Origin of the sequence: Nocardioides sp. BE266, assembly GCF_031457855.1 — a bacterium.
In the GTDB taxonomy this organism is placed as follows: domain Bacteria; phylum Actinomycetota; class Actinomycetes; order Propionibacteriales; family Nocardioidaceae; genus Nocardioides.
Window position 1 is genome coordinate 334741 of the sequence record NZ_JAURTI010000002.1, and the last position, 57017, is coordinate 391757.

A 57017-nucleotide genomic window follows, 5' to 3' on the forward strand; every position below is an offset into this window, starting at 1 on the left:
CTGACCGGCCAGGGCCTCGTGCTCGACACCTTCCAGATCCAGGACATCACCGACGACGGCTCCTACCTCGCCGACCTCGGTCGTCCCGAGGCCGCCAAGCTCGGCCAGCTCGCGGCCATCGCCGAGGCCAACGCCCGCCAGGCCGCCGAGCAGGCGCGCATCGCCGCCGAGCAGGAGATCGCGGTCACCCAGCGCGCGCTCGCGCTGAAGAACGCCGAGATCAAGGCCGAGACCGACGCCGCCAACGCGCAGGCCGCCGCGGCCGGACCGCTGGCGCAGGCCGACCGCGACCAGGCGATCCTCACCGAGCAGGAGAAGGTCGCCGTGCGCCAGGCGGCGCTGAAGGAGCGCGAGCTCGACACCGAGGTCCGCAAGCCCGCCGACGCCGAGCGCTACCGCGTCGAGACCGAGGCCCAGGGTCGCCGCAACTCCCAGATCCTCGAGGCGGAGGCCCGCAAGGCCGCCTCGATCGCGGCCGCCGAGGCCGACGCGGAGAAGGCCCGCCTGACCGGTGAGGGTGAGAAGTCCCGCCGTTCCGCCCTCGCCGAGGCCGAGGCCATCGAGGGCGCCAAGCGCGGTGAGGCCGAGAAGGCGCGTCGTGTCGCCGAGGCCGACGCCGTACGCGCCGAGGGTGAGGCCCAGGCCTCCGCGATCCTCGCCGCCGGCCAGGCCGAGGCGGAGGCCATGGACAAGAAGGCCGAAGCCTTCGCCGGCTACAACGAGGCCGCCGTCCTCCAGATGCTCATCGAGGTCCTGCCCAAGGTCGCCGCCGAGCTCGCCCGCCCGATGGGCGGCATCGACAAGCTGACCGTCATCTCCACCGACGGTGCCGGCGAGCTGCCCAAGCAGGTCACCAACAACCTCGTCCAGACGATGGAGCTGCTGAAGTCCACCACCGGCCTCGACGTGGAGCAGCTGATCCAGAAGTACGCCGGCACCAACGGCTCCACCCCCGCCCTCCCGGAGCCCGCGGCTCCCGCTGCCTCCGGCGACGCCGACCCGGAGCCCCAGCCGACCGCCACCGCTTGAGCGGTGCGTGAGGGGGATTCCGCACGGCTGGAATCCTCCTCACGCACCGCCCCGGGCGCGCCGTCGTACGACATCCCGGTGGGCGGTGCGTGACGCGGATTCCGCGCGCCCGGAATCCTCCTCACTCACCGCCGACCGGCAGGACGTACGCCGATCCTGCCGGGCTGGGTCGCACCTGAGAGAATCGGCCGGTCATGGCGAACCTCATCAACCTCGAGCGGGTCTCGAAGTCCTACGGCGTCCGGCCGCTGCTCGACAACGTCTCCCTCGGCATCTCGGTCGGGGAGCGGGTCGGCGTCGTCGGGCGCAACGGCGACGGCAAGACCACGCTGCTCGAGGTGATGACCGGGATCGAGGAGCCCGACTCCGGTCGGGTGTCCCACACCCGCGGCGTCGAGATCGGCTACCTCCACCAGGGCGACGAGCTCGTCGACAGCCACTCGGTCCGTGAGGCGGTGCTCGGCGGCCGCCAGGACCACGAGTGGGCCGCCGACCCGACCACGCGCCAGGTCGTCGAGGAGCTGCTGGCCGGCGTCACCCTCGACCGGGCCGTCGTCGGCCTGTCCGGCGGCGAGCGCCGTCGCTGCGCGCTGGCCGCGCTGCTGCTCTCGCGCCACGACCTGATCGTGCTCGACGAGCCGACCAACCACCTCGACGTCGAGGCCGTCGCGTGGCTCGCCTCGCACCTGGTCGGCCTGCCCAGCGCACTGATCGTGGTGACCCACGACCGGTGGTTCCTCGACGCCGTCTGCCAGACGACGTGGGAGGTCCACGACGGCGCGGTCGACTCCTACGAAGGCGGCTACGCGGCCCACGTCCTGGCCAAGGCGGAGCGCCAGCGGCAAGCCGCGGCGACCGAGACCCGGCGACAGAACCTCGCCCGCAAGGAGCTCGCGTGGCTGCGGCGCGGCGCCCCGGCGCGTACGTCGAAGCCGAAGTTCCGCATCGACGCGGCCAACGCGCTGATCGACGACGTCCCCGACCCGCGCGACCGGCTCGAGCTCCAGAGGTTCGCCAGCCAGCGGCTCGGCAAGGACGTCGTCGACATCGAGGACGTCGACCTCTCGCGCGGCGAGCGCAAGCTGCTCGACCACGCGACGTGGCGGATCGGGCCGGGCGACCGGATCGGCATCGTCGGCGTCAACGGCGCGGGCAAGACCTCGCTGCTGTCGCTGATCTCCGGCGCGCTGCCGCCCGACGTGGGGCGCGTGAAGCACGGACGCACCGTCGAGATGCAGCACCTCACGCAGGCGCTCGACGAGATCGACCCCGAGGCGCGGGTGCTGCCGACCGTCGAGTCGATCCGCCGCGTGACCCGCACGCTCGACGGCCAGGAGATCTCGGCGACGTCGATGCTGGAGCGGTTCGGCTTCACCGGCGACCGGCTCACCGCACGGCTCGGCGACCTGTCGGGTGGCGAGCGGCGGCGCTTCCAGCTGCTCAAGCTGCTGCTGAGCGAGCCCAACGTGCTGCTGCTCGACGAGCCGACCAACGACCTCGACATCGACACCCTCAACGTCCTCGAGGACTTCCTCGACACCTGGCCGGGCACGCTCATCGTGGTCTCGCACGACCGCTACTTCCTCGAGCGGGTCACCGACTCGGTCTGGGCGCTCCTCGGCGACGGGCAGGTCTCCATGCTGCCCCGCGGGGTCGACGAGTACCTCGAGAGACGCTCCGACCTGCACGCCGCCGAGCAGGCCGCTGCCGCCGCTGCTGTTCCGTCATCCGCACCCGCCCCCACTGGGTCGGCTTCGTATGACGGACCGGCGACGCCGCAGACGCCCAAGGCGCGCCCCGGATCCGCCGAGGACCGCGCCGCCCGCAAGGTGCTGGCCCGGGTCGAGAAGCAGCTCGAGCGCATCGCCGTACGCGAGGCGGAGCTGCACGCCGAGATGGAGGCCAACCTCAGCGACTACGACCTGCTCGCGCGCGTCGGCGGTCAGCTCGGCGAGCTCGCGGCCGAGAAGGACGAGCTGGAGCTCGAGTGGCTCGAGGCGTCCGAAGTCGTCGAGTAACCGTCAGCTGAAGGGCGCGAGCAGCGAGCGCAGCAGGCCCGCGAGCTGGGTGCGCTGCTTGTCGGGGAGGTCGGCGAGCAGGTCGGCCTCGGCGGCGAGGAGGGCCTCGAAGGCGCCGTCGACGGCGGCCTTGCCCTCGGCGGTGAGCCGCACCAGCACCCCGCGTCGGTCGCGCGGGTCGGGCAGCCGCTCGACCAGGCCGCGGCTGGTGAGCCGGTCGACGCGGTTGGTCATGGTGCCGCTGGTCACGAGGGTCTCGCGCAGCAGGCGTCCGGGGGAGAGCTCGTACGGCGCACCCGCGCGGCGCAAGGCGGCGAGCACGTCGAACTCCCACGACTCGATGCCGTGCGCGGTGAAGGCGTCGCGGCGGGCGAGGTCGAGGTGGCGGGCCAGCCGGCTGATCCGCGAGAACACCTCGACGGGCGCGAGGTCCAGGTCGCCGCGTTCGCGGCCCCAGGCCTCGACCAGGTCGTCCACCTCGTCGCGCATGGCGACATCCTGCCAGATGACCCGATCGGTCGAGAATCTTGACATCGAGACACATCGGGGCGATGCTGCAAGTATCTCGACGTCAAGACACATGAGGGGTAGTCCAGTGAGAATTGGCGGTGATCGGGGCATTCGGACGACCGATGGCCACTGGACTACCCCACTGCCGAAGAGGAGGACGACCATGACGCACACCTGGGACCCCGACCGCTACCTGCAGTACGCCGATGAGCGGGGGCGGCCGTTCGTCGACCTCATCGGGCGGATCGACGCCGCAGCCCCCGCCACCGTGGTCGACCTGGGCTGCGGCCCCGGCAACCTGACGCGGCTGCTCAAGGAGCGGTGGCCCGACGCACGCGTCGCCGGCGTCGACAGCAGCCCGGAGATGATCGAGAAGGCGAGCGCGATCGACGGCATCGCGTGGGAGGTCGCCGACCTCCGCACCTGGGCGGCGCCCGACCCGGTCGCGCTGCGCGCGCCCATCGACGTACTGGTCTCCAACGCGACCCTCCAGTGGGTGCCCGAGCACCTCGACCTCCTGCCCGGGCTGCTCGACCGCGTCGCGCCGGGCGGCTGGTTCGCCTTCCAGGTGCCGGGCAACTTCGACGAGCCGAGCCACACGACCCGCACCGAGCTCGCCTCGCAGGAGCCCTACGCCGAGCACGTCCGCGACGCTCGCGTCCCGACCAGCCACGGCCCGGCCGACTACGCCCGCGTCCTGCTCGACCTCGGCTGCGAGGTCGACGCGTGGGAGACGACGTACCTCCACGTGCTCACCGGCGACGACCCGGTCTTCACCTGGGTCTCCGGCACGGGTGCGCGCCCGACGTTGCAGGCGCTGCCCGACGGCCTGCGGCCGCGCTTCGAGGAGGAGTTCAAGGCCCGGCTGCGCGAGGCCTACCCGGCCGACTCCGCGGGCCGAGTCATCCTGCCCTTCCGGCGGATCTTCGTCGTCGCTCGCAAGCCCGCGTGATGCGCCTCCACCACGTCCAGGTCGCCTGCCCGCCGGGAGGCGAGGACGCCGCCCGCCGCTTCTACGGCGACGGCCTCGGCATGACCGAGGTCGACAAGCCGGCCGACCTGGTGGCCCGCGGCGGCGCCTGGTTCTGCGCGTACGACGACCGCGGCGCCACGACGGCCGAGCTGCACGTCGGCGTCGAGGACCCGTTCGCACCAGCACGCAAGGCCCACCCGGCATTCGTCGTCGACGACCTCGACGAGGTCGCCGCCCGGCTGACCGACCTCGGCTTCGAGGTCGACGAGAGCCAGCGCGACTCGTTCCCCGGCCACGTCCGCCTGCACACGTACGACGGCCACGGCAACCGCGTCGAGGTGCTGGCCGACATCTGAGGACGCCATGAACGTCCGGGAGGTCCAATTCCGACCAGGACGTCCTCAGATATCGAGGTGCGGCCGGCGCGGGCCTTCGGGAAGGATCCCGGCATGCGCCTCCTGATCGTCCTCGGACCGCCCGCCGTCGGGAAGATGACCGTCGGTCGCGCGGTGGCGGAGCGGTCGTCGTACCGGCTGTTCCACAACCACCACACGATCGAGATGCTGCTCGACGTCTTCGACCACGGCACGCCGCCCTTCACCACGCTCAACAGCGAGTTCCGCCGCCGCGTGGTCGAGGAGGCGGCCGCGTCGGGCACCGACCTGCTCTTCACCTTCGTCATCGACATGGACGGAGAGTCAGAGGCGGCCTGGCTGCGCGACTTCGCGGCGCCGTACGGCGACAGGGTCGCGGTCGTCGAGCTGGTCGCCGACCTCGACACCCGCCTCGTGCGCAACCGCACCGAGCACCGGCTGGCGGAGAAGAGGTCCAAGCGCAACCTCGAGTGGTCGGACGCCAACGTGCGCGAGCTGGAGGCCGGTTACCGGATGACCTCCGAGCCCGGCCGGGACGCACCGGGTGAGCGGCTGCTCGCCCGCTGGCCGCACCTGGTGATCGACAACACCGACCTCTCGGCGGACGAGACGGCCGAGCGGATACTGGCGTGGCTGGTTACTGATCAGTAATATCGAGGCATGCCTGCCGTCCTCGACCTCTGGAAGAAGACCACCGCGCTGCCCCTGGGTGACCGGGTCTTCTCGTTCGCCTTCAGCCAGAAGGCGCCGTACTTCGCCTCCATCCGGCCGCGGTTCACCGTCATCGAGCCCAACCGGGCCGAGCTGGTGATCACCAAGCGGCGCGGGGTGCACAACCACATCAAGACGGTGCACGCGATCGCGCTGTGCAACGGCCTCGAGGCCGCCATGGGCGCGCTCGCCGAGTCGACCATCCCGCGCGACCGGCGCTGGATCCCCAAGGGCATGGAGGTCGCCTACACCGCCAAGGCCGACTCCGACATCACCTGCATCGCCGAGACCGACCCCGAGCAGTGGACCGCCGAGCTCGGTGAGGGGTACGACCTGCCGGTCCGCGTGCGCGGCGTCCGCACCGACGGCACGGTCGTCGTCGAGGGAGAGATCCGGCTCTGGATCTCCGCGAAGCGCTGATCAGGCGATCTGGCCCTGGTCGGCCTCGCCGACCATCGACACCTGCAGCATCTCCTTCTCGCCCACGAACCGCTTCTGGGCCCAGGTGGCGATCGCGGTGAGCAGGAGGTTGGTCAGCACGTAGAGCCCGGCGATCACCAGCGTCGTCGGCACGATGTTGTTGAAGCTCAACGGCAGCTGCTTGAGGATCTTCGTCAGTCCGATCGGGAACACGATCAGGATGAGGCTGGTGTCCTTCAGGGCCACCACCATCTGGCTGATGATCGCCGGGATCATGATCTTCACGGCCTGGGGGAGCAGGATCAGGTTGACCACCTGCGTCTTGCGGAGCCCGATGGCGTACGCCGCCTCGGCCTGGCCGCGGGGCAGCGCGTTGATGCCGGCCCGGAAGACCTCGGCGAGGACCGCACCGTTGTAGACGGTCAGCGACAGGACCACCGACCAGTAGGCGCCGCGCTCGATCGACATCGAGTTGAAGACGGCGTAGAAGGCGAAGGTCATCAGCATGATGACCGGCACCGCGCGGAAGAACTCCACGACGAGCCAGCTGGCCCAGCGGACCGGCTTGTGGTCGGACAGCTTGGCCACGCCGAAGACCACGCCGAACACGAGCGCGCCGAGGACTGCCAGCACGGCCATGGTGAGGGTGTCGAGCCAGGCCTCGCCGATCGCCTGCATGATGTTGGGCGTGACGAACGGCTCCCACAGGTCGTAGTCGAACTGACCTGCGTCGTTGAGCCGCTTGACTGCCCACGCCGCGAGCGCGAGGAGCACCAGGCTGGCCACGACGGTGTAGATCCGGTGCCGGGCGGCAGTCTTGGGGCCGGGGGCGTCGAACAGGACTCCGGAAGCCATCAGGCGATCCTCCATCGGCGCTCGAGGGTGCCGGCCGCGAGCGAGACGATCTCGACGAGGACGACGTAGCCGAGGGCGAAGGCGATGAAGATGCCCCAGCGCTCGTCGGCGTTGTTGTTGGTCATGATCTTCATCTGCGAGGCGGCCTCGATCACGCCGAAGACCGCGGCCACCGAGGTGTTCTTGAGCAGGGCGATGAGGGCGCTCGCGACGGGCGGGACCGCGGCGCGGAACGCCTGCGGGAGCACGACCTGGCTCATCACGCCGCCGAAGGGCAAGCCGATCGCGCGGGCGGCCTCGGCCTGGCCGAGCGGCACGGCGTTGACTCCGGAGCGGAGCGCCTCGCACACGAAGGTCGAGGTGTAGAGCGTCAGCGCCACGACCGCGGTCGAGAAGAAGGAGGTGAAGTCGAACGTGCCGATGTGGACGTCGACCCACTTGAAGTTGATGCCGATCCGGGGAGCGGCGAAGGAGAAGAAGAAGAACACCGCGAGCAGCGGGGTGTTGCGCACCAGGGTGACGTAGGTCGCGGCCGCCTTGCTGAGCACGCCGATCGGGCCTACACGCAGGGCGACGAGGACGGTGCCGCCGATGAGCGAGAACACCCCGGCCACCAGGAACAGCAGGACGGTGTAGCCGAAGGCCTTGAAGACGTCGGGCAGGCTCTCGAGGACGGCGTCCACGTCTCTCCTCTCGGTTCGGGTCGTTCGGGGGCGGTGCCCGGCCGGGCCCGCTGGAGGCGGGCCCGGCCGAGCAGCGTCGTCAGGTCAGGACTCGCAGGAGTCGAGCTCCGGGAAGTCGGGCGTCTCCACGCCCGACGCACCGAGGTTGGACTCGAACGCGTCGGCCCACGTGCCGTCCTCGTTGGCCTGCTCGAGCGTGTCGTTGATCCACTGGCACATCTCGGGGTGGTCCTTCGAGTAGCCGACGCCGATGCGCTCCTCGGAGAACGGGTCGCCGACGACCTTGAGCTGGCCCTCGTTCTGCGCGGCGTAGCCGGCGAGGATCGTGCCGTCCGTCGTCATCGCCTCGACGGTGCCGTCCAGCACCTTGTCGACGCATTGGCTGTAGGTGTCGAAGCCGACCGGCTTCATGCCCTGCGCCTTGGCGTTGTCGAGCGACGTCGAACCGGTCACGGAGCACACCTCCTTGCCCTGCAGGTCCTCCGGGCCGGCGGCGTCGGAGTCCTCGGGGACGAGGAGCTGCTGTCCGGTGATCATGTAGGGGCCGGTCTGGCCGACGACGGCACGCCGCTCGTCGGTGATGGAGTACGACGCCAGCACGATGTCGACCTTGCCCTCCTCGAGGAAGGGCTCACGGTTGTCCGAGATGGTCTCGACGTACTTCACCTTCGAGGTGTCGTCGGGGTCGATGCCCAGGCTGGCGACGAGGATCTTCGCGATGTCGACGTCGAAGCCGGTCGGCATGTCCGAGCCGGTCGCGTTGAAGCCGAGGCCCGGCTGGTCGAACTTCACGCCGACGTTGATGGTGCCCGCGTCGGCGATCTCCTTCATCCGCGTCCCGTCGTCGAAGTTCGACGCGGCGTTCTCGTCGGCCTTGACGTCGACGCTCTCCGAGTCCTCACCCGCGTTGCCGCAGGCGGCGAGTGACAGGGCCAGTCCCGCCGTGGCGATGACCGCCTTGGTCCTGATGAATCTCATCCTTGCTCTCCTTTGGTTGGCGGCCCGAGGCCGTCTGGGGTTTCTGGGGATGGAGTGGTGCTGCTCCCGAGATCGTGGGTCCTCAGTGCTTGAGGATCTTTCCGAGGAAGTCCTTGGCGCGGTCGGAGCGCGGGTGGGTGAAGAACTCCTCCGGGGAGTTCTCCTCGACGATGGCGCCGTCCGCCATGAACACGACGCGGTCGGCGGCGGTGCGGGCGAAGCCCATCTCGTGGGTGACCACGATCATCGTCATGCCCTGCTTCGCGAGGTCGACCATCACGTCGAGGACCTCCTTGATCATCTCCGGGTCGAGCGCGGAGGTGGGCTCGTCGAAGAGCATCACCTTCGGCTCCATGGCCAGGGCGCGGGCGATGGCCACGCGCTGCTGCTGGCCGCCGGAGAGCTGGGCGGGGTACTTCTCGGCCTGGTGCCCGACGCCGACCCGGTCGAGCAGCTCGCGCGCCTTCTTCTCCGCCTCGTCCTTCTTCATCCCGCGGACCTTGATCGGGCCGAGCGTGACGTTCTCCAGGATCGTCTTGTGGGCGAAGAGGTTGAAGCTCTGGAAGACCATGCCGACCTCGGCGCGGAGCGCGGCGAGCGCCTTGCCCTCCTGCGGGAGGTCCTTGCCGTCGAGGGTGATCGTGCCCTCGTCGATGGTCTCGAGCCGGTTGATCGTGCGGCACAGCGTGGACTTGCCGGAACCCGACGGCCCGATCACCACGACGACCTCGCCGCGCGCGACGGAGAGCTCGATGTCCTTGAGGGCGTGGAGCTGTCCGTAGTGCTTCTGGACGCCGTTCAACACGACGAGGGGCTTGCCCCGGCCGGCGCTGACAGGGCCCGATTCCTGCGCGGTCATAGGCGAAACCTATCTGCAGTGGTCCGTTCGGGCCATCGGGGCCGACCCGTTCGGACCATCACAAAGTGGTGACGGTTCCGGCGTCGGGGTCCCAGCGGCGCAGCGTGTCGAGCCGCAGGACGACGTCCGCGTGCCCGAGAGCCGCCAGCGCCTCGGGCACCGAGGCCCGCGGGACCCGTCGCCCCAGGGTGACGTGGGGGAGCCACCCGGGGTGCTGCGTGTCCTCCACCTCGCGGCGCAGGTCGAGCACCGCCCGCACCACCGCGTCGGGTACGTCGACGAGCCGGGCGACGGTGACCCGGGAGCCACCGAGCAGGGCGACGCCGGCGACACGCACCTCGATCGGGAGGAGCGGGCCGAGCAGGTCGACGGCCCGGGCGTCGTCGTCCGGTCCGAGCGCCGGAGCGGTGACCAGCGTCAGGTGCGGGCCGTTGGTGGTCCCGCGGTGCTCGAGCTGGGAGGGGAGCCCGGCGTCGTGCAGGGCCTGCCACTCGCGGCGTACCGCTTCCTGGCCTGCGGCGTCCGGCAGCAGCTCGAAGGCGTGCAGTCGGGGCATGCCGCGAGCCTAGGCCCGAGGAGCCGACCGGATCAGGCGGCCTTGCGGCCGCGGGTGACCCGGGCGGACTCGCGGGAGGTGGCGTCGAAGACCCGGACCCAGTCGACCTGCGCCTCGTCGCCGAGCTCATCAGCGGTGAGCTGGTTGAGCTCGTAGTCCGAGGTCAGGTTGGAGAGCACGAGGTACTGCATCGACTGCGAGACGGCCTTGGTCTCGCGGTAGTACTCGCGACCGTCGACGCGGAAGATGTACTCCGAGGGAGTCCACTCGACCGAGAACACGTGGAACTCGTCCCACCAGTTGCGGCGGCTGCTGGTCAGCGCGTTGCGGGTGGAGCGGAAGAAGTTGCCGTAGCTGACCTTCTGCCAGTTCGCCTCGTAGTAGTGGACGTGCGAGCCGATCGACTCGGTGCCGCGGCCGGTCTCGCCGAAGAACTCCATGACGTCGATCTCGGTGCCCATGGCCGGGACGCCGTCGGTGTACGTCGTGCCGCTGGGGAGCAGCCAGAAGCCGGAGTGCATGCCCTTGGCCTGCTGCGGCTTGATGCGGGCGGCGACGATGCCGTGCTGGAAGAAGCGGGTGTACTCCGTGGCGACCTGGCTGTTGAGGAGGTACGGGCTGGTGCCGGAGCTGCGGGTCGAGGTGAAGCCGCACGGCTGGCCGGCGAGGGCCGGGTCGAGGGCGACGCCGAGGTGGAGGACGCCCTCGCCGACGCGGCGGGCGGCGGGGTCGACCCGGGCGCAGGTGCGGGGGGCGTACACGCTCTCGTGCTCGCGCTTCTGGTCGTTCCAGACCGAGGTGTCGAGGGTGGTGCCGGAGAAGGTGTCCTCGAACTCGGGGGTCCACCGGGCGGTGGTGACGGAGCCGGAGGTCCAGGTGCGGCCGCCGGAGACGGAGGAGGCGCGGTAGGTGCCGGAGCCGGGCGTGAAGGCGGCGGAGCCCCAGGCGTCCTCGGTGGCGGTGGCGACGACCTTCCAGCCGCTCTTGACGCGCTTCTCGAGGGTGACCTTCTCGCCCGGGCTGGCCGGGGCGAAGGTGGCGACCAGGGTGCTGTCGTTGGACGGCGCGGCCGGCGAGGTGCCGGGCTGCACGATCGGGGGCAGCGAGGCGAGGGTGGCGGTGACCGAGGTGCCCTTGGCGCGCTTCTTGGCGTGCACCGAGCCGGCGGCGTGGGCGCCGGAGGGGAGCAGGGCGAGCAACAGCGCGGTGACAACGACCGCCAGGCTCGCCGCGCGAGCGCGTCGGACTACGTTGGATCGATCAAATGCACTCTTGGACAGCATCCGTGCTTCCCCCCACTGTGGAACGGTGACCCGGTGTTCGCCACATCCGTGTGGATTCCGTGTTACCGCTTTGTTGACCTGAGAAGGAGTTTGTGTCGAACTCGGATGGAAATGTGAGGATTCCGAGCAGTAATCCTCCAAACTGCCCACTGGTCTAGTCATTTCGGACTAGGCCGATCGGCGCCGAAGGGGTCCGAACCTCGTAGCGTGGCGCCTCGGAATCCGCGGCGCGGTGCGCGATTGCCGGGGCCTCCGGAGGCCGCCGTACCCTTGTTTCCGTCATGAGCGCACTCCCCGAAGCCCCCGCCCGCACCTACGAGGTCAAGACCCACGGGTGCCAGATGAACGTCCACGACTCCGAGCGGCTCAGCGGGCTGCTGGAGGACGCCGGCTACGTCCGCGCGGGCAGCGACGAGCAGGCCGACGTGGTCGTGTTCAACACCTGCGCGGTCCGGGAGAACGCCGACAACAAGCTCTACGGCAACCTCGGCCACCTCGCGCCGGTCAAGGCCGCGACGCCGGGCATGCAGATCGCCGTCGGCGGCTGCCTCGCGCAGAAGGACCGCGACACGATCACGAAGAAGGCGCCGTGGGTCGACGTCGTCTTCGGCACCCACAACATCGGCTCGCTGCCGGCGCTGCTCGAGCGGGCGCGCGTGCAGGAGGAGGCGCAGGTCGAGATCCTGGAGTCGCTCTCGGTCTTCCCGTCCACGCTGCCGACCAAGCGCGAGTCGGCGTACGCCGCCTGGGTGTCGATCTCGGTCGGGTGCAACAACACCTGCACGTTCTGCATCGTCCCGTCGCTGCGCGGCAAGGAGAAGGACCGCCGGCCGGGCGAGATCCTCGCCGAGATCGAGGCCCTGGTGGCCGAGGGCGTCACGGAGATCACCCTCCTCGGCCAGAACGTCAACGCGTACGGCGTCGAGTTCGGCGACCGGCAGGCGTTCTCCAAGCTGCTGCGCTCGTGCGGGTCAATCGAGGGGCTCGAGCGGGTGCGCTTCACCTCGCCGCACCCCGCCGAGTTCACCGACGACGTCATCGAGGCGATGGCCGCTACACCAAACGTCATGCCCTCGCTGCACATGCCGCTGCAGTCGGGGTCGGATGCGGTCCTCCGTGCGATGAAGCGCTCCTACCGGCAGTCGAAGTACCTCGGGATCATCGAGCGGGTGCGGGCGGCGATCCCTGACGCCGCGATCACGACCGACATCATCGTCGGCTTCCCCGGTGAGACCGAGGAGGACTTCCAGGCCACGCTCGACGTCGTACGCGCTGCGCGGTTCTCGGCGGCCTTCACCTTCCAGTACTCCAAGCGCCCCGGCACCCCCGCCGCCGTGCTCGACGACCAGATCTCGCCCGAGGTCGTGAAGGACCGCTACCAGCGGCTCGTCGCGGTCGTCGAGGAGATCTCCTGGGCCGAGAACAAGGCGCTGGTCGGGCGCACGGTCGAGCTGATGGTCGCCGAGGGCGAGGGTCGCAAGGATGCCGCGACTCACCGGCTCTCCGGCCGCGCGCCCGACAACCGGCTGGTGCACTTCTCGGCGGACTTCTCCGCGGTTCCTGACTCCAGCGTGCGCCCCGGCGACATGGTGACCGTCGAGATCACCTACGCCGCGCCCCACCACCTTGTCGCCGACGGCGCCATCCGGTCCGTACGCCGCACCCGCGCCGGCGACGCCTGGGAGCGGCGTACGTCCTCCCCGGCCGCCCCCGCCTCCGTCGGGCTCGGGATGCCGGCCGTCGGGGTCCCCGCACCCCTGCCCCCGGCTCCGGCCTGCGGCTGACCGCCTTCGTCGTTGGAATCCCCGGATATCCGGGGATTCTCCGCGGCGTGTGGTCGTGGTGACGTGACATCCACGTCACAGGCACCACGCTGAGGCTCAGACCGCCAGCGGTAGGCCCGACGGACAGTCGGGGCAGCGGGTGATCGCTCCCGTCCAGCCGCGTGCCTGGAGCAAGGCGGCGATCCTGGCTGCGGTCGCGCACGGCCTCTGGAACACCTGACCCCACCCGACCCGGACCGTGTTGAGCCGGTCGACGGCGGCGTCGAGGTCCCGATCCAGATCGGCGTCGCGGGTGGAGGCGTTGTCGTGCCAGAGACGGCCGTCGATCTCGACCAGCTGGTCGAAGTCGACGTAGGCGACGTCGCGATAGATGGGCCCGCCCGTTGCGGAGTCGCGCAGCTGACGGCGGGCGGTCGGGAGGCCGTGCGGCTGCTCGACCCTGGTGAGGTAGCCGTGCTCGAGCACCGAGCACGTGCCCAGGTGGAGGTCGGTCAGGACGCCGCGCAGGAAGTCGCGACGCGGTAGGCGAGGGCGGGCGTCGAGCCGGTCGCGGATGCGCTCGGGCGTTGTACGTCGTGCCTGGATGGCGTCCGCGAGCACCGAGATCGCCGCGAAGTCGTCGACCGCTCCCGATGCGACGTCGACCAGAGCCTCCTCGACCCGGACCCGAGGCGGACTCGTGTTCCAGCTGACCTTCGGGTGCAGGCGCGGCGTGCGGTGCAGGCGGTAGCCCGGCGGCAGCAGCACCTTGCGGTCACGGCTCACCGCTATGTGGACCAGCGCGTCGTCGCGTCCTGCCTTCCCCGGTCCGTCGGCCGCGCGCAGCGCGCTGTCCCCGGCCAAGGCAGCCGGCCAGGCGATCAGCACGCCAATCCACGCGCGCTGCAACCATGTCGGCGTACCGGTGTGGTTGATGAAGACGCCGTCGTGGACCCGCACGAGATCCCGCCGACGCAACAGGCGCTCCAGCTCGTGCGGCGGCACGCCCAGCGCGGTCAGCTGGCGCCTGGCGATCACGCCGGACTGGAGCGACAGCAGATCGTCGTACGACTTCCCGGGCATGCCGTCGATCGTGGCCTCCGCCGGTGGTCGATCACCACAGCCCAACGGGGATCTGTGGACAGAGACTGTGTGGTCGTGGTGACGTGGCCGGCACGTCGCCACGACCACACAGCTCCCAGAATCACCGGATATCCGGGGATTCCGGGCGCACGCAGGATCAGGCCGGAGGCTCGGGGGAGCCGTCCTCGGCCTGCTGGCCGGCGTCGGGACCGTCCGAGCCGTCGTCCGACGTCGCGGTGGTGGTGTCGGACTCCTCGTCCTCGGAGCCGTCGGGCTCCTGCTGCTTGTCGTCCGGCTCGGCGATCTCGTCGGGCAGTACGTCGTCCACAGCGGGGTTGTCGTCGGGGTCCAGGTCACGCCCCAGGCCACCGTCGGCAGGGTCGACGTGCAACGCGTCGGCACCTCCCGGGTTGAGCTCGGGCTCCTGCGTCGTCGGCTGCGGGATCGGGCCGAGATCTTCCTCGTTCATGGGCTACCTCCTGCCGTGATCGTGCCCAACGCCCCCATGCGTGGCTACCCCCGAGGGGAGGGCCACCCGAAGGTCAGGTAGCGCTCGCCGGAGAAGAGGTGGGCGAGCGCGTGCGCCTCGTGCGGGACCGTCGGCTCGGGCAGGTCGGTCAGCGGGAACCACCCCAGCGCCGTGGCCTTCCCGGTCTCCACGATCCGCGGCTCGCCACTCCACGACCGGGCGGTGAAGAAGAAGTCCGCGCGCTCCTCGATCGGCGGCCCGAACTGGGTGCGCTGCATCGTGAACGCGAACTCCAGCGACAGGTCGGCGATCGCGAGCTCCTCCAGCGCCTCGCGGTGCGCAGCGTCGTACGCCGTCTCGCCGGGCTCGACGTGCCCGGCGGCCGCGGCGGCCCAGAAGCCGGCCATGTAGGGGACGGCGCCCCGTTGCTGCAGCAGCACCTCGGTCCCCGTCCCGCCCTCCCGCAACAGGTAGACGTAGGAGGCCGGGACGAGGGCGAAGGCAGCGGCCGTCACGCCTGAGTGGCCGGCGGGATGTCGTCGTCCTTGCCGTCGAGCGAGTCGAGGGCGTCGCGGGCCTTGCCGGTCGCCTTGTCGATCTTGTCGGCGTGCTTGCCGCCGGTCTTCTCGTTGGCGAACGCGCCGGCCTTGTCGATGCCCTCGGCGATCTTGTCGCCGTGGTCGTCGACCGCCTTGCTGAGCTTCTCCTTGGCCTTGTCCAGGAACGACATGAGCTCCTCCTCCGAGGGAATCCGGCCCACCCCGCGGGTGGGGACTCCGGCACTCGAAAGCCTAGGGCCAGACTCCCAATCCGTCGCCTGCTGCGCGGTGCCAGGCACGCACGTTGGCGGCGTTGTCCTCAGTCGCCGTGACTCCGTCACGTCTCCCTCGTCCGCCTTGCCACCGCACGCGCCTGACGCCGCTCGCGACGGCGACGCATTGCTCGGCTGGCCCGGCCAGCCATGGAGAATGGCGACATGCCCCAGCCCATCGTCGCGCTCGTCGGCGCGACCGCATCGGGCAAGACCGGGCTCAGCCTCGACCTCGCGGAGCGGCTCGGGGGAGAGGTGGTCAACACCGACGCGATGCAGGTCTACCGCGGCATGGACATCGGCACGGCCAAGCTCCCCGGGCCCGAGCGTCGCGGCATCCCGCACCACCTCCTCGACCTGCTCGACGTCACCGAGCCCGCGACGGTCGCGCTCTTCCAGGGCTGGGCGCGCGAGGCGGTCGCCGACATCCGCGGCCGCGGCGCCACGCCCGTGCTCGTCGGCGGGTCCGCGCTCTACACCCGCGCGATCGTCGACCGCTTCGAGTTCCCCGGCACCGACGACTCATTGCGCCGCGAGCTCGAGGTCGAGCTCGAGCGGGTCGGCAGCGCCGCGCTCCACGCACGCCTGGCGGGCGTCGACCCCGAGGCGGCCGCGCAGATCCTGCCCGACAACGGGCGCCGCGTCGTACGCGCGCTCGAGGTCATCGCGCTCACCGGCCGGCCGTTCAGCGCCAGCCTCCCCCGCCTGGAGTACGACGACCCGCTGACGGTCCAGATCGGCGTCGACATCGACCGGCCGACGCTCGACGAGCGGATCGCCCGGCGGGTGGACGAGATGTTCGAGGCGGGGTTCGTCGACGAGGTCGAGGCCCTGCTCGGGCACGGGCTCGCTGAGGGCCGCACCGCCAACCGGGCCATCGGCTACCGCGAGGTGATGGGCTTCCTCGCCGGCGACCGCTCGCTCGAGGAGGCCGTCGAGCAGACCAAGGTCGCGACCCGTCGCTTCGCGCGCCGGCAGGACTCGTGGTTCCGCAAGGACCCGCGGATCGTGTGGGTCGCCCACGACGACCCCGACCGCGTCGAGAAGGCCGTCGCGGCAGTGGGAGGGATCGATCAAGCGGACTGTCGGTGAACGGTGCGATGGTGGCTCGATGGCGACGATCTACTACACCGGCTGCTCGCTCGATGGCTTCATCGCGACGCCCGAGCACTCCCTCGACTGGCTGACCTCGCGCGACATCGACAACGACGGGCCGATGGCCTACCCCGCCTTCCGCGAGCGCCTCGGCGCGTGCGTCATGGGCGCCACCACGTGGCAGTGGATCCTCGACCACGACGACGACCCGTGGGGGCCGCTGCCGACGTGGGTGCTCACCCACCGCACCTTCCCCGATGCGCCCGACTCGGTCCGCTTCGACCGCGACGACATCCCGCGCATCCACGCCGAGATGACCGAGGCGGCTGACGGCAAGGACCTCTGGGTCGTCGGCGGCGGCGAGCTGGTCGGGCAGTTCCACGACGCCGGGCTGCTCGACGAGGTGTGGATCCAGTACGCGCCCTGCACGCTCGGCGGCGGCGCCCCCGTCCTGCCGCGACAGGTGGAGCTGCGGCTGGAGGAGGTGGCGCGCAACCGCGACTTCGCGTGCCTGCGCCACAGCGTCGTACGCAGCTGAGGGCGACACGCCCCCACCTGCGGGCGTGGACAGCGCCGGGCGAGGACGGCAGGGTGGAGGGACGTCTCTCGGGAGGTAACCCCCATGCACCTGCTCGCCCGCCCCGCCCTCGCCACCCTCGCCACGGCCAGCCTCGTGGCCGCGCCTCTGGTCGCAGGAGCCGCCCAGGCCCGCCCCGGCACCGCCGACAAGCCGTCGGCCAGCGCGCCCGACCTCAGGCCCACCGCCAAGGACCCCACCGCGATCGGCAAGGGCGGTGCCATCACCACCGTCGACCCGGAGGCGAGCGCCGCCGGCCTCAAGGTCCTCAAGGCGGGCGGCAACGCCGTCGACGCCGCCGTGGCGGCCGCCGCGACCCTCGGCGTGACCGAGCCCTACAGCGCGGGCATCGGCGGCGGTGGCTACTTCGTCTACTACGACGCCAAGTCCGGCAAGGTCCGCACGCTCGACGGCCGCGAGACCGCGCCGCGCAAGATGCCGCAGGACGCCTTCATCGACCCGGCCACCGGCAAGGCGTACAACTTCACCCCCGAGCTCGTCACCAGCGGCGTCAGCGTCGGCACGCCCGGCACCCTCGCCACCTGGGACAAGGCGCTCGCCAACTGGGGCACGTTGTCGCTCGCCGACGCGCTGGCCCCGGCGACCAAGGTGGCGACCCGCGGCTTCAAGGTCGACGAGACCTTCCGCCAGCAGACCCTCGACAACGAGGAGCGCTTCCGGGCCTTCAAGGACACCAAGAAGCTGTTCCTGCCCAAGGGCGACGCCCCCAAGGTCGGCTCGATCTTCCGCAACCCCGAGCTCGCCGCGACCTATGACCTGATCGCGGCCAGGGGCACGTCCGCGTTCTACCGCGGCCCGCTCGCGCGCCTGATGTCCGACGCGGTGCGCAAGCCGCGCACGACCAAGAACACCAAGCTCCCGACGCCCAAGGGCTACCTCACGCCGCGCGACCTGCGCGACTACAAGGTCCGCTCGCAGCGCGCCACCCGCACGACCTACCGCGGCCACGACGTCTACGGCATGGCGCCGTCGTCGTCCGGCGGCACCACGGTCGGCGAGGCGCTCAACATCCTCGAGCGCTACGACCTCTCGGCGATGACGACCGAGCAGGCGCTCCACCACTACCTCGAGGCCAGCGCGCTCGCCTTCGCCGACCGCGGCAAGTACGTCGGCGACCCGGCCTACGTCGACGTCCCGGTCAAGCGGCTCCTCGACGACACGTACGCCGCCGAGCGCGCCTGCTCGCTCAACCCCGCCAAGGCCGCCACCAAGCCCGTCGCCGCCGGCACCCCGACGTCGTACGACGGCGTGTGCTCGCCGACGACCGCCAAGGGCCAGACCGACACCGACACCGAGAACATCTCCACCACCAACCTCACCGTCGCCGACAAGTGGGGCAACGTCGTGGAGTACACCCTCACCATCGAGCAGACCGGCGGCTCCGGCATCACCGTGCCCGGCCACGGCTTCCTGCTCAACAACGAGCTGACCGACTTCTCGACCGTGTACGACGCCGCCGACCCGAACCGGATCCAGCCGGGCAAGCGGCCGCGGAGCTCCATGTCGCCGACGATCGTGCTCAAGGACGGCAAGCCGTTCCTGGCGCTGGGCTCGCCCGGTGGCTCGACGATCATCACCACGGTCCTCCAGATGCTGGTCAACCGGATCGACCTCGGCATGACGATCGAGGAGGCGATCGCGGCACCGCGCGCCAGCCAGCGCAACACCGCGAGCGTGACCGCCGAGCCGGCGTTCATCGCCGCCTACGGTCCGGCGCTGACCGCCCTCGGCCACACCCTCGCGCCCGCGGGCGACGCCTTCACCAGCGCCTCCGAGATCGGGGCCGCCACGGCGATCGAGTTCGGGGCCAAGTCCCGCCTGACCGCGGTCGCCGAGCCGAGCCGCCGCGGCAAGGGCTCGGCCCGCGTGGTGGATCCGCGCTGACCAACCTCGCTGGTTGAGGTGCGAGGGCGCCTCGCTGCGCTCGCACCTCAACCAGCAATGGGTTGCTGTCACACTGGAGGGGTGAGCTACCCCTTCCTCAAGGGCCACGGCACCGAGAACGACTTCGTGGTCCTGCCCGACCGCGACGGGTCGGTCCACGGTGACCTGAGCCCGGAGCGGGTGCGCGCGCTGTGCGACCGCCGCGCGGGCATCGGCGGGGACGGCGTGCTGCGCGCAGTCCGGCGCGAGGACGGCTGGTTCATGGACTACCGCAACGCCGACGGCTCGGTGAGCGAGATGTGCGGCAACGGGGTCCGGGTCTTCGCCCGCTACCTCCACGAGCGCGAGGGCGAGCCCTTCCCGATGGACATCGCCACCCGCGCCGGGGTCAAGCGCCTCGAGCGGACGGGCGACGAGTACACCGCCGACATGGGAGCCCCCGAGGTCCTCGGCGAGACCAAGGTCGCCGTCGGCGACCGCACCTGGGCGGCCGTCCACGTCTCGATGGGCAATCCGCACGCGGTCGCGTTCGTCGACGACCTCGCCGACGCGGGCCACCTCTACGACCCGCCCGAGCACGACCCGGCGGTCTACCCCGACGGCGTCAACGTGGAGTTCGTCGTCCGCCGCGGCGAGCACCACGTCGCGATGCGCGTCCACGAGCGCGGCTCGGGGGAGACCCGCTCGTGCGGCACCGGCGCCTGCGCCGTCGCAGTGGCGGCCACCCTCGCCGACGACGCACCCCGCGGTACGACGTACCGCGTCGACGTCCCCGGCGGCACCCTCCACGTGGTGTGGACCCCCGACGACCGGGTGCTGATGACCGGCCCCGCCGTGCTCGTCGCCGAGGGCGAGACCGACCTCTGAGACGGGCAGCCACGACCTCGTTCCTCGGTCGTCGCTGCCCGTCTCATACCATCCGGCCATGGACATCTCTGGTTCGTCTGCCATCGTCACCGGCGGCGCGAGCGGCATCGGTGCCGCCGTCGCCCGAGCCCTCGCCGCGAAGGGCGCCGTGGTCGTCGTCGCCGACCTGAACGCCGAGAAGGGTGAGGCGCTGGCCGCGGAGATCGGCGGCGTCTTCGCCTCCGTCGACGTCACGAAGACCGACCAGGTCGCCGCCGCGGTCGAGCACGCCGCCGAGATCGCGCCGCTGCGCGCCTGCGTGAACTCCGCCGGCATCGGCTGGGCGCAGCGCACCATCGGCCGCGACGGGCTGCTCGAGCAGGCCCACGACCTCGACGCGTTCCGCAAGGTCGTCGAGATCAACCTCATCGGCACCTTCGACATGACCCGCCAGGCCGCCACGGTGATGAGCCGCAACGAGCCCGACGCCGACGGCCAGCGCGGCGCGATCGTCAACCTCGCCTCGGTCGCGGCCTTCGACGGCCAGATCGGCCAGGCGTCGTACTCCGCATCGAAGGGCGGCGTCGTGGGCATGACCCTCCCGGTCGCGCGCGACCTGTCGGCGGCCGGCATCCGGCTCAACACCGTCGCGCCCGGCCTGATCGACACCCCGATCTACGACGCGTTCCCCAACCCCGACGAGTTCAAGGCCAACCTCGGCCAGAACGTGCTCTTCCCCAAGCGCCTCGGCCACGCCGAGGAGCTGGCCAGCATGGTCGTCGAGTGCCTCACGAACTCCTACATGAACGGGGAGACGATCCGCGTCGACGGCGGAATCCGCATGCCACCCAAGTGAGGAACCACTGATTCCACTGGTCTAGTTGTCCAGACCGAACGTCCTCATTTCGTACAAAAGGCGGACGGGGCGCGAGGCGCGGGGCGAAGGTCGAAGCCTTGGGGTACCGATCACTTCATCGCAGTCCGTGGGGGGCACGAGATGACCAACCTGGTGGAGCCGCGACGCGCGGCAGACGTGGAGAACGACGCTGACATCGGCTCGTTCGGCGACGGCGAGCTGGCCACGCTCGTCCGGCGCTGGATGGCCGCCGGCACGAAGGTGCAGGAGCGCGTACGCCGTGAGAGCGTGCTGCGCGGCGCACCCGACGACGACGCCGTGGGCCCGGTCGACGAGGCGGCCGACGAGCCGGCCGAGGAGGCCGCCGTCGAGGTGGAGGCGTCCGACGCAGACGTGGACGTGGCGACCGACGAGGACGTGGTCCTCGCAGACGCTGAGCAGGTCGACGAGGTTGTCGAGTCCGACGAGCTCGAGGCCGAGGTCGAGGTCGACGCCGAGGTCGCCGAGGTCGAGGCCGTCGAGCCCGAGGCCGCCGACCTGGTGAGCGCGGAGCCCGAGCTGCACGCCGTACCGCGGCTGCCGCACCGGCCGACGGCGACCGAGGTGGAACAGGCCACGCGGGTGGCGGTGCTGATCGACGCCCGCCGGGTGCCGGAGGACGTGGCGACCGCGCTGCTGGCCAAGCTGCACGAGCGTGGCGCCGTGAACGTGTGCCGGGCCTACGCCGACTGGAGCCGAGCCGACCTCGGCGACTGGGTGGCCCGCCTGCGGCTCCAGGGCCTGCACTCCTTCCACCAGTTCTCCGACGACGACGACGACCAGGCCCTCGTGGCGCTGGCCATCGACGCGGTCGACATCGCGCGCGACGCGGCGGTCGACGAGGTCGTGATCGCCGGCGACATGACCTCCCTGCTGCCGCTGGTCCACCGGCTGCACGCCGCCGGGGTGCGGGTGGTCGTCGTGGGTCCCGCGCACACGCCCCACGACGTACGGGCTGCGTGTGACGAGTTCATCGACGCCGGCACGATCGAGGCCGACGACGTCGCGCCCGCCGGGCGGCACCGCGCCTGAGCTTTACCGAGCGCCAGGTTTGGGCGCGCGGAGCGGGGGAACAGCCTCGCCATGGGCGAGCGTTTCGGGAGCCGGATCTTCGTAGGTGTGGTGCTGGTCGTGGTGGCCGCGCTGGGCATGACCCAGCCGGGCGCCTCGGCCGAGACGGACGCCGGCGCGTCCCCACAGATGCTGCCGACTGCGTGTCCCGCGCCGCAGGTCGGTGCCGGTGTGGACTGCGAGCCGCCCGACCCGTGCGACCGCGACACCGACAACGACGGTGTCCCGAACTGCGTCGACAACTGTCGTACGACGGCGAACCCGGGGCAGGAGGACTCGGACGGTGACGGCGAGGGCGACGTCTGCGACCCGACGCCGTACCCGACCCAGCCGCCCACGACCACGCCTCCGACCACGCCTCCGACCACGCCGCCGACGACTCCTCCGACCACGGCACCCAGCCCGACGCCGACCGCGACCGCGACGCCCACCAGCGCCCCGTCGCCGACGCCGACCTCGCTGCCCGGCTGCCAGACCGGCTGCGCCTACCCGCGTGAGATCGCCCTCCGGGTCGCCGGCGCCAAGCTGCGGGGCACCGTCACCTCGATCGCGGTGGGCTGCCAGGCCCGGGCCACGCCACCTTGTGGCGCAAGGCCAAGGGTGCCGACCGGCGGCTCGTCGTGCTCTCGAGCCGCTCCTCGGGCAAGTTCAAGACCAGCCGCCCGACCCGGCCGGGCCGCTACTACGTCACCGTGGCGTCCCCGGAGCAGCCGCTCTGCGGGTCGGCGACCTCGCCGACCGTGAAGGTGACCCGGTCCTGAGCGGGCGACCGCTCCCCAAAGTCGTTCGCGCAGGTCAGGCAGGTCGACCTACCCTTGTCGGCATATGACGAACGCACCTGACCTGCCCCAGCACGACTTCACGCTCCGCGACGCGCTCGACGCGACCCGCGGATGGGACGACGAGACGATCCAGCTCGACGACGAGCTGCTCGAGGACGACCGCTTCGATGAGTTCGGCGAGGCCGACGACTTCGAGAGCGGCTACGACGACGCCGACCCCGAGGAGCTCACGGTCGGCGCGCAGGAGCTCGCCGAGCGCCACGCCCTGCGCCGCGTCGCTGCCCTGCGCACCGAGCTCGAGGACATCACCGAGGTCGAGTACCGCCAGCTCCGCCTGGAGAAGGTCGTGCTCGTCGGCGTGTGGACCGGCGGCACCGTCACCGACGCCGAGAACTCGATGGCCGAGCTCGCCGCGCTCGCCGAGACCGCCGGCTCCGAGGTGCTCGAGGCCGTCTTCCAGCGCCGCCAGTCGCCCGACCCGGCGACCTTCATCGGTCGCGGCAAGGTCGAGGCGATCCGCGAGATCGTGCAGGCCACCGGGGCCGACACCGTCATCTGCGACGGCGAGCTCGCGCCGAGCCAGCTGCGCAACCTCGAGGACAAGATCAAGGTCAAGGTCGTCGACCGCACCGCGCTGATCCTCGACATCTTCGCCCAGCACGCGAAGAGCAAGGAGGGCCAGGCGCAGGTCGAGCTCGCGCAGCTGCAGTACATGAAGCAGCGCCTCCGCGGCTGGGGTGGCAACCTCTCCCGCCAGGCCGGTGGCCGCGCCGCCGGCGGTGACGGCATCGGTGGCCGTGGCCCCGGTGAGACCAAGATCGAGACCGACCGCCGCCGGATCAACACCAAGATCGCCAAGCTCCGTCGCGAGCTCAAGGAGATGCGCGGCACCCGCGACGTCAAGCGCCAGTCGCGCCGCCGCAACCACATCCCCAGCGTCGCGATCGCGGGCTACACCAACGCCGGCAAGTCCTCGCTGCTCAACCGGCTGACCGACGCCGGCGTGCTGGTGGAGGACGCGCTGTTCGCGACCCTCGACCCCACCACACGTCGTACGACCACCGCCGACGGCCGCGTCTACACCATGTCCGACACGGTCGGCTTCGTCCGCCACCTGCCGCACGACCTCGTCGAGGCGTTCCGCTCGACGCTGGAGGAGGTCGCCGACTCCGACCTGCTGCTCCACGTCGTCGACGGCTCGCACCCCGACCCCGAGGGGCAGATCGCCGCGGTGCGCCAGGTGCTCGCGGAGATCGAGGCGACCAAGGTCCCCGAGATCATCGTGATCAACAAGGCCGACGCCGCCGACCCGCTGGTGATCAGCCGGCTGCTCGCCCGCGAGCCGCACAGCGTGGTGGTCAGCGCGAAGACCGGCGAGGGCATCGACGACGCGCTGCGGATGATCGAGTCCGAGCTGCCGCGGCCGCAGGTCGAGTTCGACGTGCTGCTGCCCTACGAGCGCGGTGACCTGGTCAACCGGATCCACCAGGAGGCCGAGATCGGCTCGCTCGAGCACACCGGCGACGGCACGCTCGTCGTCGGCCGCGCCAACGCCGACCTCGCCGGCGAGCTGGCGGCGTACGCCCGCTGAGCCCGCCGTTCAGCGATCCCCGGCTGACCGGGGATCGCTGAAGTTGCGGCAACCGGGTCAGCGCTTGAGGGCGCCCCGCCGGCAGACGTCACCGACGCCGGCGACCTGGCCACGGTCCACGACCACCTCACGGGTGCCGAGGACGTTGCCGCGACGGTCGGTGCAGGAGACGAGCCACGACTCCTTGATGCCGGTGTCGATCGGCGGGTCGGGGCTCTCGAACGTCACGGAACCCGACCAGTCGTGCGCCGAGTCGCCGCCGGCGTAGTTGTCGGCGACGATCGTGTACGTCCCCGGCTGCGGGTCGGGGATCCGGATCACCTCCGGGTTGGCGAGCGTCGCGCCCGACCCGACCGGGGTGCCGTCCGGCCCGAGGACCGTGAAGTCCCAGTCGTAGGCCTGCGGGTTGTCCGAGGGCCAGCCGATGGAGACGACGGCGTAGCCGTTGTCGGCCTCCGGCAGTCCTTGCACCTCGAACGTCGTCGACTCGTTGCTGCCGACCGCGGGCACACCGGGCGGGTTGACCAGCGTGATCGTGTCCTGCGGGGGCGCCTCCGGGTAGCGGCCGTAGCGGCCCGCCACGAGCGGACGGGTGGACGGGTTCACGTCGATCGTGAAGCGCCCGCCGCGGTCGGTGGCGTACGTGGTGACGAGCGTGTCCTCGTAGAGGATCGGGTCACCGGTGCTGCCGTCCGGCTGGATCACCGGTGAGGTCGGCGACACCGTGTGCTTGGAGACGGTGATCGTCCGGCCGGCCGGGGCCGTGCCGCGGATGCGGGAGTGCTGCGAGTCGTCGGCAGCCGCCTCGGCCGCGAGCCAGTAGGCCTCCTGGTTGCCGCCGAGCCCGGCGCTGTTGGCCGGCGCCTCGCCGAGGTACTCCCCGACGACGGCCTCCTCGTAGGCCGGGTGGAAGCCCTCGTCGCCGATCTCGATCGTGTAGCCGTAGCCGCCGGTGATCCAGTAGCTCCAGTCCTCGGTCGAGCCCGAGGTGTCGTAGAGCTGGTACGACGCCTGGCTGGTGTACGCGTTCTGCGCCGCCATCGCGTCACCGAGCGACTTCAGCGCCGGCTCGTCGGGCGCCTTGCCCGTGGCCGCGATGGCCGGCGGTCGCAGCACGAGGTTGCTGTAGGTGTGGTTGGAGATCATCACCGTGACCGCGCGCTCCGAGATGAGCTGGCGGACGGCGTCGGACTCGGGCTCGCTGCCCGGGCCGTCGCCGCGGTAGGTGTCGCTGGACCACGTCGGGCTGGCGCCGCCGCCACCCCAGAAGCCGGGGTAGTTGCGGTTGAGGTCGGTGCCGCGCAGGCGGCCGGCCGGGTTGTCGGCGCAGGTGCCGCCGAGGTACTGCGCGGGCGTGTTCGCCGAGATCGAGCAGTTCTTGCGCTTCATCTCGTAGTCGAAGGTGCTGAAGTCGCCGATTGGTGCGGCGCTGCGCGAGATCTTGAAGCCGTCGACGTTGACCACCGGGATCACGATGACGCGGGAGTCCTGCAGCACCCGGCGAGCACGGTTGCGGACGTCCTTGTCGCGGTCGTAGTAGGACTGCAGCAGGTCGAAGGCGAACTCCATCGTGTGCTCGGCGCTCGGCCACTCGCGGGCGTGGTGGGCGCCCATCAGCAGGAAGACCGGCTTGCCGTCGCGCACGTCGGGGGCGTCGACGCTGATCTCGAGGCCGCGGATCCGCTCGCCGAGGACGGTCGGGTTCGCCAGCGTGAGCGGCTTGGTGAGCGTGGGGTAGAGCCGCGCGAGCCGGTTCATGTCGCGGAGGTAGTCGTCATACGTCCGGTACGACGTCCGCCCGCTGGGCAGCGCGGACTCCTCCACGCGGGCGGCGTACGCCTCGTCGGCCTTGCGGTTCTTCGCGGCCAGCGCCTCGAGGTCGTCGACGGTGACCCGCCAGGTGAAGCCGGCGTCCTTCAGCGTCTGGGCGTCCTGGGCGTCGTGGATCACCACCTCGATGCCGCGGCTGGTGGCGTGCTCGGTGACGTCGAGCCCGAGCGCGATGACCTCGTTGCGGTCGGCGACCTCCGGCGCGCGGACCATGACCACCTGGGTCGTGTCGTCGGACGCCGCGCGGGCGATCTCACGCCGCCCGTCGTCCGGTCCGGTGCTGCCGGCTGCCACTCCGGCGCCGGCGGCCAGGGCGGCGGCCACCAGGCCGCCCACCGCCACCAGCCTCGTACTGTGGAACTGTCTCGTGCGTGTCGACATGAGCCCTCCCGAGAGCGCGACCGCGGATCGGCCGCAGTCCGTCCACACAACACCCGTCTCCGACGGCTGTCGAGGGGACCGGAACCTTCGGTGGGGGTCGCGCGTTGACGAACCCGGGCCCGGATTCGGGCGAAATAAGTCTCGTAGTAGAGGATGTCGCGCATGTCACGTGGTGTCTGGATCCGCTTCATCCTCGTGCTCGGCCTGCTGGCCGGGTGCGCGGCGCTCGCCGTCAACGTCAAGCCGAACCTCGGCCTCGACCTCAAGGGTGGCGCGCAGTTCGTCTTCCAGGCGGAGGGCACCGAGGAGACCCCGGCGACCGCGGAGAACGTCGACAAGACGCTCAGCGTGCTCAACCAGCGCGTCAACGCGCTCGGTGTCGCGGAGTCCAACGTGATCCGCCAGGGCGAGGACCGCATCCTCGTCGAGCTGCCCGGCGTGACCTCCGACGAGGAGGCGCAGAACGCCGAGGAGCAGATCGGCCAGACCGCGAAGCTGACCATCCACGAGGTGCTCGCGACGGCACAGCCGGACGCCAAGCCCAGCAAGAAGGGCAACGAGGTGCTGCCGTCCGACCAGGGCGACACGCTCGAGGTCGGCCCGACGGTCATCCAGGGCGACGAGATCACCGGCGCGAGCTCGGTCCAGCGCCAGAACAGCGTCGACTGGGTCGTCGCCATCGACTTCAACGGCAAGGGTGGCGACACCTGGGCCGACATCACCGGCAAGGCCGCCTGCAACCCCTCCGGCGACCCCAAGCGTCGCATCGCGATCGTGCTCGACGGCGAGGTCATCTCCTCGCCCGAGGTCAACACCGGTGTCGGCTGCGACGTCGGCATCCGCGGCGGCTCGACCGACATCACCGGCAGCTTCACCGCGACGGAGTCCAAGGACCTCGCCGCGCTGATCGAGGGCGGCTCGCTGCCGCTCGAGCTGAAGGCGATCTCCGACCGCCTCGTCGGCCCCTCGCTGGGTGCCGCGGCGATCGACGCCTCGATCGAGGCCGGCATCATCGGCATCATCCTGACCGGCCTGTTCATCATCCTCGTCTACCGCCTGGTGGGCTTCGCCGCGACGATCGCGCTGTCGTCGTACGCCCTGCTGGCCTACGCCATGCTCGTCGGGCTCGGCTCGACGCTGACCCTGCCCGGCCTCGCCGGATTCGTGCTCGCGATCGGCATGGCGATCGACGCCAACGTCCTCGTCTTCGAGAGAGCGAGGGAGGAGTACGTCGCCTACCCCTCCGCGGGGCTCAGGCGGGCGCTCGCGGTCGGCTTCAACAAGGCGTGGAGCGCGATCATCGACTCCAACGTCACCACGCTGCTCGCGGCCGGCCTGCTGTTCTTCCTCGGCTCCGGCCCGATCAAGGGCTTCGGTGTCACCCTGACCATCGGTGTCGTGGCCTCGATGATCTCCGCGCTGATCATCGCCCGCGTGCTGTGCGACCTGGCGGTCGCCAACAAGCCGGTGGCCGAGCACCCCGCGATCAGCGGCCTGAGCCACCTCGGCAAGGTCCGCACCTGGCTCGACCGCAAGAACCCGCAGATCGTCCAGAAGCGCAACGTCTGGCTCAGCATCTCGGCGGCCGCTCTCGTGCTCGCCGTCACCGGCATCGTGACCCAGGGTCTCCAGCTCGGCGTCGAGTTCACCGGTGGTCGCCAGCTCGACTACTCGGTGAGCAAGGACATCTCCGTCGACCAGGCGCGAGAGGCCGTCGCGGCCGCGGGCTTCCCCGAGGCCGTCGTGCAGACCGCCGACACCGGCGACACCGCGTTCACCGTCCGGGTCCCGACGATCTCCAACGACGAGGAGCAGAAGATCGAGGACGAGCTCGGCAAGATCGGTGGCACCGTCGACAAGGTCGACGACCAGACCATCGGCGCCTCGCTCGGCAAGGAGCTGCGCAACAACGCGCTCATCGCCTTCGGCGTGGCCTTCCTGGCCCAGCTGCTCTACCTCGCCGTCCGGTTCAAGTGGACCTTCGGCGTCTCGGCCGTCATCGCGATGGCCCACGACGTGATCCTGGTGACCGGTCTCTTCGCGTGGCTCCAGAAGCCGATCGACGGCATCTTCCTGGCCGCGGCGATGACCATCGTCGGTCTGTCGGTCAACGACACCGTCGTCGTCTTCGACCGCATCCGTGAGCGCTGGTGGGCCTCCAAGCCCGACGAGGACTTCATGGACGTCGCCAACAAGGCCAACGTCGAGACCATCCCCCGCACGGTCAACACCGGTCTCGGTGCGATGTTCATCCTGGCCGCGCTCGCCATCCTCGGCGGCGACTCGCTCCAGGACTTCGCCATCGCGCTGCTCGTCGGCCTGGTCGTCGGAACCTTCTCGTCGGTCTTCGTCGCCACCCCGCTGCTGACCTACATGCAGCCGCGGTTCCCGATGAGCCGGGTCAAGAGGGAGAAGGTCGTCCGCGCGCCCGAGGACTCCGGCGCGGTCGTCTGACCTCTGGACTCTCTTTTGCGGGAGATTCCCCGGATATCCGGGGAACCTCCCGCTCTGCACCCGGAGCAACGGCTACAAAGCGGGAGACTCGGGTACGAACCCCGCGCCGGAGGACCTCCGCGAGACGCTCAGCCTTGGCGCCGCGGCGTAGGCTCAGCCCATGTTGTGGTTCCTGCTCATCGTCGTCCTGGGCGTCGTGGCCTACCGCTACCGGGTGAAGCTCCTGGCTCGGATCCTCGGCCAGCCCGAGCGCCGCATCGAGCGCCAGATCGGCCGCAAGAAGAACTACTGAGTCCTGTTGTGGATGGCGTACGACGAGGTGTCGGCGCCGACCCGTAGGGTTCTCTGGTGCCCGAGACCACCGCCACCACCACGCCTGTCGCGCAGGTGCTGGCCCAGGCGGTCTCCGGCCTCGGCGGGCAGCAGCGCGACGGCCAGGTCCAGATGGCCACCGAGGTCGCCGAGGCCATGGAGGAGGGCCGCCACCTCCTCGTCCAGGCCGGCACCGGCACCGGCAAGTCGCTGGGCTACCTCGTGCCTGCGATGCTCCACGACAAGCGCGTCGTGGTCGCCACCGCGACCCTCGCCCTCCAGCACCAGCTCGTCGAGCGCGACCTGCCGCGGCTGGTCGAGGCGGTCAAGGACGTCCCCGGCATCGACACGTCCTACGCCGTGCTCAAGGGCCGCTCCAACTACGCCTGCCTGCACCGCATCCGGGCCGGCGTGCCCGACGACCAGGGCATGCTCGTCGACGTCCCGATGGGCTCGATGGCCGAGAAGGTCCTCGAGCTGCGGGCATGGGCCGAGGAGGAGACCGAGCAGGGCGGCAGCGGCGAGCGCGACAACGCCCCGCGCCACACCGACCGCGAGTGGCGCCAGGTCTCGGTCAACCACCGCGAGTGCCTCGGCGGCACCAAGTGCCCCTTCGGCGCCGAGTGCTTCGCCGAGCTGGCGCGCGAGAAGGCCCACCGCAGCCACCTGATCGTCACCAACCACTCCCTCCTCGCGATCGACGCGATCGAGGACGTGCCGATGATCCCTGACTACGACACGGTCGTGATCGACGAGGCCCACGAGCTCACCGCCCGGGTCACCCAGGCGGCCACCGACGAGCTCGGCGCCAACGACGTCGAGCGGGCCGCGCGGCGCTCGATGCGCTGGACCGCCGACGCCGAGAGCGACCCCGCGGGCGACCTCGAGGACGCCGCCGGCCAGCTGGCCGAGGCCTTCGAGGCGACCGGCCCCGGCCGGATCGACCAGGTCTCCCAGCAGCTCTCCGACGCGCTCGTCGTCGTACGCGACTCGGCGCGCGCGGTGCTCTCGGCCTATCCCCGGGAGTCGCCCGGCGAGGGCGAGGCCGACGCCGGCCGCACCCAGGCCAAGGGCATGGTCCAGGAGGTCTTCGTCAACGCCGAGCGGATGGCGGCCGACTCGGACCGCGACGTGCTGTGGCTGGGCGAGGCGCGCGACCGGTTCCCGGCCCGCCTCCACGTGGCGCCGCTCCAGGTCTGGGGCCCGATGCGCGACAAGCTGCTCACCGACAAGACGGTGATCTTCACCAGCGCCACCCTCATGCTCGGCGGCGACTTCGGCACGGTGGCGACCACGCTCGGCCTCAAGCCCACCGAGCGGATCGGCCACGAGATCGCCACCACCGACGCCGAGGACGCGCTGCCCTGGAAGGGCATCGACGTCGGGTCGCCCTTCGACTACGGCCAGCAGTCGATCCTCTACGTCGCCCGCCACCTCCCGCAGCCCGGCCGCGACGGGCTCGGCCAGGCGCAGCTCGACGAGATCTGCGACCTCGTCGACTCGCTCGACGGCCGCACCCTCGGCCTGTTCTCGAGCCGCCGCGCGGCCGAGACCGCCGCCGAGGCCGTGCGCGCGAAGCTGCCCCACCTGACCACGCTCGCGCAGGGCGACGCCCAGCTGCCCGAGCTGGCCAAGCAGTTCGTCGAGGACCCCCACACCTGCCTGTTCGGCACGCTCTCGCTGTGGCAGGGCCTCGACGTCCCGGGCGACACCTGCCAGCTGGTGATCATCGACCGGATCCCGTTCCCGCGGCCCGACGACCCGCTCATGTCCGCGCGCGCCAAGGCCGCCGACGCTGAGGGCCGCAACGGCTTCATGGAGGTCTCCGCGACCCACGCCGCGTTGCTGCTCGCACAGGGGGCCGGACGCCTGATCCGCACCACCACCGACCGCGGCATCGTCGCGGTGCTCGACCCGCGCCTGGAGACCGCTCGCTACGGCCGCTTCCTCAAGGCGTCGCTGCCGCCGATGTGGTCCACGACCGACCCGGCGCTGGTGCGCCAGGCGTTGGCGAGGCTCGGTCAGGCGAGGAGCACGTAGGCCAGGACGCCGATCACGGCCACGATCGCCAGCACGAGCACGTAGAGCCCGGCACCACCGGACTTCACCTCGGTGATCGCCGTCGAGCTCGTGGGTGCGTACGACGTCGGGGCGGGCGCGGGTGCCTCCGCCTGTGTGGGCACGGGCGCCGGCTCGGGCTCGGGCTGGACCTCGCCCGAGGTGCGGCGCCCGGTCTCCTCGGCGGCCTCGTCGAGCCAGCTGTCGACCTCGCGGATGTCGTACCCCTGGCGCACCCGCACCGGCGTGAAGCGCAGGCTCGTGATCTGCTCGACGCCGAAGCGTAGCTCGGGGAGTGCGAGGTTGCGCAGGATCAGGTCGACGGCCTCGTCGACCTCGGCCATGTCGTAGCCCTCGCGGAGCGAGGTGGTGCTGAAGCTGGGGCGCTCGAGCGTCATCAGATGGGCTCCTGGTAGCCGAAGACCTGGTAGTCGCGGCGGTACATCTGCGCGACGAGGCTGCGCAGCTCGTCGGAGACCTGCCGGTCGCGACCACCGGGCGCGGTCTGGTTCTTCGGGGCGGTCGGGACGGCGGGTGCGCCGATCCGTTGGCAGACCTCGGCGAAGTCCGCATCGAAGTGCTCCAGGCGGCCGACGAAGTCGACGCGGTTGAGGTCGATCATCCGGCTCTGGAGGGTCAGGTGCTGGTCGGTGCCGGGCACCGCCGACAGGTCCTGCGCCGCGGTCCAGCGCGCGAACTCCTCGACGTGCTGCATCCGCTCGTGGGTGGTCGGGTCGAAGTCGTAGTAGTTGTTGTCGACGACCTTGTCGTGCCACGCCGAGACGAAGCGGTCGAGCGGGTCGCGCACGAAGGCGAAGGTGAAGTAGTCGGCGAACGTCGCCAGCGGGTAGCGGATCCGCATCGCGTGGTCGACGTCCAGGCTCACGCCGTGGGTCTCGCAGTGATGGCGGATCGTCCGCGTCGCGACCTTGGCCACCCGGAACCACACGAAGCGGTGGCTGTGGCTGATCGAGAGGTTGTACGCCAGCGGGCTGAGCCAGCCGGCCGCCTCGCCGGCGAGCGCCAGCCGCTCGACCTCGGCCTCGGCCGCCTGGGTCAGCCGGCGCCGGTTGCCCGGACGGGTGCGGAACACCTCCGGTGGCGGGACTGCGTCGGCGTGCTCGGGCATCGTCGCGAGGCTACCGCGTGTTCAGCCGCGGGATGAGCAGGGCGCCCAGCGCCCGTGTCGAAACCCACCGCTGGTTGAGCAGGGCGCGCAGCGCCCGTGTCGAAACCCCCCGCTGGTTGAGCAGGGCGCGCAGCGCCCGTGTCGAAACCAAGGTGCTCGGGAGGGTCCCTTGGTTTCGACACGCTCGTGCCTCGCTGCTCAACCAGCGGGCGCGGGTCAGCCGAAGGGGATCCGTCCCCGCAGCGAGTCGAGGTCCTCGACCGGCTTGTCGGCGGTCTCCTTGATCAGCTCGCGGGCCTTGTCGACGCTGTCCCAGACGTTCCAGAGCAGCACGCCGCGGACCTGGCCCGCCTTGAGGTAGTAGACGACGCCGGTGCCGAGCTCGCCGTCCTTCCAGTACTCGACCATGTCGTTGCGGCTGGTCACCTCGCCGACGGCCTCGTAGCCGTAGTCGAGGATGTCGGACCAGAAGAACGGCGTGTAGTCGTAGGCCTCGTCGGCGCCGGCCATCGCCTTGCCGGCGGCCTCGCCGGACTTCTCGGCGTGGTCCACGTGCTCGACGCGGCGGCGCCCGAGGAGCGCGTCGGGGTACGACACCACGTCGCCCGCGGCGTACACATCGGTCGCGCTGGTGCGGAGGTGGTCGTCGACGACGATGCCGTGGTGGACCTCGATGCCGGCGGCCTCGGCCAGGCCGGTGCGGGGGATGACGCCGACGCCGATGACGGCCGCATCAGCGGTGATCTCAGTGCCGTCGTCGAGGATCACCTGGACGCCACTGCCGGTCTCCCCGCCGCCGGCGACGGTCCCGTGGACGACCGTGACGCCGCGGTCGGTGAAGGCCTTGGTCAGGCTGGCCGCGAGCGCGCGCGGGAACATCTGCTCCTGCACGTCCTCCAGGTCGAGCACGAGCGTGACCTGTACGTCGTTCTGCACGAGCGCGGAGGCGATCTCGGAGCCGATGTAGCCGCCGCCCACGATCACGACGTGGCTGCCGGCGTCGATGGCCGCGCGCAGCCGCTGGTAGTCGGCCGCGGTGCGGTAGTAGATGATCTTCGGGCCGGCCGGGACGTCCAGGACGCGCGGCTCGGCCCCGACGGCGAGCAGCAGCTTGCCGTAGCCGACGCTGCTACCGTCCGCGAGGCGTACGACGTGGCCGTCGGGGTCGATCTCGGTGACGGTCGTGTCGAGCACGAGGTCGACGTGGTCGTCGGACTCGAGGTCGCCGGCGAGCGAGGAGTCCTCGAGCGCCTTGTCGTCCTTGAGCCAGAGGTCCTTGGAGAGGTCGGGCCGGTAGACCGGCGGGTCGGGCTCGGAGCCCAGCACGGCGATCGTTCCGGATCCGTCGGAGGAGCGGATGCCCTTCACGGCGCTGGCCGCCGCGACACCCCCTCCGACGATGACGTAGTCGTAGGACTCGGCGACGTTGCTCATGCAGCCATCGTGTCCCTCGGTGGTGGACCTTTCAACGGCCCACCACCCCTATCGGTGGTCGGGGTGCTCAGAGACTGCGGAGCACCGCCGTCACGACGCCGAGGATCGTGGCGTTGTCGCCGGGGATCGGGTCGTAGGCCGCGTTGTGCGGCAGCAGCCAGACGTGGCCGTCCTTGCGCTGGAAGGTCTTCACGGTGGCCTCACCGTCGATCATCGCGGCAACGATCTGGCCGTTCTCGGCCGTCTGCTCCTGGCGGATCACGACGTAGTCGCCGTTGCAGATGGCCGCGTCGACCATCGAGTCACCGGAGACCTCGAGCAAGAAGAGCGTGCCGTCGCCGACGAGCTGCTTGGGCAGCGGGAAGACGTCGGTGACGTCCTGCTCGGCGAGGATGGGGCCACCGGCGGCGATGCGGCCGACGACCGGGATGTTGATCGCGGTGGGGGCGACGTCGCCGATGCCGGTCTCGTCGACGCTGGACTCCTCGCCGTGCGAGATCGAGCGGCGGGCGGCCATCACCTCGGGCAGGAACACCTCGAGGGCGCGCGGGCGGTTGGGGTCGCGCTTGAGGAAGCCCTTGCTCTCGAGCACGCGGAGCTGGTGGGCGACGCTCGAGGACGACGTCAGGCCGACGGCCTGGCCGATCTCGCGCATCGACGGCGGGTAGCCCTTGGACTCGATCGAGTCCTTGATCGTGGCGAGCACGCGCTGCTGGCGCGGGGTCAGGCCGGTCGCGTCCGGGGGGCCGTCGGGCATCTCGATGACGTTCTTGTCGTCCTGCTTGGCCATCGTGCGGACTCCTCCTGCTGCGTTGGTCCTGCGTCTGATTCTGCGTACGCGCCTGGTGAGGGCGGTGCCGCCACCGTAGACCGCACCGGGCCTCCGGATCAAACACCTGTTCGAACCCGCGTGTCGCTAGCCTCCGCTTCCATGACGACAGCCGGAGTGACCTCGTGCGTGGTGACAGGTGGGGCTCGTGGGATCGGTCGCGGCATCGCGGAGCTGATGGTCGCGCGCGGCCACCGGGTCGTGGTGAGCGACATCGACGGAGCCGCGGCGATCGAGACCGCGGACCTCATCGGCGCCGCTGCGGGGGTGCTGCACGACGTACGGGATCCCGAGGGGCACCACGCGGTCGCCGCCCTCGCAGGGGAGCACGGGGTGCTGACGGCATGGTTCAACAATGCCGGCGTCGGCGACGACGGCACCCTCGCGTCGTTGACGGACGACCAGGTACGACGCCTGGTGGAGGTCAACCTGCTCGGCACGATGTGGGGGACGCGCGCCGCCCTCGACGCCTTCGGGCCGCGCGGGGGAGACGTCGTCAACATCGCCTCGCTCGCCGGACTCGGGCCGGTGCCGGGCTACAGCGTGTACGCCGCCACCAAGGCCGGCGTCGTCTCCCTCTCGGCCTCGGTCAACGCCGAGGCGCCGCGCGGGGTGCGGGTGCACGCGCTCTGTCCCGACGGCGCCGACACCGAGATGCTGGCCGCACAGGACCCCACCGGGATCGGCTCCCAGCTGGTGTACTCCGGCGGGCCGATCCTGTCGGTCTCCGAGGTCGCCTCCGCCGCCGTGTCGTTGGTGGGTTCACGGCGCGTGGTGCGGGCCGTGCCGACCTGGCGCGGGGGAGTCGTCCGTGGCTCGGCCCTCGCGCCCGGCGTCATGCAGCACGCCGCCGGCCTCTTCGCCGCCCAGGGTCGCCGGGCGATGAAGAGGCGCTGAGCCGCGCCCGGGATCCGAGGTCAGGGCAGTCGCACCTGGCCGTGCTTCATCTTCCAGAGGAAGTACTTCTCGAAGCCGAGCTTCATCGCGTGCGCCTGCGGACCCGGGATGAGCACGCCGTGCTTGCGCGGCGGCAGCATCTTGTCGGCGAGGATGATCACGCCGTTGTTGCCCGCGTCCATCACGCACACCGCGGGGATGTCGCCGAACTCCTTGTGCTCGCCCGGCGCCTCGCCGCGGATCTGGGCGGCGATGTTGTCGGCCGCGACGTGGGCCTGCTGCTCGGTGGGGAAGCCCGTCTTGGGGATGCCGACCGGCGTCGGCGTCTGCCACGGGACCTCGACCGCGGCGGCCACCCCGACGGCGTACACGTCGTCGAACTTCTCGCTCTGGTAGGTGTCGCGCACCTTCACGAAGCCGTTCGCGTCGGCGAGCTCGGGCGTCCTCGCGATGACCTCCTGGCCGGAGAACGGCGGGATGATCATGGCGTAGCCGAAGTCGAGGGTGCGTCCGTCGGCGAGCACGAGACGGCCGTCGTCGACGTGGTCCATCGCAGTGTCGAGGACGGCGTCGATGCCCTCCTTCTTGAGGAACATCCCGAGCAACGTCTCGCCGTGGGGGAGCCCGCCGATGCCGAAGTGGCCGAGGAACGGCTCGGCGCTGACGTAGGACAGCTTCACGCGGTCCTTCAGGCCGGCCTTCTTGAGCTGGTGGCTGGTGTTGAAGAGGAACTCGTACGCCGCGCCGAAGCACCCGGCGCCCTGGGTCGCGCCGATGACGATGTCGCCGGGCTTCTCGCGGAAGCGGCGCCAGCCCTCGCCGGCGTGGATGGCGTCGTCCATCGTGGTGATGGTGAACGCGTTGCCGTCGGGGCCGAGGCCGGGGATGACGTCGAAGCGGTTGCGGTAGCCGGTGGCGATGACGAGGTAGTCGTACTCCTGCGCGCCGGCTGTGGTCTCGACGCGACGCACCACCGGGTCGATCCGGGTCGCCTCGGCGTGCACGAACTCGACGTCGTGGTGCTCGAAGGTCGGTCCGACCTTGAAGGTGATGTCCTCGCGCACCCGTTTGCCGAAGGGCACCCAGATGAGCGACGGGGTGAAGAGGAACTCGTCGGAGGACGACACGACGGTGACGTCGACGTCGCCGTGCAGTGCGTGCTTGACCGAGATGGCGGCGGTGAGCCCGCCGAAGTTGCCCCCGAGGACCAGGACCTTCTTGCGCGACATGGCTGTCTCCTTCTCTCGCTGGCTCCAGCCTTCTCCGCGTACGCCGACCGCTGTAGGGCCGCTGGTCCCGTCCTGGGGGGACCTGCGACACGCCTCGAACATTTGTTCGCCTCAGTGCTTGCATCGTTCGAACACGTGCTCTAACGTCGTACACATGTTCGATCGAACGTCTGATCGACACCGACCCACTGTCGGTGGCCTCGCATAGACATTCGCTCGACAGAACCGACCGGCTGATCTTCCCCAGGAGGCCACGATGAGCACCCTCAGCCTTGCACCCGCTTTCGCCCCCGCTCCCGCCCGCGTGCGTTCCACCATGCGGCTGACGCGACGCGGCCGGCTCGTGGTCTTCCTGACCTCGCTGTTCCTGGTCTTGACCGTCGCGTTCATGCTCGCCGGCGGCGCCGTCGGCACCGACCAGCCCGGCGAGCAGATCCCGACCGAGATCGTCCAGGTCGCCCCCGGCGACACCCTGTGGGGGATCGCCAGCGACATCGCGACCGACGGCGACGTCCGGTCGATGATGCAGCAGATCGAGCGCCTCAACGCGCTCGAGTCCGCCGGACTCCAGTCCGGCCAGAAGCTCCGCGTCCCGGTCATCACCGAGTAAGACGCAGAGGCCTCCATCAGTCGCTTCGACCCCGGCTGATGGACCAAGGGGAAGGCGAGGGGCGGGCCCGGGCGGGCCCGCCCCTCGGCGCGTCTCCGGTGGTTGAGGCGCGAGCGCAGCGAGCCTCGAAACCCCACTCATAGGTGGTCGAGTAGCCCGCTCACGTCGGTGGTCGAGTAGCCCGCGAGGAACGAGCGGGCGTATCGAGACCCGTTCAGGTGGCGGCACATTGCCTGGGGCAGCCGAAGGTGGCGGCACACGACATCCCGAGCCGGCGTTTCGATGTCGTCCGCCGCCACCCCCCGCGATCGTTGTCCACAGGCTTTGCCTTCGGGGTGGTTGCACGCCTGTCCGAATGGGTAGTTTCACCGTGCTGACGTTGTTCTCGGGAAGGCACCTCATGCACGTACGCCGCGCACTCGCGCTCGCTGTCGCTGTACCCCTCCTCCTGGCGGGGTGCACCGACGAAGCTGAGCCAACGCCGAAGATGCCCGACCCGACGAGCTCGTCGTCCTCGCCTTCGCCCTCGGAGCTGGAGACGCCGGAGGCGGAGAGCGCGGAGGACTTTGTTCGCCGCTGGGTCGATGTCGACCGGGACATGCAGAACTCGGGAGATGTCGGCGCATACACCTCGATCTCCTCGAAGTGCAGGACGTGCATGTCGGTGGCGGAACGCGTTGAGGGCATATTCGGAGCTGGCGGGTTCGTGAAGACGAATGGGCTGACGATCCTTCGGATCGTTGATCAGTCCGGCGCTGAGGGGCGCAAAGTCTTCGACGTTCGAGTGCGATCCTCGCCCACCGTCTTCAAGGAGTCTGCGAATGCAAAGGAGCAGCGCCTTCCGGGCGGCACGGTCACCTATCGGATGCGCTTGACGTCGCGCGCCCCGTGGCAACTGGTTCAACTGACGCAGCTGGCGTCATGAACCGTTCCCTTCTCGCGGCGCTATTGACCGCATGGCTCGTCTTGACTGCGTGGGGCGCGTCTGGAGCTGCGGCCGGATCGGGCGAGGAAGACGGTCAAGAGTGCTACGAGGTCGTCAATTTCTACAGCGTCAAGATCCGGTGTGAGTACACCGGCTCCACCATCCAGGCCGCGCAGCAAGCGACACCGCATTCAAAGTGGGTGATCTATCAACTGTGCAAGGACGGCACATCTGGAGAGCCGGAGGCTTGTGCCAACCCACGAGTCTGCACGTCTGCAGGAGTTCCGGGAACGCTGTACGCGGTATTCCAAGATGGCCAGAGGTTGGGGCTGGCATGTCTTACTGCCGGCGAAGCCAGCGCAGTTGAGAACCCTCCAATACGGACGCTTGTCATCCAGGCATTCGAGGAACTGGATTGGCCAGCCTCGACGCTCGTGGTTCAACCGCCCAACGGACAGACGCTGGTCAACCTGGAGACGAACTTCTACACGAAGAACACCGCCGTTGCGGCTATCCCCGTTCAGCTGCTCGGTCGCAACGTGGTCGTCAGTGCGCGCCCGATCGCGTACCGCTGGAACTACGGCGACGGCACGTCGGAGACGACGACCAGTCCCGGAGCGCCGTACCCGGATCTCGACGTCGCCCATGTCTACGAGCAGACCGAGAAGGTCGCGGTCAGCGTCGACACGCAGTACGGAGCTGCCAGCTTCACGGTGGACGGCGGACCACCCGAGCAGATCCCGTCGACCATCTGGGTGGCCGGCGCCGAGAGCGACCTCGAGATCCTCGAGGCGCTCCCGCAGCTCGTCCTGGAGTAGTGCGGTCGTGGTGACGTGGATGTCACGTCACGAGAACCGCACTAACGAGCCGCGCGCTTGCCGCCGACCGGGCGGGGAGGCGCGTCGGCCGCCGGCGGCTCGGTGGTGATCCCGAGGACCCGCATCATCCGGGCGACCAGCAGCAGCCCGACGAAGAGGCAGGCGATGGCGCCGAGGCAGGCCAGGCCCATGAAGAGCCAGGCCGAGCTGCCGGAGCCCCCGCGGGCCGCCGTACCGAAGTCGATGGCGGCGTAGACGAGGTAGCCCCAGGCGACGATGCACACCGTGATCGCGGCGCCGATCAGCAGCGCCGCCTTGTTCACCTTCCGGGGCGCGGGAGCCGCCCGACGCGAGCCTGCTCTCTTCCCCGTGGACACGAACATCATTGTGGCCGATGTGGCCTGAGTGGGGGAGACGAACCGGCCAACAGAGACCCGCGACACGCCGCCCCGGAAGCCCGCGCAGCGCACTGACCTGCGGTTTTGGTGCGACACGAAAATTGACCCGGCGAACTCCCGCGTTCTCTTGCCAAGTCTTGTGGTCGGGACGTACGGTTACCACTACATCTAGTACTTACACGGATGTAGTTATCCCCAGCTAGTTCACATCGGATCGGGCTTCGCCCACACCTCTGAGCTAGTTATCCACAGGAACATCCCCGGCCGCCGCCCTGTTGAGAAGGGTGTACGAAGCGCGCCCTGAGCACGGCGAGAGGAGGACCAGCATGCACTGTCCCTACTGCAAGAACGAGGACACCAAGGTCCTCGACTCCCGCGTCGCCGACGACGGCGGTTCGATCCGCCGCCGTCGCACCTGCAGCGAGTGCGACCGCCGCTTCACCACGGTCGAGAAGATGCAGCTCACGGTGCTCAAGCGCTCCGGTGCGACCGAGCCGTTCAACCGCGACAAGGCGATCGCCGGCGTCCGCAAGGCCTGCAAGGGCCGCCCGGTCACCGACGCCCAGCTCGCCTGCCTCGGCCAGGAGGTCGAGGACGCCCTGCGCCTGAGCGGCCAGGCCGAGTTCGACGCCAACGACGTCGGTCTCGCCATCCTGGCGCCGCTGCGGGCCCTCGACGAGGTGGCGTACCTCCGCTTCGCGAGCGTCTATCGCGCCTTCGAGAGCGCGGACGACTTCGACGCCGAGATCAAGATGCTGCGGCTCGAGCGAGCCGCCGACGATCAGCCCGTCGCGTCGGGCTGACCCACATTCGGCCCGGCAGGTAGTGGGGAAGCTGCCTGCCGGGCTCACCAACGCTGCGGACTCGGTCCGCACAAGCAAGGCACCAGCAAGACCTGCCAGTCAGCGCAACCACCACCACACCAGTGATCCAAGAGGGGACACCATGACCGAGACGGCGAGCACGCGAGCCAAGGCCCAGCGCAAGGGCAAGGGCCTGACGCTGGAGCGCGTCTTCAGCACCGCGGGCACCCACCCCTACGACGCGATCACCTGGGAGCGTCGTGACGTCGTCCAGCAGAACTGGAAGACCGGCGAGACCGTCTTCGAGCAGCGCGGTGTGGAGTTCCCCGACTTCTGGAGCGTCAACGCCTCCACCATCGTCACCACCAAGTACTTCCGCGGCGCCGTCGGCACCGACGCCCGCGAGCGGAGCCTCAAGCAGCTCATCGACCGGGTCGTGAAGACGTACACCCAGGCCGGCATCGACCACGGCTACTTCGCCACCGACGCCGACGCCGAGACGTTCGAGCACGAGCTCACCTGGCTCCTGGTCAACCAGTACTTCTCGTTCAACAGCCCCGTGTGGTTCAACGTCGGCACCGCCTCGCCGCAGCAGGTCTCGGCCTGCTTCATCCTGAGCGTCGACGACTCGATGGACTCGATCCTCAACTGGTACAAGGAGGAGGGCTTCATCTTCAAGGGCGGCTCCGGTGCCGGCCTGAACCTCTCCCGCATCCGCTCGTCCAAGGAGCTCCTCAGCTCCGGTGGTACGGCATCGGGCCCCGTCTCCTTCATGCGCGGCGCCGACGCGTCCGCGGGCACCATCAAGTCGGGCGGCGCGACGCGTCGTGCGGCCAAGATGGTCGTCCTCGACGTCGACCACCCGGACATCGAGGAGTTCGTGATGACGAAGGCGAAGGAGGAGGACAAGATCCGCGCCCTCCGCGACGCCGGGTTCGACATGGACCTCGGTGGCGCCGACATCACCTCGGTCCAGTACCAGAACGCCAACAACTCCGTCCGCGTCAGCGACGAGTTCATGCGTGCGGTCGAGGACGGCACCGAGTTCGGCCTCCGCTCGCGCGGCACCGGCGAGGTCATCGAGACCGTCGACGCCCGCGACCTGTTCCGCAAGATCAGCGAAGCCGCCTGGGCCTGCGCCGACCCCGGCCTGCAGTACGACGACACGATCAACGACTGGCACACCAACCCCGAGACCGGCCGCATCACCGCGTCCAACCCGTGCTCGGAGTACATGTCGCTCGACAACTCGTCGTGCAACCTGGCGTCGCTCAACCTCCTGAAGTTCCTCAAGGAGGACGACACCTTCGACGCCGCCCTGTTCGCCAAGGCCGTCGAGTTCATCATCACCGCGATGGACATCTCGATCTGCTTCGCCGACTTCCCGACCGAGCCGATCGGCAAGACCACCGTCGACTACCGCCAGCTCGGCATCGGCTACGCCAACCTCGGCGCGCTGCTGATGGCGATGGGCCTCGGGTACGACTCGGAGGGTGGCCGCTCGATGGCTGCCGCGATCACCAGCCTCATGACCGGTACGTCGTACAAGCGCAGCGCCGAGCTCGCCGGCATTGTCGGCCCCTACGCCGGCTACGCCCGCAACGCCGACGCCCACAAGCGCGTGATGCGCAAGCACCAAGCGGCCAACGACGTCGTCCGCGTGCTGCACACCGAGGACGGCCGCGTGCACAAGCTGGCCACCAAGGCGTGGGCCGACGTGGTCAAGCTGGGCGACAAGAACGGCTTCCGCAACGCGCAGGCCTCCGTGCTCGCGCCCACCGGCACCATCGGCTTCATGATGGACTGCGACACCACCGGCATCGAGCCCGACTTCTCGCTGGTGAAGTTCAAGAAGCTCGTCGGCGGCGGCTCGATGCAGATCGTCAACCAGACGATCCCGCGGGCGCTGAAGAAGCTCGGCTACCAGGGTGAGCAGATCGAGGCGATCGTCGCCTACATCTCCGAGCACGGCCACGTGATCGACGCTCCCGGCCTGAAGACCGAGCACTACGAGGTCTTCGACACCGCGATGGGCGCCCGCTCGCTCAAGCCGATGGGCCACGTGCGGATGATGGCGGCCGCGCAGCCGTTCCTCTCCGGCGCGATCTCCAAGACGGTCAACCTGCCCGAGACGGCCACGGTCGAGGAGATCGAGGACGTCTACATGCAGTCCTGGAAGCTCGGCCTCAAGGCCACCGCGGTCTACCGCGACAACTGCAAGGTGGGCCAGCCCCTGGCCGACGCCAAGGCGAAGAAGGCCGACACCTCGTCGGTTGAGCCTGTCGAAACCACCAAGGTCGTGGAGAAGGTCGTCTACGCCCCGGTCCGCAAGCGCCTGCCGAAGTCGCGCGTCTCCCGCACCACGTCGTTCACCGTCGGTGGTGCCGAGGGCTACATGACCTCCGGCGCCCACGAGGACGGCCAGCTCGGAGAGGTCTTCCTCAAGCTCGGCAAGCAGGGCTCGACCCTGGCCGGCGTGATGGACGCCTTCTCGATCGCGGTGTCGATCGGCCTGCAGTACGGCGTCCCGCTGGAGACCTACGTCTCGAAGTTCACCAACCTGCGCTTCGAGCCCGCTGGCCTCACCGACGACCCGGACGTGCGGATGTCGCAGTCGATCATGGACTACATCTTCCGCCGCCTGGCCCTCGACTACCTCACCTTCGAGGAGCGGTCGATGCTCGGCATCTACTCCGCCGAGGAGCGCCAGCGCCACCTCGAGACCGGCTCCTACGAGCCGCTCGTGGAGGAGACCGGCAACGCGTCCGAGCTCGTCGAGGCATCCGCTCCGCCGGCTGAGCCTGTCGAAACCAAGGGCGCTGACGTGGTCGAGGCCGTCGAGGTCAAGGAGGCCCCGCAGGGCGTCCACACTTCCGCCGAGCTCCTGGAGAAGATCACCGGCACCGCCGTCGACTCCCCGCTCTGCATGACCTGCGGCACGAAGATGCGCCCGGCTGGCTCGTGCTACGTCTGCGAGGGCTGCGGCTCCACCAGCGGCTGCAGCTGACGACAGCGCCAGGAGGGCCAGGATCGCGCGATCCTGGCCCTCTTCTGCTGTCCTGCTGAGCAACGCTGTTGCAGCAACGTAGGTGGCGGGCGACGCTCTCTGCGTACCGTTCAATGCTCCACCTCGCCGAGTCGCGATGGTCGCCCACTCGAATCGCCCCAACGCCTGACGGCAGGCGCGGCTCCCCATAGGGTCCTGCCGTGAAGTACGAGCAGTGGACCGATGTTCCCGTGCCGATTTGGGCAGCAGAAGTGACGCCAGACGACCGCCCGGACGAGGTCGACGACCTCACCATGAGTCTGATGATGGCCAACCGAGGCGTCACCTATCGCGGAGTCAACCTCGACCGACTCCCCGTCATTCTGGAGCACGGAGTGGACGTGGAGCCCACCGACGCCATCATCTATTGCGGCCCCCTGGAGAAGGCATACGAGTACGGTCGCCTCCCCAAGGTGGTCATGGTCTATCGAACCGCGGACGAGCGCGGCGACGTGATCGTGCAACCAGCCGTGACGACCATTCACGACATCACCAGCCCTGCAGACGCCGCGTCCCGCCGCCGCAGCCACCCTCACGAGATGCAACGTGCGGAAGGCAGCCCCATCGTATTGTGCCGCGTTGCACCTGAGTCCGAGGCTCACTACGCGTACTACCGAGCCTACGGCCGCTTCATCCCGGGCGACCCGTGGGACGCTCTCATTGCCATCCTCGTTTTCGGCGACGCGGAGGCGCTGTCCGCGGCTCGCGCGGTCATCGAGACCCGTCGCCATCAATCCACGGTTCAGTAACTCGGTTTGTGGTCAGCCGGCGGCCGACCGTTGTCTGTTCGGAGCCTTGCCTTTCCTAGGCTCACGCGAGGGGTGGCCCACGAAGCCAATGACAAGAGAACATATATGTTCTCGTGGCGCCGTATGGACTCCACAAGGGTTGATGCGTGCCGAACACCAAGACCGGTTCTCACCGGCCGCTCCCGGAGTCCACAGCCAGATCCCTTGCCGCCGCGCTTCGAGCGCAACGGGAGTCGGCTGGACTCACGCAGGAGGATCTGGCAGGTAGGGCACATGTCTCGGTCCAGGTGGTGCGCCGGCTCGAGGCCGCCACGGCGAATCCGACACTCGGCACGCTGCACGCTGTCACGACGGCGCTCGACATCTCCTGGACCGATCTCCTCATCGAGGTCGCTGACTGATGGCCGACTACGTCTTCGGGGAACTGCCTGGCGAGCCCGTCGGGACGGTCTACTCGAACCGCGCGGCCGCCACGGTTGCTGGGGTTCATCAGGTCCGTCAGCAAGGAATCGCCGGAAATCGAACGGTTGGCTGCGCCTCGATCGTGCTCTCAGGCGGGTACGACACTGATGAGGACTACGGCCACGAGATCTTCTACACGGGTCGCGGCGGTCAAGATCCTGCCAACCCCCGAGGCCCCCATATCGCGGACCAGGACCTCTCATTGAGTGACAACGCGGCGCTCGTGACCAGTGGAGAGACAGGTAAGCCGCTTCGAATTGTCCGAGGTGCTGGTCACGACAGCCCGTTCTCGCCGGCATCTGGGTATCGCTACGACGGCCTCTACAAGGTGACGAAGCATTATCCGGTCAAGCACCCGATCGACGGCTTCACCCGGTGGATGTTCCACCTAGTGCAGCTCTCTCCCGATGAGGCCGCGAGGTACACGCCCGCGGAGAATCGCGAGGCAAACAGCGAGGCGTTCATTCGGCAAGGGCTGGGGTCGGGAGCCGGAGCAGGCGATGCGGCCAAGCTGTCTGCTCATCCTGTCGACCCGTTCGTCGATTCGCCCGTTCAGCTCGTGCTACCAGCGGGCAAGACCGATCCTGGAACGAAGGTCGTGGTCACTGAACGCGTCATCCGCGACACGAAGATCACAGCGGCCGTGAAGGCGATGTACGACAACACGTGTCAGGTGTGCGGCACGCGGCTCTCGACTAAGAGCGGCCACTACTCTGAGGGCGCTCACGTGCGGCCACTGGGAAAGCCCCACCACGGGCCGGACGTCATGAGCAACATTCTTTGTCTGTGCCCTAACCACCACGCTGCCTTCGACAAGGGCGGCCTGTTCGTGGACAGCGACTTACAGGTCCGCGACCAGACTGGCGCGGTCATCGGAGCGCTTCGCTTACACGGCGATCACGAGTTGGATGTCAACAACCTCAGCTACCACCGAACTCACCACGAGCTTGAGGTGCCTGGGACTTACTGAACCTGGTCGAACGACCCTTGGACGTCCTAACCTTCCCTGAGTAGTCGCCGAGCGACCCTCTTCACTGCCGGCACGTCCGCTGGCGCCCACGTCAAAGTAGCGAGCTCCTGGGGTCGCGCCCAGAGGTCTCTCGCGTGCTCCGTGATGCAGGGGTCCGCGTCGTCGAGTTGGCAGTAGTAGGTCGTCAGCTTCACGGTGCCAAATTGGTACTCATGAGCGGTTGTGGTGACCTCTTCGCCGACGATGACGCGGCAGAGCAACTCCTCCTTGATCTCACGGATAAGGGCTTCCGTGTCTCCTTCGCCAGGCTCGACCTTCCCTCCGGGGAACTCCCACATCCCAGCTAGCGTTCCGCTTGGTCCGCGCTGCACGCAATAGACCAGTCCGTCACGGATTATCACAGCGCCGACCACATCAATCGTTCGGTTCACGGCTACAGCTTGCCGGGCGACCTTGGGACGAGCGCTGGCGATACGGGCCGTGTACTGCTGGCCGTGGGTTACTCGAGGACGCCGTTGCTCTGCTCGCGAGATCGGCACGAATGGGTCGTGCAGCAGGGCCGGTGTCGTCAGCGGGTCCACCCCAAGGGGTAGCCACGCCAGTCTTCCCCCCAGGCCTCCCCTTGGCGGCTGGCGCCGCGATCACCCGATCCCCCGACAAGCCGCCGAGTTGCTGACTATGGTGACAAGCGGCGACCAGAAGCTGGCCGCACTCGTCACGGGGAGGTTGGGCTGTGGACGTCTTCGACGTTCGTGAGCGTCTGGTCGACGACTACAAGGCGTTCACGACCTCCTTCGTGGAGGTCCACGACGAGCGCCTCAAGCAGCACGTCTCCGACCAGCTGGAGCGCGGCGATCAGTGGCCCGAGCCCTGGCTATCCCTCAACCCCGCATTCGCCACCGCGGGAAGCATCGGCGAGCTGGTCGGCGGGGGACTGCTGCATCCCGAGTGCGAGCGCATCTTCAGGGTCAAGCACGACATCGACGACGCCGGCTCAACAGCTCTCACGCTCCACCAGCACCAGCGCGAGGCCATCGAAGCCGCCGCGACGGGCAAGAGCTACGTGCTTACCACCGGCACGGGTTCGGGCAAGTCGCTCGCCTACATCATCCCGATCGTGAACCGCGTCCTCAGCCAGCCGAGGACGCCGGGGGTCAAGGCCATCGTCGTCTATCCGATGAACGCTCTGGCCAACAGCCAGCGAGGCGAGCTCGAGAAGTTCCTGACCTTCGGTTACGGAGAGGGCAAGGAGCCCGTGACGTTCGCTCGCTACACCGGACAGGAGAAGCCGGAGGATCGCGAGAAGATCCTCAAGAACCCCCCGGACATCCTGCTCACCAACTACGTGATGCTCGAGCTGGTCCTCACCCGCCCCGAGGAGCGCAGGAAGCTCATGAAGGCCGCCCAGGGCCTGCAGTTCCTCGTCCTCGACGAGCTTCACACCTACCGAGGCCGTCAGGGTGCCGACGTCGCGATGCTCGTGCGCCGGGTCCGCGAGGCTTGCGAGGCTCCGGACGTCCAGTGCATCGGGACCTCAGCGACGATGGCGTCCGGAGGGTCCGTCGCGGATCAGAAGGCCAAGGTCGCTGAGGTCGCAACCCGGCTGTTCGGGTCCGAGGTCACTCCTGAGCGCGTCATAGGCGAGACGCTGTCGCGCGCCACTGACGAGCTCGGCGACGCGTCCGCGTTGCGCAGTTGCATCAACGCCCCGGTGCCGCAGGAGTACGACGACCTGAGGGCGTGGCCGCTCTCGAGCTGGATCGAGTCCACCTTCGGGCTCGACCACGAGCCGGACACGGGGATGCTGGTGCGGCAGCGTCCGCAGAAGGTGATGGAGCACGCCGCGCCGCGCCTCGCAGACCTCACCGACACCACGGTCGACGAGTGCGAGTCGGCCATCAGGGCCACGCTGCTGGCTGGTTCCCGCGCCCGACACTCACGCACGAACAGACCGCTCTTCGCTTTCCGCCTGCACCAGTTCTTCTCCAAGGGGGACTCGGTCTACGTCACGTTGGAGGACGAGAAGAAGCGCACGGTGACCTCCACCTATCAGGTCGCTGCCCCCAACCACCCGGACAAGCTGCTCTTCCCCCTGGCCTTCTGTCGCGAGTGCGGACAGGAGTACGTCGACGTCTCCAAGCGGGAACGGCACGGTGAGGTGGTCTTCCGGCCGCGAGATGACCGAGACGCCAGTGGCGGCGACCGCTTCGACGGCTACTTGTTCATCTCCACCGATCTCGCCTGGCCCGAGGACCACCTCATCGAGAGCCGGCTCCCGGACTCGTGGGTGCAGGACGGCGAGGTGGTCAAGAACCGCCGCGACTACCTCCCGCAACGGCTGTACATTGACCCCTCCGGCAACAAGGTGTCCGAGGGTGAAAGCATCCTGGCGGCATTCATTCGGTCGCCCTTCCTCTTCTGTCTGCGCTGCGGTGTCAGCTATGAGTCGACTCGCGGCAACGACTACTCCAAGCTCGCCACGCTCGACCGCGAGGGCCGCAGCTCGGCGGTCAGCATCCTGAGCGAGAGCATCGTCCGCTCCCTGCGCAAAGCCGACCTGCCCGACGAGGCGCGCAAGCTGTTGACGTTCGTCGACAACCGTCAGGACGCCAGCCTCCAGGCAGGACACTTCAACGACTTCATCCAGGTCGTCCAGCTCCGTGGTGCGCTGTATCGCGCGGCGGAGGCGGCTGGGGACAACGGCCTCGACCACGAAGATGTCGCCCAGCTGACCGTCAAGGCGCTGGCGACGCCGTTCGAGGAGTACGCCGCCAGCCCCGACGCGAAGTACCAAGCCCGTGCCCATGCGGAGCGCGCCTTCCGCAACCTGGTCGAGTACCGGCTCTACTCCGACATCCAGCCGGGTCGACGGATCACGCTGCCCAATCTCGAGCAGACCGGTCTGCTCCAGATCGGCTACGCCTCCTTGGCCGAGATCGCGGCAGATCGCGAACTGTGGGAGAACGCCTTCGATCCGCTGCGCGACGCCGCCGCCGGACACCGTGAGGAGCTGTGCCGCATCGTGCTCGACGAGCTGCGCCGAGCACTCGCCGTGGATGTCGACTGCCTCACCGAAGAAGGCTTCGACCGCATCAGGCGTCAGTCCCGCCAGCACCTCGTGGGTCACTGGCGGCTGTCGTCCCGCGAGTTGATGCCGCCCGTCGGCCTCGCATTCGCCCAATCACAGGGGAACCGCAAGCGCGGGATGGGCATGCTGTTCCTTTCCGGTCGATCCGGGCTGGGGCAGTATCTGTGCCGCCCGGGCCGTTTCCCCCGTTATGACGACCTGATCAAGTCCGACGACGCGCAACGCATCATCTCCGACATCCTCCGCACGCTGGAGCGGGCTGGCCTTCTCACCGTTGTCATCCCCGACGCCGACGGCGGACCCGCCTACCGCCTCAAGGCAAGCGCCCTGCGTTGGCGCCCTGGCACCGGCGAGCACGCCGCGCCCGATCCGCTGCGCAAGAACGTCAAGCCAGACGTGGGCGCCAAGATCAACGTGTTCTTCCGCGACCTCTACAAGGACGCGGCGGCGGAGCTAACCGGCCTTCACGCAGCAGAGCACACGGCCCAGGTGAGCCCAGCCGAGCGCGAGCAGCGCGAAGAGGCCTTCCGTGAGGGCTCCCTTCCGCTGCTCTACTGCTCGCCGACCATGGAGCTCGGTGTCGACATCTCCAGCCTCAACGCGGTGGGGCTGCGCAACGTCCCGCCGACGCCGGCCAACTACGCGCAACGCAGCGGTCGAGCCGGCCGGTCCGGGCAACCGGCCCTGGTTGCCACCTACTGCGCCACCGGCAACTCCCACGACCAGTACTACTTCCGCCGGTCGGACCAGATGGTCGCCGGATCGGTCATCGCACCCCGGTTGGACCTGGCCAACGAAGCGTTGGTGCGTAGCCACCTGCATGCCATGTGGCTCGTCGAGACCGGCGTGGACCTCGAGTCCCGCATGACCCAGCTCCTGGACATGGACGGTGACGAGCCGACGCTGGCGATCCGGGCGGACAAGGCTCTGGCGTTGGCAGATCCCGACGCCGTACGTCGCGCGGTGGCCAGTGCATCCGCGCTGATGAAGCCGCTCGAGCCTGAGCTGACGCAGGCGCCGTGGTGGCACGACGGGTGGCTCACCGAGACGATCGAGGGGGCTTACACCGCGTTCAACGCGGCCTGCAACCGCTGGCGCCAGCTCTACCGCGCCGCGCTGGCCGACCGCGAAGAGCAGCACCGACTGGTCGGCCAGCCGCACCTCAACCACTATGAGCGCAACGCCGCGAAGGCACGCCGCAACGAGGCCGAAAACCAGCTCCGTCTGCTGATGAACCAGAACGACGAGAGCGGTCACTCCGACTTTTACACCTACCGCTACTTCGCCTCCGAGGGCTTCCTGCCCGGCTACTCCTTCCCGCGGCTCCCGCTGGCTGCCTACATCCCTGCGGTGCGGCAAGGCTCTGACACTCGGGACGGCGGTGACTACCTGCAGCGCCCGCGCTTCCTGGCAATCAGCGAGTTCGGGCCGCGAGCGCTGATCTATCACGAGGGCGCGCGCTACGAAGTGACCCGCGTGCAGATCCCGATGGCCCACGGCCAGGGGGTGGGGTCAGTCGACCTCCAGGAGGCGCGGCGCTGTGAGTCGTGCGGCTACCACCACGACCGGCAGCCGGGCCTCGACGTCTGCGAGAACTGCGGCGTCGAGCTGGCCCCGCCGGTGCCTGGTCTGATGCGCATGCAGACCGTCTTCACCCGTCGCCGCGAGCGGATCTCCAGTGACGAGGAGGAGCGTCGCCGAGCGGGGTTCGAGATCGAGACGTCCTACCGCTTCAGCGTGCATGGTCAACGAGTGGGCCGCACCGCCGCAGAGGTCCTCGATGCCGAGGGCTCGTTCCTCGCCGACCTGACGTACGGCGACACGGCGAGCGTGCGACGTACGAACCTGGGTCTCCGCCGCCGCAAGGACCCCAGCGACCGCGGCTTCTGGCTCGATACCGTCAGCGGCAAGTGGCTCACTGAGCGGGACGCCGCGGATGCCTTCGGGTCCGGCGACGACGGCGACCTGGATGACGCAGCCCAGGTGAAGACCAAGCAGAAGGTCATCCCCTACGTCTTCGACACGCGCAACATCCTCGTGCTGCGCCCGGGACACCGAGTGAACGAGCAGGTGGAGGCGAGTCTGCGCGCCGCCCTGGAGCGCGGCATCGAAGCGGCCTTCCAGCTGGAGGACTCGGAGCTTTCGGGGGAGAGGCTCCCAGACGACGACGAGCGGGGGCGCATGCTCTTCAATGAGTCGGCTGAGGGGGGCGCGGGCGTCCTTCGCCGCCTGGTGATGGAGCCCGACGCCCTTGCGCTGGCCGCCCGGAAGGCACTCGAGATCGCCCACTTCCACCCCGACACCGGCGAGGACCTCGGCCACGCCCCTGGGGCCTCGGAGCAGTGCGTGCGTGGCTGCTACGACTGCCTCCTTGCCTACGGCAACCAGCTCGAGCACGAGCTCATCGACCGGCACTCCGTGCGCGACCTGCTGCTCGAGCTGGCCCGCTCCACCACGCACCTGGTCGACGCGAAGCAGGAGGCGATGCCCGCCGACGGCGACGCGCTGGTCGCTGGAGCTGCCACCGCGGTTCAGCGGCAGCTCGTGCAGTTGCTGCGTGACGGCGGATACGCCCTACCCACTGGCGTCAACGAGCAGGTGCCGGACGCTCGAGCACGTCCGGATCTTGTGTTCCGCTCGACGAGCCCCGTCGCGGTGTTCATCCGTGACGACGGCGCGACCGACCCAGAGCGTGACGAGAGCGCCGAGGACCGGCTGATGGACCTCGGTTGGGACGTGATCACCTTGGGTTCGCCGGACGAGTGGACTGCAACCATTGCGAAGCGCACCGATGTCTTCGGTGCGGGAAGGACCTCACCCCAGTGACGTTTCAAGCCGGAAGCCTGGTCGCCGCCCGTGGACGTGAGTGGGTCGTCCTCCCCGAGAGCACCGACGACTTCTTGGTGCTGCGCCCGCTCGGTGGCACCGAGGACGACGTCGCAGCGGTCCTGCCAGCGGTCGAGCGCGTCACGCCTGCAGCCTTCTCGCCGCCGAGTCCAGATGATCTCGGCGACCAGACCAGTGCAGGGTTGCTCCGCAGTGCCCTGCAGATCGGGTTCCGCTCGACGACCGGCCCCTTCCGCAGCCTGGCCGGACTCGCGGTCGAGCCCCGGTCCTACCAGCTGGTGCCCCTGCTCATGGCGATGCGACAGGAGACGGTGCGGCTGCTGATCAGCGACGACGTGGGCATCGGCAAGACGATCGAGGCCGGGATGATCGCGGCCGAGCTGCTCGCTCTCGGCGAGGCGCGAGCGATGACCGTGTTGTGCAGCCCGGCGCTGGCCGAGCAGTGGCGGTCGGAGCTCCGGGAGAAGTTCGGCCTGGAGGCCGAGCTGGTGCTCTCCAGCACCGTGCGACGTCTCGAGCGGGGCCTGATCGGCGACGAGACCATCTTCCAGCGCTACCCCGTGACCGTGGTCTCGACCGACTTCATCAAGTCCGACCGCCGTCGACACGAGTTCATCCGCACCTGCCCTGACCTCGTCGTGATCGACGAGGTGCACACCGCCGTCGCCGGAGGTGGTCCGGGCGGCCGGGCTCGCCACCAGCGCTACGAGCTGGTCAAGGCGCTGGCCGAGGATCCCGCCCGCCACCTCATCCTCATGTCCGCCACGCCTCACAGCGGCGACGAGGAGGCGTTCCGCAACCTGCTCGGTCTACTTGATCCCCGTCTGGCGACGGTCGACCTCGAGCGCACCGAAGGCAGATCACTGCTGGCGCGGCACTTCGTCCAGCGCCGCCGTGCCGACATCCGCAAGTATCTCGACGAGGAGACGCCCTTCCCGCAAGATCGTGAGACCCGCGAGCAGCCCTACGTGCTCAGCAAGACCTACCGCGCCGTGTTCGAGGACGTCCTCGACTATGCGCGAGGCTCCGTCCGCACCGAGGGCTCCGCAGCGGAGAAGCGGGTGTCGTACTGGTCGGCCCTGGCCCTGCTGCGTGCGTTGGCATCCTCGCCCCGAGCGGCGATCCAGACACTGAGCACTCGCGCGGCGCGGGTGGCGACGGTCGAGGAGGCAGACCTCATCGGACGCTCCGTGGTCCTGGACCAGTCCGACGATGAGGCCACCGAGGCCGCGGACGCGACACCAGCTGCCGATGACACCGAGCAGGGCAGCAGCGAGCAGCGTCGCCTCCGCGCTCTGCTCAAGGCAGCCGAGGCACTCGAGACCAAGGACGACGCCAAGCTCACCGTCCTCACCAAGCAGGTGAAGGAGCTGCTCAAGGACGGCTTCCCCCCGATCGTCTTCTGCCGGTTCATCGACACCGCGGAGTACGTCGGTGAGCACCTGGCCAAGGCTCTGCGGGGCACCACGGTGGCCGTGGTCACTGGCACCCTCCCGCCCGAGGAGCGAACGGCCCGCATCGCCGAGCTGGGCGAGGTCGAGGGCGACCGCGTGCTCGTCGCGACCGACTGCCTGTCCGAGGGCGTCAACCTGCAGGAACAGTTCCAGGCCGTGGTGCACTACGACCTGGCGTGGAACCCGACGCGCCACGAGCAGCGCGAAGGCCGTGTGGACCGGTTCGGACAGAAGGCCAAGAAGGTCCGCGCCATCACGGTCTTCGGCAGCGACAACCAGATCGACGGGCTGGTGCTCGACGTGCTGCTGCGCAAGCACGAGGCGATCCGTAAGGCCACCGGTGTCTCGGTGCCAGTGCCCGACAACAACCAGGCCGTCGTCGAGGCGTTAATGGAGGGGCTGCTGCTGCGGGGACATGACTCGGTCCAGGAGACGCTCGAGCTCGGTCTCGACGCCAAGGCCGCCGAGCTCGCCCGCGACTGGGAGAGCGCCGCGGAGCGCGAGCGTCAGTCTCAGACGAAGTACGCCCAGCACGCGATCCACCCCGAGGAGGTCGCCCGCGAGGTAGAGGCACTGCGCGCCGGCCTGGGCACCCGCGCTGATGTGGAGTCGTTCGTCGAGTCGTCTCTTCGCGCCTTCGGATCGACCGTGCGGGCCACCGACACCGGATTCACTGCAACCTTGGGCACGTTGCCCGTGGGCCTGCGCGACGCGATTCCCCCGGACCGGATCGACCCACTGCCCTTCCAACGGGACTTCCCGGTGGGTCGGCACGAGGCGTTGCTTCATCGCAGCGACCTCACCACCGCGGCGATCGCGGGCCACGTTCTCGAGGCGGCCCTCGACCCGACGATGCCGACCGAGCTGCGCCCGGCGCGTCGATGCGCCGTCGTGCGAACCTCCTCGGTGTCGACACGGACGACACTGCTCCTGGTGCGCTACCGCTTCCACCTCAGCCTGCCCTCCCGAAGCGGAGAGCGGACCATGGTGGCCGAGGACGCCGCCCTGCTCGCGTTCGAGGGTGGCAGCAGCGACCCACGCTGGCTGGAGGATGAGGACGTGAGTCGTTTGCTAGACGCGCGGGCCTCAGGCAACGTGTCACCCGAGCAGGCTCGGAGCTTCATCTCTCGCGTGCTCGATCGTGTCGACGACTTGACCCCCCACCTCGACGACCACGGCGACCTGCTCGCCGAGCGGACTGTTGAGTCCCACCGCCGCGTGCGTCAGGCGGCGGGCGAGATCCGACGGGGGCTGTCGGTCAAGGTGGAGCGCCCGGCCGACGTGCTCGGTGTCTACGTCTACGTGCCTGAGGTGGGTGCCTAATGAGCCAGTCGTCGTACGTCGGTGTCCGGATCGAGGGCGGGTTGCTGCCTGCGGGGTTGCTGTCGCGGCTGGCGACCTCCCGGACGCCGGTGGCGGGGTACGACTCCCAGGACTACGGCTTGGCGGCGGGGGAGTCGGTCCGGGAGGCAGCGAACCGGGTCTGGGCCTATCTGCGGACTGCGTGGGTGGGTTACCGCGATGCTTTGGAACGGCTGCCGGAGTCGGACCGTGGCACGACCCTGACGCGGGATCGGTGGTTGCAGATCCTGCTCGACCAGCTGGGGTATGGCCGGGTCGCGCCGACACCTGCGGGTGGCATCACCGTGGACGGCAAGAGCTTCCCGGTGTCCCATCTGTGGGGACCTGTGCCGATCCACCTCCTGGGGGCGCGTATCGAGTTGGATCGGCTGACTGCGGGAGCAGCGGGCGCGGCCCGGCAGGCGCCGCAGTCGCTGGTGCAGGAGCTGCTCAACCGCTCCGAGGAGCACCTGTGGGCGATCCTGTCCAACGGGTCGATCTTCCGGGTGCTCCGCGACTCGACGTCACTCGTGGGCAGCGCCTATGTCGAGTTCGACCTCGAAGCGATCTTCGACGGGGAGCTCTTCAGCGACTTCCTGATGCTCTTCACGCTCTGTCACGCCACCCGGCTCGAGGTGCGCGACCCCGAGATCGGTGCCGCGTCGTGTCGCTTGGAGCAGTGGCGCGGCATGGCGGTCGAGGACGGCTCGCGGGCTCTGGACCAGCTGCGCGAGGGAGTCGTGCAGGCCCTGCAGGGCCTGGGCACGGGATTCCTGGCACATCCCGACAACGGCGACCTGCGGCACCGTGTCGAAGCGGGCGAGCTGTCGCTGGACGACTACAACCATGCGCTGCTGCGAGTGGTCTACCGCCTGTTGTTCTCCTTCGTCGCCGAGGACCGTGGCGCCCTGCTGTCCCCGGACGCCGCCCCGCATGCCCGGGAGCGGTACGCGCAGTACTTCTCCACCGACCGGCTGCGGCGCACAGCACGTCGGCGCCGCGGCGGCCGCCACGGGGACCGCTGGCAGTCCCTGCTGCTGGTGTGGCGGGCGTTGGGATCGCCCGAGGGTCTGCCCGACCTGGGCATCGTCGGTATCGGTGGGCTCTTTGAGGCCGGGGACCTGGACTTCCTCGGTGACGCGAGCCTGTCCAACGAAGCGCTGCTGGGCGCTGTGCGCGCGCTGTCGGTAATCCGGGAGCGGGGCTCTGGCCAGGCCCAGGTCGTCAACTATCGCGACCTAGACGCCGAGGAGCTCGGATCAATCTACGAGGCACTCCTGGAATACGTCCCTTCCTGGGACGGTGCTCGTCGCGCCTACACGCTCGGCACGGCGGCGGGCAGTGCCCGCAAGACGACGGGCTCGTACTACACGCCGACCTCGTTGATCGAGTCGCTGCTCGACACCGCCCTCGACCCGGTGCTGGACGCTGCGGAGAAGCGGGGAGCGGAGACGGGTGACCCGGTCGCGGAGCTGCTGGCCGTGACCGTGGTGGACCCGGCCTGCGGTTCGGGCCACTTCCTGGTGGGCGCGGCCCGCCGCATTGCGAAGCGGGTGGCGGCCGCCCGGACCGGCGATCCTGAGCCGCCTCCGGAGCAGGTGCGCGCTGCCCTGCGTGAGGTCGTCGGACGCTGCATCTACGGGGTGGACCTCAACCCGCTGGCAGCCGAGCTGGCCAAGGTGTCGCTGTGGTTGGACGCCATGGAGCCAGGCAAGCCCTTGACCTTCCTCGATGCCCAGGTCAAGGTCGGCAACGCGCTCGTGGGTGCGACGCCGAAGCTGCTCGTTGGTGGGCTTCCGCAGGAGGCATTCAAGCCGATCGAGGGCGACGACAAGAAGACCGTTGCCTCACTGGCCAAGCGCAACAAGCAGGAGGCCGGCGGCCAGGGCAGCCTGTTCGGCGCCGAGGAACCACGCTCCTCCAATGCGGAGCTGATCAACGCCGCGGAGGGCCTGGTCGGGGCGGGGCTGTCGCTGGGCGACATCCACGTCCAGCAACAGCGGCTCAAGCAGTACGCCGATTCCGGCGCCTACCGCGCCGCGAAGCTCCACGCCGACGCGTGGTGTGCCGCGTTCGTGTGGCCGCGCACCCCCACGGGTGTCGCCTGCCCCACGACCGCCACGCTGCAGTCGATGGCCGAGGAGCCGGCCAAGTGGCTCGGACCCGACCGGTCGCCCCAGGCGGCCGCGATCGTGGCCGAGGTCGAGCGTCTCGCCGCGGAGTACCGCTTCTTCCACTGGCACCTGGAGTTCCCCCACCTCTTCCCGACAGAACGCCCTGAGCCGAAGGGCGATGTCCGCGCGCACGCCATCAACGACGTCACCGGCTGGTACGGCGGCTTCGACGCGGTGTTGGGCAATCCGCCGTGGGAGCGGGTCAAGCTGCAGGAACAGGAGTTCTTCGCCGTCCGAGACCCGCAGATCGCACAGGCTCCCAACGCCGCCGCGCGGAAGCGACTCATCGCGAAACTGACCGACGACAACCCTGGCCTGCACCTCGATTTCCTGGCTGCGAAGAGACGGGCGGAAGGTGAGTCGCATGTGCTCCGCAACTCAGGACGCTTCCCGCTGACCGGGCGGGGGGACATCAACACCTACGCCGTGTTTGCCGAGCTGGACCGGACCGTCCTGGGCGAGGACGGGCGGCTGGGGGTCATCTTGCCCACCGGCATCGCCACGGACGCAACGACCCAGTACTTCTTCCGCGACCTGGTGGAGCGTGGGTCACTCGCCAGCCTCTATGACTTCGAGAACCGCAAGCCGCTCTTCGAGGGCGTGGACAGTCGCTTCAAGTTCTGCCTGCTGACCCTGGCCGGC

Annotated in this window: 49 protein-coding genes and 1 pseudogene (2 of these 50 only partly in view); 31 read left to right on the plus strand and 19 right to left on the minus strand. The window is 69.6% G+C overall.

The window, feature by feature from the left end; genetic code table 11:
• A protein-coding gene (locus J2X46_RS05985; RefSeq protein WP_310248073.1) for an SPFH domain-containing protein crosses the window boundary here: on the plus strand, positions 1-1029 show its 3' portion. Its footprint begins 537 nt before the window's first position; the window shows 1029 of its 1566 coding nt (coding positions 538-1566); its start codon lies beyond the left edge, outside the window; it ends in the stop codon at positions 1027-1029.
• A gap of 194 nt (positions 1030-1223) precedes the next feature.
• Entirely contained in the window at positions 1224-3047 is a 1824-nt protein-coding gene (locus tag J2X46_RS05990; RefSeq protein WP_310248075.1) for an ABC-F family ATP-binding cassette domain-containing protein, read from the plus strand.
• 3 nt (positions 3048-3050) lie between these two features.
• Here the strand turns inward: J2X46_RS05990 and J2X46_RS05995 are convergent, their stop codons facing one another.
• On the minus strand, positions 3051-3536 hold the full coding sequence (locus J2X46_RS05995) for a MarR family transcriptional regulator (RefSeq protein WP_310248077.1): 486 nt from the start codon (positions 3534-3536) through the stop codon (positions 3051-3053).
• Between the two features lie 184 nt (positions 3537-3720).
• Between J2X46_RS05995 and J2X46_RS06000 the strand changes: the two genes are divergently transcribed.
• The 4 genes from J2X46_RS06000 (at position 3721) to J2X46_RS06015 (ending at position 6035) form a co-directional block, all read left to right on the plus strand.
• Positions 3721-4509, plus strand: coding sequence for a trans-aconitate 2-methyltransferase (locus J2X46_RS06000; RefSeq protein ID WP_310248078.1), 789 nt, complete (start codon positions 3721-3723; stop codon positions 4507-4509).
• Positions 4509-4886 (plus strand): VOC family protein, encoded by a 378-nt coding sequence (locus J2X46_RS06005; protein WP_310248080.1) that lies wholly within the window; start codon positions 4509-4511, stop codon positions 4884-4886. The genes J2X46_RS06000 and J2X46_RS06005 overlap by 1 nt, the downstream gene beginning before the upstream one ends.
• Before the next feature lie 93 nt (positions 4887-4979).
• Positions 4980-5555, plus strand: coding sequence for an AAA family ATPase (locus J2X46_RS06010; protein ID WP_310248082.1), 576 nt, complete (start codon positions 4980-4982; stop codon positions 5553-5555).
• A gap of 9 nt (positions 5556-5564) precedes the next feature.
• A complete protein-coding gene (locus J2X46_RS06015; protein ID WP_310248084.1) occupies positions 5565-6035 on the plus strand; it encodes a hotdog fold domain-containing protein in 471 nt (156 codons plus the stop codon).
• On the opposite strand, the gene J2X46_RS06020 is transcribed toward J2X46_RS06015, so the two are convergent.
• The 6 genes from J2X46_RS06020 to J2X46_RS06045 form a co-directional block, all read right to left on the minus strand.
• On the minus strand, positions 6036-6890 hold the full coding sequence (locus tag J2X46_RS06020) for an amino acid ABC transporter permease (RefSeq protein ID WP_310248085.1): 855 nt from the start codon (positions 6888-6890) through the stop codon (positions 6036-6038).
• Entirely contained in the window at positions 6890-7573 is a 684-nt protein-coding gene (locus J2X46_RS06025) for an amino acid ABC transporter permease (RefSeq protein ID WP_310248086.1), read from the minus strand. Before J2X46_RS06025 ends, J2X46_RS06020 begins: the two co-directional genes overlap by 1 nt.
• A gap of 84 nt (positions 7574-7657) precedes the next feature.
• On the minus strand, positions 7658-8551 hold the full coding sequence (locus J2X46_RS06030; protein WP_310248088.1) for a glutamate ABC transporter substrate-binding protein: 894 nt from the start codon (positions 8549-8551) through the stop codon (positions 7658-7660).
• Positions 8552-8633: 82 nt separating this feature from the next.
• Positions 8634-9410 carry an amino acid ABC transporter ATP-binding protein gene (locus tag J2X46_RS06035; protein ID WP_310248089.1) on the minus strand — a complete coding sequence of 259 codons (777 nt, stop codon included), beginning with the start codon at positions 9408-9410 and terminating at the stop codon, positions 8634-8636.
• A 58-nt stretch (positions 9411-9468) separates the two neighbouring features.
• Complete coding sequence (locus J2X46_RS06040) at positions 9469-9966, minus strand: 2'-5' RNA ligase family protein (protein WP_310248092.1); 498 nt, start codon at positions 9964-9966, stop codon at positions 9469-9471.
• Between the two features lie 32 nt (positions 9967-9998).
• Complete coding sequence (locus J2X46_RS06045; RefSeq protein ID WP_310248093.1) at positions 9999-11165, minus strand: glycoside hydrolase family 16 protein; 1167 nt, start codon at positions 11163-11165, stop codon at positions 9999-10001.
• Positions 11166-11530: 365 nt separating this feature from the next.
• Between J2X46_RS06045 and miaB the strand changes: the two genes are divergently transcribed.
• The gene (miaB, locus tag J2X46_RS06050) at positions 11531-13033 is read left to right on the plus strand and encodes a tRNA (N6-isopentenyl adenosine(37)-C2)-methylthiotransferase MiaB (protein ID WP_310248095.1); all 1503 of its coding nucleotides are present in this window, start codon (positions 11531-11533) and stop codon (positions 13031-13033) included.
• Between the two features lie 96 nt (positions 13034-13129).
• Here miaB and J2X46_RS06055 read toward each other — a convergent pair whose 3' ends face one another.
• The 4 genes from J2X46_RS06055 to J2X46_RS06070 form a co-directional block, all read right to left on the minus strand.
• Positions 13130-14095 carry a type IV toxin-antitoxin system AbiEi family antitoxin domain-containing protein gene (locus tag J2X46_RS06055; RefSeq protein ID WP_310248097.1) on the minus strand — a complete coding sequence of 322 codons (966 nt, stop codon included), beginning with the start codon at positions 14093-14095 and terminating at the stop codon, positions 13130-13132.
• Positions 14096-14252: 157 nt separating this feature from the next.
• Entirely contained in the window at positions 14253-14564 is a 312-nt protein-coding gene (locus tag J2X46_RS06060; protein ID WP_310248099.1) for a hypothetical protein, read from the minus strand.
• A gap of 44 nt (positions 14565-14608) precedes the next feature.
• Entirely contained in the window at positions 14609-15079 is a 471-nt protein-coding gene (locus tag J2X46_RS06065; protein WP_310248101.1) for an NUDIX domain-containing protein, read from the minus strand.
• Positions 15076-15294: an antitoxin gene (locus J2X46_RS06070; protein WP_310248102.1), complete on the minus strand. Its 219-nt coding sequence runs from the start codon at positions 15292-15294 to the stop codon at positions 15076-15078. The genes J2X46_RS06065 and J2X46_RS06070 overlap by 4 nt, the downstream gene beginning before the upstream one ends.
• A gap of 246 nt (positions 15295-15540) precedes the next feature.
• Here J2X46_RS06070 and miaA point away from each other — a divergent pair, with 246 nt between their 5' ends.
• From miaA to hflX, 9 genes and pseudogenes are all read left to right on the plus strand, one after another.
• Complete coding sequence (miaA, locus tag J2X46_RS06075) at positions 15541-16467, plus strand: tRNA (adenosine(37)-N6)-dimethylallyltransferase MiaA (RefSeq protein WP_310248104.1); 927 nt, start codon at positions 15541-15543, stop codon at positions 16465-16467.
• 19 nt (positions 16468-16486) lie between these two features.
• Positions 16487-17008, plus strand: coding sequence for a dihydrofolate reductase family protein (locus tag J2X46_RS06080; protein WP_310248105.1), 522 nt, complete (start codon positions 16487-16489; stop codon positions 17006-17008).
• An 84-nt stretch (positions 17009-17092) separates the two neighbouring features.
• Positions 17093-18952, plus strand: coding sequence for a gamma-glutamyltransferase (ggt, locus tag J2X46_RS06085; protein ID WP_310248106.1), 1860 nt, complete (start codon positions 17093-17095; stop codon positions 18950-18952).
• Between the two features lie 57 nt (positions 18953-19009).
• Positions 19010-19819 (plus strand): diaminopimelate epimerase, encoded by an 810-nt coding sequence (gene dapF / locus J2X46_RS06090; protein WP_310248108.1) that lies wholly within the window; start codon positions 19010-19012, stop codon positions 19817-19819.
• 58 nt (positions 19820-19877) lie between these two features.
• Positions 19878-20654: an SDR family oxidoreductase gene (locus J2X46_RS06095; protein WP_310248110.1), complete on the plus strand. Its 777-nt coding sequence runs from the start codon at positions 19878-19880 to the stop codon at positions 20652-20654.
• 141 nt (positions 20655-20795) lie between these two features.
• Positions 20796-21725: an NYN domain-containing protein gene (locus tag J2X46_RS06100; protein ID WP_310248111.1), complete on the plus strand. Its 930-nt coding sequence runs from the start codon at positions 20796-20798 to the stop codon at positions 21723-21725.
• Between the two features lie 237 nt (positions 21726-21962).
• Positions 21963-22076, plus strand: a pseudogene (locus J2X46_RS06105) (thrombospondin type 3 repeat-containing protein); the annotation flags it as partial.
• Between the two features lie 269 nt (positions 22077-22345).
• On the plus strand, positions 22346-22525 hold the full coding sequence (locus tag J2X46_RS06110) for a hypothetical protein (RefSeq protein WP_310249191.1): 180 nt from the start codon (positions 22346-22348) through the stop codon (positions 22523-22525).
• A gap of 64 nt (positions 22526-22589) precedes the next feature.
• Positions 22590-24137, plus strand: a complete 1548-nt coding sequence (gene hflX / locus J2X46_RS06115) for a GTPase HflX (protein WP_310248112.1) — start codon at positions 22590-22592, stop codon at positions 24135-24137.
• A 57-nt stretch (positions 24138-24194) separates the two neighbouring features.
• Here hflX and J2X46_RS06120 read toward each other — a convergent pair whose 3' ends face one another.
• The gene (locus J2X46_RS06120) at positions 24195-26303 is read right to left on the minus strand and encodes a M14 family metallopeptidase (protein ID WP_310248114.1); all 2109 of its coding nucleotides are present in this window, start codon (positions 26301-26303) and stop codon (positions 24195-24197) included.
• Between the two features lie 207 nt (positions 26304-26510).
• On the opposite strand from J2X46_RS06120, the gene secD reads away from it, so the two are divergent.
• The 3 genes from secD to J2X46_RS06135 all read left to right on the plus strand — a co-directional run bounded on the left by secD (position 26511) and on the right by J2X46_RS06135 (position 31154).
• Complete coding sequence (gene secD / locus J2X46_RS06125) at positions 26511-28802, plus strand: protein translocase subunit SecD (RefSeq protein WP_310248115.1); 2292 nt, start codon at positions 26511-26513, stop codon at positions 28800-28802.
• Between the two features lie 160 nt (positions 28803-28962).
• Positions 28963-29094 (plus strand): hypothetical protein, encoded by a 132-nt coding sequence (locus tag J2X46_RS06130; protein WP_310248116.1) that lies wholly within the window; start codon positions 28963-28965, stop codon positions 29092-29094.
• Positions 29095-29147: 53 nt separating this feature from the next.
• Positions 29148-31154 carry an ATP-dependent DNA helicase gene (locus J2X46_RS06135; protein ID WP_397213502.1) on the plus strand — a complete coding sequence of 669 codons (2007 nt, stop codon included), beginning with the start codon at positions 29148-29150 and terminating at the stop codon, positions 31152-31154.
• Here J2X46_RS06135 and J2X46_RS06140 read toward each other — a convergent pair.
• From J2X46_RS06140 to lexA, 4 genes are all read right to left on the minus strand, one after another.
• The gene (locus J2X46_RS06140) at positions 31136-31570 is read right to left on the minus strand and encodes a DivIVA domain-containing protein (protein ID WP_310248120.1); all 435 of its coding nucleotides are present in this window, start codon (positions 31568-31570) and stop codon (positions 31136-31138) included. The genes J2X46_RS06135 and J2X46_RS06140 overlap by 19 nt on opposite strands.
• Positions 31570-32301, minus strand: a complete 732-nt coding sequence (locus J2X46_RS06145) for a sulfotransferase family 2 domain-containing protein (RefSeq protein WP_310248121.1) — start codon at positions 32299-32301, stop codon at positions 31570-31572. Before J2X46_RS06145 ends, J2X46_RS06140 begins: the two co-directional genes overlap by 1 nt.
• Before the next feature lie 216 nt (positions 32302-32517).
• Positions 32518-33735, minus strand: coding sequence for an FAD/NAD(P)-binding oxidoreductase (locus J2X46_RS06150; protein WP_310248123.1), 1218 nt, complete (start codon positions 33733-33735; stop codon positions 32518-32520).
• 67 nt (positions 33736-33802) lie between these two features.
• A complete protein-coding gene (gene lexA / locus J2X46_RS06155) occupies positions 33803-34525 on the minus strand; it encodes a transcriptional repressor LexA (RefSeq protein ID WP_310248126.1) in 723 nt (240 codons plus the stop codon).
• A 141-nt stretch (positions 34526-34666) separates the two neighbouring features.
• On the opposite strand from lexA, the gene J2X46_RS06160 reads away from it, so the two are divergent.
• A complete protein-coding gene (locus tag J2X46_RS06160; protein WP_310248127.1) occupies positions 34667-35461 on the plus strand; it encodes an SDR family oxidoreductase in 795 nt (264 codons plus the stop codon).
• A gap of 20 nt (positions 35462-35481) precedes the next feature.
• Here J2X46_RS06160 and J2X46_RS06165 read toward each other — a convergent pair whose 3' ends face one another.
• On the minus strand, positions 35482-36690 hold the full coding sequence (locus tag J2X46_RS06165; RefSeq protein ID WP_310248130.1) for an FAD-dependent oxidoreductase: 1209 nt from the start codon (positions 36688-36690) through the stop codon (positions 35482-35484).
• A 256-nt stretch (positions 36691-36946) separates the two neighbouring features.
• On the opposite strand from J2X46_RS06165, the gene J2X46_RS06170 reads away from it, so the two are divergent.
• The 3 genes from J2X46_RS06170 (at position 36947) to J2X46_RS06180 (ending at position 39043) form a co-directional block, all read left to right on the plus strand.
• Positions 36947-37300 (plus strand): LysM peptidoglycan-binding domain-containing protein, encoded by a 354-nt coding sequence (locus J2X46_RS06170; RefSeq protein ID WP_310248131.1) that lies wholly within the window; start codon positions 36947-36949, stop codon positions 37298-37300.
• 370 nt (positions 37301-37670) lie between these two features.
• Positions 37671-38225 carry a hypothetical protein gene (locus J2X46_RS06175; RefSeq protein ID WP_310248132.1) on the plus strand — a complete coding sequence of 185 codons (555 nt, stop codon included), beginning with the start codon at positions 37671-37673 and terminating at the stop codon, positions 38223-38225.
• Complete coding sequence (locus J2X46_RS06180; RefSeq protein WP_310248133.1) at positions 38222-39043, plus strand: hypothetical protein; 822 nt, start codon at positions 38222-38224, stop codon at positions 39041-39043. Before J2X46_RS06175 ends, J2X46_RS06180 begins: the two co-directional genes overlap by 4 nt.
• 41 nt (positions 39044-39084) lie before the next feature.
• Here the strand turns inward: J2X46_RS06180 and J2X46_RS06185 are convergent, their stop codons facing one another.
• Positions 39085-39420 carry a hypothetical protein gene (locus tag J2X46_RS06185; protein ID WP_310248135.1) on the minus strand — a complete coding sequence of 112 codons (336 nt, stop codon included), beginning with the start codon at positions 39418-39420 and terminating at the stop codon, positions 39085-39087.
• 347 nt (positions 39421-39767) lie between these two features.
• Here J2X46_RS06185 and nrdR point away from each other — a divergent pair, with 347 nt between their 5' ends.
• The 5 genes from nrdR (at position 39768) to J2X46_RS06210 (ending at position 45471) form a co-directional block, all read left to right on the plus strand.
• Positions 39768-40244 (plus strand): transcriptional regulator NrdR, encoded by a 477-nt coding sequence (gene nrdR / locus J2X46_RS06190; protein ID WP_310248137.1) that lies wholly within the window; start codon positions 39768-39770, stop codon positions 40242-40244.
• A gap of 142 nt (positions 40245-40386) precedes the next feature.
• Positions 40387-43251, plus strand: a complete 2865-nt coding sequence (locus J2X46_RS06195) for a vitamin B12-dependent ribonucleotide reductase (protein WP_310248140.1) — start codon at positions 40387-40389, stop codon at positions 43249-43251.
• 200 nt (positions 43252-43451) lie between these two features.
• A complete protein-coding gene (locus J2X46_RS06200; protein ID WP_310248143.1) occupies positions 43452-44039 on the plus strand; it encodes a hypothetical protein in 588 nt (195 codons plus the stop codon).
• Positions 44040-44185: 146 nt separating this feature from the next.
• Positions 44186-44440: a helix-turn-helix transcriptional regulator gene (locus tag J2X46_RS06205; protein ID WP_310248145.1), complete on the plus strand. Its 255-nt coding sequence runs from the start codon at positions 44186-44188 to the stop codon at positions 44438-44440.
• Positions 44440-45471, plus strand: coding sequence for a YDG/SRA domain-containing protein (locus J2X46_RS06210; RefSeq protein ID WP_310248148.1), 1032 nt, complete (start codon positions 44440-44442; stop codon positions 45469-45471). The genes J2X46_RS06205 and J2X46_RS06210 overlap by 1 nt, the downstream gene beginning before the upstream one ends.
• A gap of 26 nt (positions 45472-45497) precedes the next feature.
• Here J2X46_RS06210 and J2X46_RS06215 read toward each other — a convergent pair whose 3' ends face one another.
• On the minus strand, positions 45498-45902 hold the full coding sequence (locus J2X46_RS06215) for a (deoxy)nucleoside triphosphate pyrophosphohydrolase (RefSeq protein WP_310248153.1): 405 nt from the start codon (positions 45900-45902) through the stop codon (positions 45498-45500).
• Positions 45903-46204: 302 nt separating this feature from the next.
• Between J2X46_RS06215 and J2X46_RS06220 the strand changes: the two genes are divergently transcribed.
• The 3 genes in view from J2X46_RS06220 to J2X46_RS06230 are tightly spaced (each overlapping or abutting the next) and all read left to right on the plus strand, a layout consistent with a single transcriptional unit that may run on beyond the window.
• Entirely contained in the window at positions 46205-51385 is a 5181-nt protein-coding gene (locus J2X46_RS06220) for a DEAD/DEAH box helicase (protein ID WP_310248154.1), read from the plus strand.
• Positions 51382-54183: a helicase-related protein gene (locus J2X46_RS06225; RefSeq protein ID WP_310248156.1), complete on the plus strand. Its 2802-nt coding sequence runs from the start codon at positions 51382-51384 to the stop codon at positions 54181-54183. The genes J2X46_RS06220 and J2X46_RS06225 overlap by 4 nt, the downstream gene beginning before the upstream one ends.
• On the plus strand, positions 54183-57017 hold the 5' portion of the coding sequence (locus tag J2X46_RS06230) for an Eco57I restriction-modification methylase domain-containing protein (protein WP_310248158.1). Its footprint extends 1077 nt past the window's final position; the window shows 2835 of its 3912 coding nt (coding positions 1-2835); it begins with the start codon at positions 54183-54185; its stop codon lies beyond the right edge, outside the window. The genes J2X46_RS06225 and J2X46_RS06230 overlap by 1 nt, the downstream gene beginning before the upstream one ends.

What these genes read in the sequence shown, in the direction of transcription:
- J2X46_RS06195 (WP_310248140.1), top strand. Translation starts at nt 40,387, where the DNA reads ATGACCGAGACGGCGAGCACGCGAGCCAAGGCCCAGCGCAAGGGCAAG.
- J2X46_RS06055 (WP_310248097.1), bottom strand. Translation starts at nt 14,095, where the DNA reads ATGCCCGGGAAGTCGTACGACGATCTGCTGTCGCTCCAGTCCGGCGTG.
- lexA (WP_310248126.1), bottom strand. Translation starts at nt 34,525, where the DNA reads ATGGCCAAGCAGGACGACAAGAACGTCATCGAGATGCCCGACGGCCCC.
- J2X46_RS06130 (WP_310248116.1), top strand. Translation starts at nt 28,963, where the DNA reads ATGTTGTGGTTCCTGCTCATCGTCGTCCTGGGCGTCGTGGCCTACCGC.
- J2X46_RS06015 (WP_310248084.1), top strand. Translation starts at nt 5,565, where the DNA reads ATGCCTGCCGTCCTCGACCTCTGGAAGAAGACCACCGCGCTGCCCCTG.
- J2X46_RS06095 (WP_310248110.1), top strand. Translation starts at nt 19,878, where the DNA reads ATGGACATCTCTGGTTCGTCTGCCATCGTCACCGGCGGCGCGAGCGGC.
- miaA (WP_310248104.1), top strand. Translation starts at nt 15,541, where the DNA reads ATGCCCCAGCCCATCGTCGCGCTCGTCGGCGCGACCGCATCGGGCAAG.
- J2X46_RS06040 (WP_310248092.1), bottom strand. Translation starts at nt 9,966, where the DNA reads ATGCCCCGACTGCACGCCTTCGAGCTGCTGCCGGACGCCGCAGGCCAG.
- J2X46_RS06020 (WP_310248085.1), bottom strand. Translation starts at nt 6,890, where the DNA reads ATGGCTTCCGGAGTCCTGTTCGACGCCCCCGGCCCCAAGACTGCCGCC.
- J2X46_RS06140 (WP_310248120.1), bottom strand. Translation starts at nt 31,570, where the DNA reads ATGACGCTCGAGCGCCCCAGCTTCAGCACCACCTCGCTCCGCGAGGGC.
- J2X46_RS06180 (WP_310248133.1), top strand. Translation starts at nt 38,222, where the DNA reads ATGAACCGTTCCCTTCTCGCGGCGCTATTGACCGCATGGCTCGTCTTG.
- miaB (WP_310248095.1), top strand. Translation starts at nt 11,531, where the DNA reads ATGAGCGCACTCCCCGAAGCCCCCGCCCGCACCTACGAGGTCAAGACC.
- J2X46_RS06145 (WP_310248121.1), bottom strand. Translation starts at nt 32,301, where the DNA reads ATGCCCGAGCACGCCGACGCAGTCCCGCCACCGGAGGTGTTCCGCACC.
- J2X46_RS06160 (WP_310248127.1), top strand. Translation starts at nt 34,667, where the DNA reads ATGACGACAGCCGGAGTGACCTCGTGCGTGGTGACAGGTGGGGCTCGT.
- J2X46_RS06000 (WP_310248078.1), top strand. Translation starts at nt 3,721, where the DNA reads ATGACGCACACCTGGGACCCCGACCGCTACCTGCAGTACGCCGATGAG.
- J2X46_RS06210 (WP_310248148.1), top strand. Translation starts at nt 44,440, where the DNA reads ATGGCCGACTACGTCTTCGGGGAACTGCCTGGCGAGCCCGTCGGGACG.
- J2X46_RS06165 (WP_310248130.1), bottom strand. Translation starts at nt 36,690, where the DNA reads ATGTCGCGCAAGAAGGTCCTGGTCCTCGGGGGCAACTTCGGCGGGCTC.
- J2X46_RS06170 (WP_310248131.1), top strand. Translation starts at nt 36,947, where the DNA reads ATGAGCACCCTCAGCCTTGCACCCGCTTTCGCCCCCGCTCCCGCCCGC.
- J2X46_RS06070 (WP_310248102.1), bottom strand. Translation starts at nt 15,294, where the DNA reads ATGTCGTTCCTGGACAAGGCCAAGGAGAAGCTCAGCAAGGCGGTCGAC.
- J2X46_RS06060 (WP_310248099.1), bottom strand. Translation starts at nt 14,564, where the DNA reads ATGAACGAGGAAGATCTCGGCCCGATCCCGCAGCCGACGACGCAGGAG.
- ggt (WP_310248106.1), top strand. Translation starts at nt 17,093, where the DNA reads ATGCACCTGCTCGCCCGCCCCGCCCTCGCCACCCTCGCCACGGCCAGC.
- J2X46_RS06100 (WP_310248111.1), top strand. Translation starts at nt 20,796, where the DNA reads ATGACCAACCTGGTGGAGCCGCGACGCGCGGCAGACGTGGAGAACGAC.
- J2X46_RS06080 (WP_310248105.1), top strand. Translation starts at nt 16,487, where the DNA reads ATGGCGACGATCTACTACACCGGCTGCTCGCTCGATGGCTTCATCGCG.
- J2X46_RS06010 (WP_310248082.1), top strand. Translation starts at nt 4,980, where the DNA reads ATGCGCCTCCTGATCGTCCTCGGACCGCCCGCCGTCGGGAAGATGACC.
- J2X46_RS06035 (WP_310248089.1), bottom strand. Translation starts at nt 9,410, where the DNA reads ATGACCGCGCAGGAATCGGGCCCTGTCAGCGCCGGCCGGGGCAAGCCC.
- dapF (WP_310248108.1), top strand. Translation starts at nt 19,010, where the DNA reads ATGGGTTGCTGTCACACTGGAGGGGTGAGCTACCCCTTCCTCAAGGGC.
- nrdR (WP_310248137.1), top strand. Translation starts at nt 39,768, where the DNA reads ATGCACTGTCCCTACTGCAAGAACGAGGACACCAAGGTCCTCGACTCC.
- J2X46_RS05990 (WP_310248075.1), top strand. Translation starts at nt 1,224, where the DNA reads ATGGCGAACCTCATCAACCTCGAGCGGGTCTCGAAGTCCTACGGCGTC.
- secD (WP_310248115.1), top strand. Translation starts at nt 26,511, where the DNA reads ATGTCACGTGGTGTCTGGATCCGCTTCATCCTCGTGCTCGGCCTGCTG.
- J2X46_RS06030 (WP_310248088.1), bottom strand. Translation starts at nt 8,551, where the DNA reads ATGAGATTCATCAGGACCAAGGCGGTCATCGCCACGGCGGGACTGGCC.
- hflX (WP_310248112.1), top strand. Translation starts at nt 22,590, where the DNA reads ATGACGAACGCACCTGACCTGCCCCAGCACGACTTCACGCTCCGCGAC.
- J2X46_RS06150 (WP_310248123.1), bottom strand. Translation starts at nt 33,735, where the DNA reads ATGAGCAACGTCGCCGAGTCCTACGACTACGTCATCGTCGGAGGGGGT.
- J2X46_RS06005 (WP_310248080.1), top strand. Translation starts at nt 4,509, where the DNA reads ATGCGCCTCCACCACGTCCAGGTCGCCTGCCCGCCGGGAGGCGAGGAC.
- J2X46_RS05995 (WP_310248077.1), bottom strand. Translation starts at nt 3,536, where the DNA reads ATGCGCGACGAGGTGGACGACCTGGTCGAGGCCTGGGGCCGCGAACGC.